The organism is Actinomadura sp. (genome assembly GCF_044508335.1).
Classification (GTDB): Bacteria; Actinomycetota; Actinomycetes; order Streptosporangiales; family Streptosporangiaceae; genus Spirillospora.
The window spans coordinates 1-51,842 of the sequence record NZ_JBIQHY010000041.1 but is presented as its reverse complement, the minus strand read 5'-3'; the positions used below and the strand labels follow the sequence as shown (position 1 = coordinate 51,842).

General features: G+C 73.0%; 51 protein-coding genes. 38 read left to right on the top strand and 13 right to left on the bottom strand.

The annotated features are described in order from the left end of the window. A partial coding sequence (locus ACIWVC_RS16695) for a penicillin acylase family protein (protein ID WP_396448499.1) occupies positions 1-465 on the top strand: 465 nt, incomplete at its 5' end. A gap of 58 nt (positions 466-523) precedes the next feature. Here the strand turns inward: ACIWVC_RS16695 and ACIWVC_RS16690 are convergent. Then, positions 524-1,357 (bottom strand): alpha/beta fold hydrolase, encoded by an 834-nt coding sequence (locus ACIWVC_RS16690; RefSeq protein ID WP_396448498.1) that lies wholly within the window; start codon positions 1,355-1,357, stop codon positions 524-526. 210 nt (positions 1,358-1,567) lie between these two features. Between ACIWVC_RS16690 and ACIWVC_RS16685 the strand changes: the two genes are divergently transcribed. From ACIWVC_RS16685 to ACIWVC_RS16645, 9 genes are all read left to right on the top strand, one after another. Continuing rightward, positions 1,568-2,434 (top strand): alpha/beta hydrolase, encoded by an 867-nt coding sequence (locus ACIWVC_RS16685; protein ID WP_396454287.1) that lies wholly within the window; start codon positions 1,568-1,570, stop codon positions 2,432-2,434. Positions 2,435-2,685: 251 nt separating this feature from the next. Next, entirely contained in the window at positions 2,686-4,122 is a 1,437-nt protein-coding gene (locus ACIWVC_RS16680; RefSeq protein ID WP_396448496.1) for a 2-hydroxymuconic semialdehyde dehydrogenase, read from the top strand. Between the two features lie 10 nt (positions 4,123-4,132). Next, positions 4,133-4,918, top strand: a complete 786-nt coding sequence (locus ACIWVC_RS16675) for a 2-keto-4-pentenoate hydratase (RefSeq protein ID WP_396454286.1) — start codon at positions 4,133-4,135, stop codon at positions 4,916-4,918. Further along, positions 4,918-5,661 carry a 2-keto-4-pentenoate hydratase gene (locus ACIWVC_RS16670; protein WP_396448494.1) on the top strand — a complete coding sequence of 248 codons (744 nt, stop codon included), beginning with the start codon at positions 4,918-4,920 and terminating at the stop codon, positions 5,659-5,661. Before ACIWVC_RS16675 ends, ACIWVC_RS16670 begins: the two co-directional genes overlap by 1 nt. After that, positions 5,661-6,095: a RidA family protein gene (locus ACIWVC_RS16665; RefSeq protein ID WP_396448493.1), complete on the top strand. Its 435-nt coding sequence runs from the start codon at positions 5,661-5,663 to the stop codon at positions 6,093-6,095. Before ACIWVC_RS16670 ends, ACIWVC_RS16665 begins: the two co-directional genes overlap by 1 nt. Beyond that, positions 6,092-6,664, top strand: coding sequence for a 3-hydroxyanthranilate 3,4-dioxygenase (locus ACIWVC_RS16660; protein ID WP_396448492.1), 573 nt, complete (start codon positions 6,092-6,094; stop codon positions 6,662-6,664). The genes ACIWVC_RS16665 and ACIWVC_RS16660 overlap by 4 nt, the downstream gene beginning before the upstream one ends. Position 6,665: 1 nt before the next feature. Continuing rightward, on the top strand, positions 6,666-7,721 hold the full coding sequence (locus tag ACIWVC_RS16655; protein WP_396448491.1) for an amidohydrolase family protein: 1,056 nt from the start codon (positions 6,666-6,668) through the stop codon (positions 7,719-7,721). Continuing rightward, complete coding sequence (gene kynU / locus ACIWVC_RS16650) at positions 7,718-8,983, top strand: kynureninase (protein ID WP_396448490.1); 1,266 nt, start codon at positions 7,718-7,720, stop codon at positions 8,981-8,983. The genes ACIWVC_RS16655 and kynU overlap by 4 nt, the downstream gene beginning before the upstream one ends. A gap of 187 nt (positions 8,984-9,170) precedes the next feature. Next, positions 9,171-9,374: a cold-shock protein gene (locus tag ACIWVC_RS16645; protein WP_067468803.1), complete on the top strand. Its 204-nt coding sequence runs from the start codon at positions 9,171-9,173 to the stop codon at positions 9,372-9,374. Positions 9,375-9,466: 92 nt separating this feature from the next. Here the strand turns inward: ACIWVC_RS16645 and ACIWVC_RS16640 are convergent, their stop codons facing one another. Next, positions 9,467-10,642, bottom strand: a complete 1,176-nt coding sequence (locus tag ACIWVC_RS16640; RefSeq protein ID WP_396454285.1) for an MFS transporter — start codon at positions 10,640-10,642, stop codon at positions 9,467-9,469. 73 nt (positions 10,643-10,715) lie between these two features. On the opposite strand from ACIWVC_RS16640, the gene ACIWVC_RS16635 reads away from it, so the two are divergent. Then, a complete protein-coding gene (locus ACIWVC_RS16635) occupies positions 10,716-11,753 on the top strand; it encodes an ROK family transcriptional regulator (RefSeq protein ID WP_396448487.1) in 1,038 nt (345 codons plus the stop codon). On the opposite strand, the gene ACIWVC_RS16630 is transcribed toward ACIWVC_RS16635, so the two are convergent. Beyond that, positions 11,750-12,412, bottom strand: a complete 663-nt coding sequence (locus tag ACIWVC_RS16630) for a TetR/AcrR family transcriptional regulator (RefSeq protein WP_396448486.1) — start codon at positions 12,410-12,412, stop codon at positions 11,750-11,752. The genes ACIWVC_RS16635 and ACIWVC_RS16630 overlap by 4 nt on opposite strands. Next, complete coding sequence (locus ACIWVC_RS16625) at positions 12,409-13,632, bottom strand: acyl-CoA dehydrogenase family protein (RefSeq protein WP_396454284.1); 1,224 nt, start codon at positions 13,630-13,632, stop codon at positions 12,409-12,411. Before ACIWVC_RS16625 ends, ACIWVC_RS16630 begins: the two co-directional genes overlap by 4 nt. A 47-nt stretch (positions 13,633-13,679) precedes the next feature. Between ACIWVC_RS16625 and ACIWVC_RS16620 the strand changes: the two genes are divergently transcribed. Next, positions 13,680-14,426: an SDR family oxidoreductase gene (locus tag ACIWVC_RS16620; RefSeq protein ID WP_396448484.1), complete on the top strand. Its 747-nt coding sequence runs from the start codon at positions 13,680-13,682 to the stop codon at positions 14,424-14,426. A 25-nt stretch (positions 14,427-14,451) separates the two neighbouring features. After that, entirely contained in the window at positions 14,452-15,408 is a 957-nt protein-coding gene (locus ACIWVC_RS16615) for a zinc-binding alcohol dehydrogenase family protein (protein WP_396448483.1), read from the top strand. A 26-nt stretch (positions 15,409-15,434) separates the two neighbouring features. Here ACIWVC_RS16615 and ACIWVC_RS16610 read toward each other — a convergent pair whose 3' ends face one another. Continuing rightward, entirely contained in the window at positions 15,435-16,109 is a 675-nt protein-coding gene (locus ACIWVC_RS16610; RefSeq protein ID WP_396448482.1) for a response regulator, read from the bottom strand. A gap of 24 nt (positions 16,110-16,133) precedes the next feature. Continuing rightward, positions 16,134-17,387 carry a sensor histidine kinase gene (locus ACIWVC_RS16605; RefSeq protein WP_396448481.1) on the bottom strand — a complete coding sequence of 418 codons (1,254 nt, stop codon included), beginning with the start codon at positions 17,385-17,387 and terminating at the stop codon, positions 16,134-16,136. Between the two features lie 142 nt (positions 17,388-17,529). Here ACIWVC_RS16605 and ACIWVC_RS16600 point away from each other — a divergent pair, with 142 nt between their 5' ends. The 4 genes from ACIWVC_RS16600 (at position 17,530) to ACIWVC_RS16585 (ending at position 22,693) form a co-directional block, all read left to right on the top strand. Continuing rightward, positions 17,530-18,162 carry a class I SAM-dependent methyltransferase gene (locus ACIWVC_RS16600; RefSeq protein WP_396448480.1) on the top strand — a complete coding sequence of 211 codons (633 nt, stop codon included), beginning with the start codon at positions 17,530-17,532 and terminating at the stop codon, positions 18,160-18,162. 51 nt (positions 18,163-18,213) lie between these two features. After that, complete coding sequence (locus ACIWVC_RS16595) at positions 18,214-19,677, top strand: sugar porter family MFS transporter (RefSeq protein ID WP_396454283.1); 1,464 nt, start codon at positions 18,214-18,216, stop codon at positions 19,675-19,677. 292 nt (positions 19,678-19,969) lie between these two features. Beyond that, the gene (gene thrS / locus ACIWVC_RS16590) at positions 19,970-21,955 is read left to right on the top strand and encodes a threonine--tRNA ligase (protein ID WP_396448478.1); all 1,986 of its coding nucleotides are present in this window, start codon (positions 19,970-19,972) and stop codon (positions 21,953-21,955) included. Between the two features lie 129 nt (positions 21,956-22,084). Further along, on the top strand, positions 22,085-22,693 hold the full coding sequence (locus tag ACIWVC_RS16585; protein WP_396448477.1) for a hypothetical protein: 609 nt from the start codon (positions 22,085-22,087) through the stop codon (positions 22,691-22,693). Here the strand turns inward: ACIWVC_RS16585 and ACIWVC_RS16580 are convergent. Then, positions 22,675-23,256 (bottom strand): Asp23/Gls24 family envelope stress response protein, encoded by a 582-nt coding sequence (locus tag ACIWVC_RS16580; RefSeq protein WP_396448476.1) that lies wholly within the window; start codon positions 23,254-23,256, stop codon positions 22,675-22,677. The two genes, ACIWVC_RS16585 and ACIWVC_RS16580, sit on opposite strands and share 19 nt — an antisense overlap. Positions 23,257-23,422: 166 nt before the next feature. Between ACIWVC_RS16580 and ACIWVC_RS16575 the strand changes: the two genes are divergently transcribed. Then, positions 23,423-24,049: an HIT family protein gene (locus tag ACIWVC_RS16575; protein WP_396448475.1), complete on the top strand. Its 627-nt coding sequence runs from the start codon at positions 23,423-23,425 to the stop codon at positions 24,047-24,049. After that, positions 24,046-24,447, top strand: coding sequence for a thiol-disulfide oxidoreductase DCC family protein (locus ACIWVC_RS16570; RefSeq protein ID WP_396448474.1), 402 nt, complete (start codon positions 24,046-24,048; stop codon positions 24,445-24,447). Before ACIWVC_RS16575 ends, ACIWVC_RS16570 begins: the two co-directional genes overlap by 4 nt. Positions 24,448-24,482: 35 nt before the next feature. On the opposite strand, the gene ACIWVC_RS16565 is transcribed toward ACIWVC_RS16570, so the two are convergent. The 3 genes from ACIWVC_RS16565 to ACIWVC_RS16555 form a co-directional block, all read right to left on the bottom strand. Continuing rightward, positions 24,483-25,409 carry a hypothetical protein gene (locus ACIWVC_RS16565; protein WP_396448473.1) on the bottom strand — a complete coding sequence of 309 codons (927 nt, stop codon included), beginning with the start codon at positions 25,407-25,409 and terminating at the stop codon, positions 24,483-24,485. Further along, positions 25,406-25,861, bottom strand: a complete 456-nt coding sequence (locus ACIWVC_RS16560) for a hypothetical protein (RefSeq protein WP_396448472.1) — start codon at positions 25,859-25,861, stop codon at positions 25,406-25,408. The genes ACIWVC_RS16565 and ACIWVC_RS16560 overlap by 4 nt, the downstream gene beginning before the upstream one ends. Before the next feature lie 116 nt (positions 25,862-25,977). Then, positions 25,978-28,146 carry an elongation factor G-like protein EF-G2 gene (locus tag ACIWVC_RS16555; RefSeq protein ID WP_396448471.1) on the bottom strand — a complete coding sequence of 723 codons (2,169 nt, stop codon included), beginning with the start codon at positions 28,144-28,146 and terminating at the stop codon, positions 25,978-25,980. 304 nt (positions 28,147-28,450) lie between these two features. Between ACIWVC_RS16555 and pgsA the strand changes: the two genes are divergently transcribed. The 17 genes from pgsA to ACIWVC_RS16470 all read left to right on the top strand — a co-directional run bounded on the left by pgsA (position 28,451) and on the right by ACIWVC_RS16470 (position 45,632). After that, entirely contained in the window at positions 28,451-29,143 is a 693-nt protein-coding gene (gene pgsA / locus ACIWVC_RS16550; protein WP_396454282.1) for a phosphatidylinositol phosphate synthase, read from the top strand. Next, positions 29,140-30,093 carry a phosphatidylinositol mannoside acyltransferase gene (locus tag ACIWVC_RS16545; RefSeq protein ID WP_396448468.1) on the top strand — a complete coding sequence of 318 codons (954 nt, stop codon included), beginning with the start codon at positions 29,140-29,142 and terminating at the stop codon, positions 30,091-30,093. The genes pgsA and ACIWVC_RS16545 overlap by 4 nt, the downstream gene beginning before the upstream one ends. A gap of 47 nt (positions 30,094-30,140) precedes the next feature. After that, positions 30,141-31,298: a glycosyltransferase family 4 protein gene (locus ACIWVC_RS16540; RefSeq protein ID WP_396448467.1), complete on the top strand. Its 1,158-nt coding sequence runs from the start codon at positions 30,141-30,143 to the stop codon at positions 31,296-31,298. Between the two features lie 11 nt (positions 31,299-31,309). Further along, a complete protein-coding gene (locus ACIWVC_RS16535) occupies positions 31,310-31,852 on the top strand; it encodes a hypothetical protein (RefSeq protein WP_396448466.1) in 543 nt (180 codons plus the stop codon). Between the two features lie 109 nt (positions 31,853-31,961). After that, a complete protein-coding gene (locus tag ACIWVC_RS16530; protein ID WP_396454281.1) occupies positions 31,962-32,996 on the top strand; it encodes a DUF3048 domain-containing protein in 1,035 nt (344 codons plus the stop codon). Between the two features lie 133 nt (positions 32,997-33,129). Beyond that, positions 33,130-34,053 (top strand): pyridoxal 5'-phosphate synthase lyase subunit PdxS, encoded by a 924-nt coding sequence (gene pdxS, locus ACIWVC_RS16525; RefSeq protein WP_396448463.1) that lies wholly within the window; start codon positions 33,130-33,132, stop codon positions 34,051-34,053. A gap of 82 nt (positions 34,054-34,135) precedes the next feature. Further along, positions 34,136-34,750, top strand: coding sequence for a DUF6928 family protein (locus tag ACIWVC_RS16520; RefSeq protein WP_396448462.1), 615 nt, complete (start codon positions 34,136-34,138; stop codon positions 34,748-34,750). Between the two features lie 86 nt (positions 34,751-34,836). Further along, positions 34,837-35,454, top strand: coding sequence for a pyridoxal 5'-phosphate synthase glutaminase subunit PdxT (gene pdxT / locus ACIWVC_RS16515; RefSeq protein ID WP_396448461.1), 618 nt, complete (start codon positions 34,837-34,839; stop codon positions 35,452-35,454). Between the two features lie 3 nt (positions 35,455-35,457). Then, complete coding sequence (locus ACIWVC_RS16510; protein ID WP_396448460.1) at positions 35,458-36,213, top strand: YebC/PmpR family DNA-binding transcriptional regulator; 756 nt, start codon at positions 35,458-35,460, stop codon at positions 36,211-36,213. A gap of 133 nt (positions 36,214-36,346) precedes the next feature. After that, positions 36,347-36,922, top strand: coding sequence for a crossover junction endodeoxyribonuclease RuvC (gene ruvC, locus ACIWVC_RS16505; protein WP_396448459.1), 576 nt, complete (start codon positions 36,347-36,349; stop codon positions 36,920-36,922). Then, complete coding sequence (ruvA, locus tag ACIWVC_RS16500) at positions 36,919-37,524, top strand: Holliday junction branch migration protein RuvA (protein WP_396448457.1); 606 nt, start codon at positions 36,919-36,921, stop codon at positions 37,522-37,524. The genes ruvC and ruvA overlap by 4 nt, the downstream gene beginning before the upstream one ends. Continuing rightward, positions 37,521-38,630 carry a Holliday junction branch migration DNA helicase RuvB gene (gene ruvB, locus ACIWVC_RS16495; RefSeq protein WP_396448456.1) on the top strand — a complete coding sequence of 370 codons (1,110 nt, stop codon included), beginning with the start codon at positions 37,521-37,523 and terminating at the stop codon, positions 38,628-38,630. Before ruvA ends, ruvB begins: the two co-directional genes overlap by 4 nt. A gap of 177 nt (positions 38,631-38,807) precedes the next feature. Next, positions 38,808-39,296 carry a preprotein translocase subunit YajC gene (gene yajC, locus ACIWVC_RS16490; RefSeq protein WP_396448455.1) on the top strand — a complete coding sequence of 163 codons (489 nt, stop codon included), beginning with the start codon at positions 38,808-38,810 and terminating at the stop codon, positions 39,294-39,296. Between the two features lie 42 nt (positions 39,297-39,338). Further along, a complete protein-coding gene (secD, locus tag ACIWVC_RS16485) occupies positions 39,339-41,153 on the top strand; it encodes a protein translocase subunit SecD (protein ID WP_396448454.1) in 1,815 nt (604 codons plus the stop codon). Positions 41,154-41,156: 3 nt separating this feature from the next. Continuing rightward, a complete protein-coding gene (gene secF / locus ACIWVC_RS16480) occupies positions 41,157-42,332 on the top strand; it encodes a protein translocase subunit SecF (RefSeq protein WP_396448453.1) in 1,176 nt (391 codons plus the stop codon). A gap of 20 nt (positions 42,333-42,352) precedes the next feature. Beyond that, positions 42,353-42,877 carry an adenine phosphoribosyltransferase gene (locus ACIWVC_RS16475; protein WP_396448452.1) on the top strand — a complete coding sequence of 175 codons (525 nt, stop codon included), beginning with the start codon at positions 42,353-42,355 and terminating at the stop codon, positions 42,875-42,877. A 583-nt stretch (positions 42,878-43,460) separates the two neighbouring features. Then, positions 43,461-45,632, top strand: a complete 2,172-nt coding sequence (locus ACIWVC_RS16470; protein ID WP_396448451.1) for a RelA/SpoT family protein — start codon at positions 43,461-43,463, stop codon at positions 45,630-45,632. 82 nt (positions 45,633-45,714) lie between these two features. On the opposite strand, the gene aspS is transcribed toward ACIWVC_RS16470, so the two are convergent. From aspS to ACIWVC_RS16455, 3 genes are read right to left on the bottom strand one after another with little or no spacing between them, the layout of a single operon-like run. After that, entirely contained in the window at positions 45,715-47,475 is a 1,761-nt protein-coding gene (gene aspS, locus ACIWVC_RS16465) for an aspartate--tRNA ligase (protein WP_396454280.1), read from the bottom strand. Then, positions 47,472-48,752 carry a histidine--tRNA ligase gene (hisS, locus tag ACIWVC_RS16460; protein WP_396453139.1) on the bottom strand — a complete coding sequence of 427 codons (1,281 nt, stop codon included), beginning with the start codon at positions 48,750-48,752 and terminating at the stop codon, positions 47,472-47,474. Before hisS ends, aspS begins: the two co-directional genes overlap by 4 nt. 12 nt (positions 48,753-48,764) lie before the next feature. Further along, complete coding sequence (locus ACIWVC_RS16455; protein WP_396453137.1) at positions 48,765-49,496, bottom strand: MBL fold metallo-hydrolase; 732 nt, start codon at positions 49,494-49,496, stop codon at positions 48,765-48,767. 220 nt (positions 49,497-49,716) lie between these two features. Here ACIWVC_RS16455 and ACIWVC_RS16450 point away from each other — a divergent pair, with 220 nt between their 5' ends. Together ACIWVC_RS16450 and ACIWVC_RS16445 are read left to right on the top strand one after the other, a co-directional pair. After that, entirely contained in the window at positions 49,717-50,463 is a 747-nt protein-coding gene (locus ACIWVC_RS16450) for a peptidylprolyl isomerase (protein ID WP_396453135.1), read from the top strand. A 72-nt stretch (positions 50,464-50,535) separates the two neighbouring features. Then, entirely contained in the window at positions 50,536-51,771 is a 1,236-nt protein-coding gene (locus ACIWVC_RS16445) for a DUF349 domain-containing protein (protein ID WP_396454279.1), read from the top strand. The last annotated feature ends 71 nt before the right edge of the window (positions 51,772-51,842 follow it).

The following is a 51,842-nucleotide window of genomic DNA, read 5'->3' as shown; positions in this document are numbered from 1 at the left end:
GCGTCCGACCCGGTCGACACGCCGCGCGACTTCAACACCGGCTCCTGGGCCGCCCGCAAGGCCCTGATCGACGCGGTCGACGAACTGCGGAAGTCGAACATCCCGCTCGACGCGCCTCTCGGCGACCACCAGTACGTCACGCGCAACGGCGAGAAGATCCCGCTCGGCGGAGGCACCGAGGACCTCGGCGTCCTCAACAAGATCGAGGCTCCCTGGACGCCCGGCAAGGGCTACACGGAGGTGACCACGGGGTCCAGCTACGTCCAGGTCGTCTCCTTCGACGGCGATGCCTGCCCCGACACCCGGACCCTCCTGACCTACTCCCAGTCGGCCGACCCGACGTCCCCGCACTACGCCGACCAGACCCGCCTCTTCTCTAAGAAGCAGTGGGTCACCGAACGCTTCTGCTCCAGCGAGATCGACAAGGCCCCGGGCCTGAAGGTGGTCACCCTCACGGGGAAGTGACCCGGCCGAGGAGCAGGATCGAGGCCCTGGACGCCGGCCGCGCGCGTCCAGTCCGGCCCTAGGCGCGGGCGGCGTCCGAGCGCAGGAAGTCCAGAATCAGGGCCACGACCTGGTCGGGGAACTGGTCGTGCGGGTAGTGCCCGGCCCCCTCGATCATCTCCAGGCGGCCGGACGGCAGGGCGTCGACGATCGCGGCGCCCTCGGCGCGCGGGTCGGCCCAGTCGGGGTCGAGCGAGCCCTCCACGACCAGGACCGGGCAGCGGACGTTGCCGAGCTGTTCGCCGGCGTCGGCCGGGGCGCTCTTGCCCATGCCCTGCATGGCCTTCATCCGGCCCGGCTCGCGCATCAGGGAGTCGATGCGGCCGATCCGCTCGTCCCAGTGAGCCGGCTTGGCGCCGGGGTAGGCGACGTCGAGGTAGGAGCGCCAGAGCCGCACGCTGCCGGACATCGCGGTGCCGAGCAGCCGCAGCATGCCGCGCCGGTAGCGCTGCACCTTCAGGAGGCCGCCGAGGCTGACCGACTGCTTGCGGGTGAACGGCGCCAGCTCGACCACGGCGCTGACCAGCGAGGGCTCCTTCGCCGCGGCGATGGTGGCGGCGCCGCCCGAGAACGAGTGGCCGACGAGCACGGCCGGGCCGCCCAGGTGGCGGATCAAGGCGAGCAGGTCGCCGGCGACGGCGGTGCGGCTCCACTCGGGCCAGTCGACGCTGGACTCGCCGCAGCCGCGCAGGTCGACGGCGGCGACCCGGTACCCCGCCTCCGCCAGTGCCGGGATCATGCCGCGGTACCCGTCACGGCTGTCGCCCATCCCGTGCGCCAGGACGATCAGCGGCCCGTCCCCCGCCACCTCATAGGCGAGAGTCCCGCCGTCGACGGTCAGAAACTCGGTCATGACGACCTCCAAGTAGCTAATTGAATTAGCTAAAAGCTAACCTGATTAGCCGACGCTGTCAACTCTCCTCCTCCGTGTCCGCTGCGGCGGAGCCCGTGCTCTCGGTTCCGGTGGTCGCGCGCCGGCGGTGCGAGCGGATAGCAGAGTGGTGATAGCCGCCGGGTGAATCGGTATTTGCCCGGTCGTGCGCGGCGGGAGGAGGGTGTGGGCGTGAGCGATCTGCATGACTGGCCGGGGAGCGGGCTCAGCGACGAGGAACTGGACGTCGCCTACAACGTGCGGCGGAAGGCGGGCCCGGAGCTGTTCGCGCGGCACATGGAGCGGTACCGGGAGATGTCGGAGCAGGCGGTGGACGGGCTGGCCGGCCATCCGGGGATCGTCTACGACGAGGCCGGCGGGGAGCGGCTCGATGTGTGGGGCACCGGCGGCGGGCTCCGGCCCGTGTTCGTCTTCCTGCACGGCGGCTACTGGATGGCGCTTTCGCGGGACGTTTCGTCCTTCATGGCGCGGGCCCTGGACGAGCAGGGCGTCGCGACCGTGGTGCCCGACTACACGCTGGCGCCGGAGGCGACGCTGGAGGAGATCGTCCGGCAGGTGCGGGCCGCTGTGGCGTGGGTGTACCGGCACGGACGTGATTTCGGCCTGGATCCCGAGCGGATCGTGGTGGGCGGCAGCTCGGCGGGCGGGCATCTGACCGGCATGACGATGGTCGGCGGCTGGCAGGACGGCCTGGGGCTTCCGCGGGACGTCGTCAAGGCCGCGATGCCGTTCAGCGGTTTGTTCGACATCCGGCCGATCACGCGAATCTATGTCAACGAGTACGTGAAGCTCGATCTGGAGCGGGCCGCGGCACTGAGCCCTGCTCTGCTGGACGCCGACTACCGGTGTCCCGCGGTGTTCGTGGCCGGAGAGCACGACGGGGACGGGTTCCTGGAGCAGTCGAAGTCGTTCCAGCCGCAGTGGGGCGCCGGGGAGCTGATGATCGTGCCGGACCGCGACCATTTCGATGTCGTGCTCGAACTCGCCGACCCGCGGTCGCCGGTGAGCGCCGAGTTGATGCGCCTGATCAGGCGGTGAGCGCGGCCGCCTCGCGTTCGAGGCGGTCGAGCATGAGGCGGGCGGACGGGACCGGGGAGCGGGCGGCGTCACGCCGACCCGGCGGCGGACCGCCTCCAGGTGCCGTTGCTTCAGCCGCCCGTTGAGGAGGCCGATCGCCCGCATGCCGCCTCACTATCACGGGTTCGTGATAGCTCACTGGTCAATTGGTATTTGTCAGGCATAGCTCGCGGGCGGAGGATCGGAGGTGTCGAGCTGAGCGGGAGGAACGGATGAAGGCTGAGCACTACGTCGGCGGCGTCTTCCGCTCGGACGGGCGGACGTTCCCGCTGATCGACCCCGTGAACGGCGCCGAGCTGGGGGCCGTCCCCGAGGCCACGCGGGGGGTCGTGGACGACGCCGTGTCGGCCGCGCGGGCCGCCCTCAAGGGCCCGTGGGGGACGGCGAGCGCCGAGGAGCGGGCGGCCGCGCTGCGGCGCGTCGCGGACGGCGTCCAGGCCAGGTTCGAGGAGTTCGTCGCGGCCGAGGTCGCCGACACCGGCAGGCCCAGGGCGTTCGCCGAGACCGTCGACGTCCCGCGTGCGGCCGGCAACTTCCGCGCCTACGCCGACCTGCTGTATGGACGTCCCGAACGCGCCTACACGACCCAGGTCCCGGGGTGGAGCACGGGCACCGGGCAGGCGCTCAACTACACGGTGCGGCGGCCGCTCGGCGTCGTGGCGGTCATCTCGCCGTGGAACCTGCCGCTGCTGCTGTCCACCTGGAAGATCGCCCCGGCGCTCGCGTGCGGGAACACCGTCGTCCTCAAGCCGTCGGAGGAGACGCCGTCCACCGCCACGCTCCTCGCCCGGGTCATCGACGAGGCCGGGCTGCCGGAGGGCGTGTTCAACCTGGTGCACGGGCACGGGGCCGGCGCGGCCGGCGAGTTCCTCACCGGGCACCCGGGCGTGGACGCGATCGCCTTCACCGGGGAGTCGGCCACCGGCGCGGCGATCATGCGGAACGCCGCCGAGCACGTGACGCCCGTGTCGTTCGAGCTGGGCGGCAAGAACCCCGCCCTCGTCTTCGCCGACGCCGACCTCGACGCGGCCGTGGACGGCACGGTGCGGTCTGCCTTCACCCATTCGGGGCAGATCTGCCTGTGCACCGAGCGCGTCTACGTCGAACGGCCGGTCTTCGACGAGTTCGTCGGGAAGCTGGCCGGACGGGTGAGGGAGCTCGAGGACTACGGGCCGATGATCTCCGCCGAGCACCGCGACAAGGTCCTGTCGTACTACCGGCTCGCCAGGGAGGAGGGCGCCACGGTCGTCACCGGCGGCGGCGCCCCGGCCTTCGGCGACGAACGGGACGGCGGCTTCTACGTCGAGCCCACCGTGCTCACCGGCCTCCCCGAGTCCGCCCGCACGGTGCGGGAGGAGATCTTCGGGCCGGTCTGCCACGTCGCCCCCTTCGACACCGAGGACGAGGCCCTGCGCCTCGCCAACGACAGCCCCTACGGCCTCGCCTCCACGATCTGGACGACGAGCCTGTCGCGCGCCCACCGGGTGGCGCCCCGCATCGAGACCGGCATCGTCTGGGTGAACTGCTGGAACCTGCGCGACCTGCGGACCCCGTTCGGCGGTGTCAAGGCGTCCGGGATCGGAAGGGAAGGGGGAGAGTACTCCTTGGACTTCTTCTCCGAACCCGTCAACGTCTGCATCCAGATCTGAGAGCGAGCCAGTGACGACGAACATCGACCGGGCCGCCGAGCGGCTCCTCGGCGCCTACGCGAGCGGCACGCCCTGCGCGCCCGTCCGCGACCTGATCACGACGGCGGACGACGCCTACGCCGTCCAGGACCGGCTCACCGAGCGGTGGCTCGGCGAGGGCCGCCGCCTCGCCGGACGCAAGATCGGCCTGACCTCGAAGGCCGTCCAGCGGCAGATCGGCGTGGACACCCCCGACTTCGGCATGCTGTTCGCCGACATGGCCGTCCCGGACGGCGAGGAGATCCCCGCCGGCGCGGTCCTGCAGCCGCGCGCCGAGGCCGAGGTCGCGCTCGTCCTCGACCGCGACCTGACCCACGAGCGGCACACCGCGGCCGACGTCATCCGCGCGACCGCGTTCGCGCTGCCAGCGATCGAGGTGGTCGGCAGCCGCGTCCGCGACTGGGACATCACGCTCGCCGACACCGTCGCCGACAACGCCTCCTCCGGCATGTACGCGCTCGGCAACCGCCCCGTCCTCCTCAAGGACGCCGACCTGCGCCTCTGCGGGATGGTCATGGAGCGGCGCGGCGAGCAGGTCTCCACCGGCAACGGCGCCGCCTGCCTCGGCCATCCGCTGAACGCCGCGCTGTGGCTCGCCGACACGCTGGTCCGCGTCGGCCGCCCGCTGCGCGCCGGGGACACCGTGCTGACCGGCGCGCTCGGCCCGGTCGTCCCGGCCGCGCCCGGCGACGTGTTCGAGGCCCGCATCGACGGGCTCGGCGACGTCCGCGTCGCCTTCGGCAAGGAGGAGGGCTGATGGTGGACGTGCACGCGCTCGCGGCGGAGCTGGACGAGGCCGCCCGGGACGTCCGCGCGATCCCGAAGCTGACGGACAAGACGCCGTTCGACGTGCCCGCCGCCTACGCGGTGCAGCGGGCGGGGATCGAGCGCCGGCGGCAGCGGGGCGAGCGCCTCGCCGGGGTGAAGATGGGGTTCACCAGCCGCGCCAAGATGGTGCAGATGGGCGTGGACGACGTCATCTGGGGCCTGCTCACCGACGGGATGCTCGCCGAGACGTCCGTCGACCTGTCGCGCCTCATCCACCCGCGCATCGAGCCGGAGATCGCCTACCTGATCGGACGCGAGGTCCGCTCGGCCGCCGAGGTGGAGTCGGCCGTGGCGGGCGTCGCGGTCGGGTTCGAGGTGCTCGACTCCCGCTACCGGGACTTCGAGTTCACCCTCCCCGACGTGATCGCCGACAACGCGTCCGCGGCGCGGTTCGGGTACGGGGCCTGGCACGCGCCGCGCGACCTGCCGAACGTCGGGCTGCTGCTGGAGATCGACGGGCGTCCGGTGCAGACGGGCTCGTCCGCCGCGATCCTCGGCGACCCGGCGCGGTCGCTGCGGGCGGCGGCGCGGCTCGCGCTCGGCGCCGGGATGACGCTGGAACCCGGCTGGATCGTCCTCGCCGGCGCGGCGACGGCCGCCGTCCCGCTGCCGAAGGACGCGCACGTCCGCGTCACCGGAGCGGGCCTCGGCGCCGTGGAGGTGACGACGTGATGGGCGACGCGTTCCTCGTGGACGGCAAGGCCAGGCCGCGGGGGCGGTTCCCGCACCTGAAGCGGGCCGGCGACTTCGTGTTCGTGTCCGGGACGAGCTCCCGCCGCCCGGACGGGACGTTCGTCGGGGCGAGCGCCGACCCCATGGGCGTCACCGACCTCGACATCCGCGCGCAGACCCGCGCCGTCATCGAGAACGTCCGCGACCTGCTCGGGGCCGCCGGCGGGGACCTGCGCGACATCGTGAACATCACCGCCTACCTGGTGAACATGAACGACTTCGGCGGCTACAACGAGGTCTACGGCGAGTACTTCGACGAGACCGGCCCCGCCCGCACGACCGTCGCCGTCCACCAGCTCCCGCACCCGCACCTGCTCATCGAGATCTCGTGCGTCGCCCACATTCCCCGCAACGGCAAGGAGGCCGGATCATGACCCTCCCGCAGCTGTCGTACGGACGGCCGTTCAACTTCGAGTCCTGGATCGACGAGCACCGCGACCTGCTCAAACCGCCGGTCGGCAACGTCCAGGTGTTCGACGACGCCGGGCTGATCATCATGGTGGTCGGCGGCCCCAACCAGCGCACCGACTTCCACGACGACCCCACCGAGGAGTTCTTCTACCAGCTCAAGGGCAACATGGTGCTGCGCGTCATGGAGGAGGAGGGCCGCCCGCCGACGGACCTGCAGATCAACGAGGGGGACGTCTTCCTGCTGCCGCCGCACGTCCGGCACTCGCCGCAGCGGCCCGAGGCCGGCTCGATCGGCCTCGTCGTGGAGATCCCGCGGCCGGAGGGGCTCAAGGAGGCGTTCGAGTGGTACTGCACCGAGTGCCACCACCTCGTCCACCGCGCCGAGCTCCAGGTCCGCTCGATCGTCGACGACCTGCCGCCCGCCTTCGAGGCCTTCTACGGCGGCGACCGCAAGTGCCCCAACTGCGGGGCCGTCCACCCCGGCAAGACGTGGCCGCAGACCATGACCCCGACCACGGCGCCCCGGGTCTGACATGGCGGTCATCGACGTCCACGCCCACGTCTTCCCGCGGATCAGCCGCGCCGAGGGCCGCGTCCTCGCCGACGAGGGGCAGCCCTGGCTCCGCGTCGACGGCGGCGGCAGCGGCATGATGATGTGCGGCGACGACGAGTACCGGCCGGTCGGCGAGGCGCTCTGGGACCCCGAGCGCCGCATCGCCGACATGGACGCGGCGGGCGTGGACGTCCAGGCCGTCTCGTCCACCCCGCTCATGTTCGGGTACGCGGCCGAGCCGTCCCGCGCCGCCGAGTGGTGCGAGCTGGTCAACGAGCGCATCCTCGCGTTCTGCGCGCACGCCCCCGGCCGGCTCCTGCCGCTCTGCCAGGTCCCCCTCCAGGACCCGGAGCTCGCCCGCGACATCGCGACGCGGGCGAAGGCGGCCGGGCACCGCGGCGTCCACATCGGCAACCACGTCGGCGACCGCGACCTCCACGACGACGGCATCACCGCGTTCCTCGCGCACTGCGCGACGCTCGGCCTGCCCGTGCTGGCGCACCCCTGGGACATGCTCGGCGCCGACCGGATGCGCGGGCACATGCTGCCCTGGCTGTCGGGGATGCCCGCCGAGACCCAGCTCAGCATCCTCGGGCTGATGCTGTCGGGTGCGTTCGAGCGCATCCCGGAGTCGCTGCGGCTGTGCTTCTGCCACGGCGGCGGCTCCTTCGCGTTCCTGCTCGGCCGCGCCGACAACGCCTGGCACCGCCGCGACATCGTCCGCGCCGACTCGCCGCGCCCGCCGTCGGAGTACACCGACCGGTTCCACGTCGACTCCGCCGTGTTCGACCCGCGCGCCCTCCGGCTGCTCGTGGACGTCATGGGCGCCGGGCGCGTCATGCTCGGCACCGACTACCCGTTCCCGCTCGGCGAGAAGGAGCCGGGCGCGGCGATCCGGGCGTGCCCCGGGCTGGACGACGCCGACCGCGCCCGGATGCTCGGCGGCAACGCGGAGGCGTTCTTCGCCCCCGCCGGCGACCCGGTGGCGGACGCGGCAGGCGAACGACTCGTGACCACGGAGGGAATGGCCCAGTGAGCTACGCGACCTCCGCGGAGGACGAGGCGCGGCGGCTCGACGAGACCGACCCGCTGCCCACGCTGCGCGGCGAGTTCCTCGTCCCGCCCGCGCCCGGCGGCGCGTACGAGGAGGCCGCGTACTTCGCCGGCAACTCCCTCGGCCTCCAGCCGCGCGGCGCCGCGGGACTGATCCGCGAGGAGCTGGACGACTGGGCGCGGCTCGCCGTCGAGGCGCACACGCGGGGCCGCCGCCCGTGGGTCGGCTACCACGAGCTGCTGCGCGAGCCCTTCGCCCGGCTCGTCGGGGCCCGGCCGCACGAGGTCGTCGCGATGAACTCGCTGACGGTCAACCTGCACCTGATGATGGCGAGCTTCTACCGGCCCGCCGGGACCCGCACCCGCATCGTGATCGAGGACTCGGCGTTCCCGTCCGACTCGTACGCGGTCGCCAGCCAGGCCGTCCACCACGGGCTGGACCCGGCCGAGACCGTCGTGCGGCTGAGGCCCCGCCGCGGCGAGGACAACCTGCGCACCGAGGACGTCCTCGGCTTCCTCGAACGCGAGGGCGACACGGTCGCGCTCGTCCTGCTCGGCGGCGTCAACTACCTGACCGGCCAGCTCATGGACATGCCCGCGATCACCAAGGCGGGCCGCGCCGCCGGCGCCGCCGTCGGCTGGGACCTCGCGCACGCCGCCGGGAACGTCCCGCTCCGCCTGCACGACTGGGACGTGGACTTCGCCGCCTGGTGCACCTACAAGTACCTGAACAGCGGCCCCGGCGCGGTCGCCGGCTGCTTCGTCCACGAGCGGCACGTGCGGGACGCGTCCGTGCCGAGGCTGTCCGGCTGGTGGGGGACCGAACCGTCGGTCCGCTTCCGGATGGACCCCGACATCGCGCCGCCCGCCTCCGCCGACGCCTGGCAGCTGTCCAACCCGCCCATCATGGCGCTCGCCCCCGTCCTCGCCTCCCTGGAGATCTTCGACCGGGTCGGGATGGAGGCGCTGCGCGCCAAGAGCCTGCGCCTCACCGGCTACCTGGCTTCCCGGCTCGCCCCGCTCGGCGGCCTGGAGATCATCACCCCGGCGGACCCCGCGGCGCGCGGCACCCAGCTGTCGCTGCGGGTCGCGGACGCGGGCGGGCTCGTCCGGCGGCTCGCCGAGGCGCACGGCGTGGTCGCCGACGCACGCGAGCCGGACGTCGTGCGGCTCGCGCCCGTCCCGCTGTACTGCACGTTCCACGACTGCCACCGCGCCGCCGAGGCACTGGCGGATCTTGTTTAGGTGTGTCAGTGCATAAGTCGGTCCGGCATCGGGTAGGTTCGGACGCGTTGCACGATGACCCGGCCAGGCCGGCGTCTAGCAGTCTCGAAGCGTTTTTCCGGGTGACCGGCGGACGTGGGATGAGTCCGCTTGCAGCCCGGCCCGCCGCCCGGCGGGCCGGTGAGGTCACACCAGAAGGAAAGACAGCATGGCCGAAGGCACCGTGAAGTGGTTCAACGCCGAGAAGGGCTTCGGGTTCATCGCGCCTGACGGCGGCGGCCCCGACGTGTTCGTCCACTACTCGGCGATCACCACCAGCGGGTACCGCAGCCTGGACGAGAACCAGCGCGTCGGGTTCGAGATCACGCAGGGCCAGAAGGGCCCGCAGGCCGAGGGCGTCTACCCGCTCTAAGGCACAGGTCCGCACCCGCGTCAGGCCGGGGACGCTCGCCGTCCCCGGCCTTTCGCCTCTCCGCCGGCCGCGCTCGCCCGGCTCGCGGGCCGCTAGCGCAGCGCCTTCGCGGACGTCCCGGGCGCGGGCGCGCCCCGGCCGGCGCCGCGCGGCCGCAGCGCGCCGGCCGCCAGCGTCATCACCGCGACCACGCAGGTGATCATCGCGAACGCGGCGGGGTAGGACAGCGCGCCCGCCGTCCAGCCGGTGACGGCCGGGGCGGTCAGCCCGGACAGGTAGGTGATCGTCGCGACGCCCGCCACGCCCTCGCCGGGCGTCGCGCCGGTGCCGGCCGCCGCCGCGAACACCAGCGGGACGACCGTGGCGATCCCGACGCCGATGAGCGCGAAGCCGGCGATGGCGAGCCAGGGCGTGCGGGCGGCGACCACCAGGACCCCGCCGAGCACCGCGACCGAGCCGCCGGAGCGGACGACCGCCGGCGGGCCGAACCGGTGCACGACCCGGTCGCCCGCCAGCCGGGCCCCCGCCATGCTGGACATGAAGATCGTGTACGCGGCGGCGGCGAGGCCGGGCCCCGAGTCGGCGACCTCGGTGAGGTAGACGGCGGACCAGTCGGCGCTCGCGCCCTCGGCGAACGTCCCGCAGAACCCGACCACGCCGATCGCGAGGACGGCCCGGGTCGGCAGCGCGAAGCGGCGCGGCGCCGGGACGCCGCCGGCCGGGCGGTCCGCGAGCAGCCGCCGCCCGGCGAGGCCGCCCGCCGCCAGCAGCGCCAGCGCGGCCAGGCCGAGGTGGAGCCGGGCGTCGACCCGGGCGTGCGCGGCGGCGATCCCGGCGCCGCCGGCGGCGAGGCTGCCGACGCACCACAGCCCGTGCAGCCCCGACATGATCGGGCGGCGCATGCTCCGCTCCACCGCGACGGCGTGCGCGTTCATCACGACGTCCGACATGCCGGCGGTCGCCCCGAACAGCAGCATCGCCGGGAACAGCCAGCCGGGCGCGGGCGCGAGGGCGGGCAGGGCGAGCGCCGCGCACCACGCCGCGATCAGCAGCCGGACGGTGCGGCGCTCGCCCATCCGGTGCGCGAGCCGGCTCGCGGTCGGCATGGCGGCGAACGCGCCGACGGACGGGCACAGCAGGGCGAGCCCGAGGACGCCGGGGGAGAGGCCGAGACGGTCCTGGATCCAGGGGAGGCGGGTGGCGATGGTGCCCGCCACGGCGCCGTGCACGGCGAAGGTCACGCCGATGGCGCGGTGGTGAGGGTTCATGGGCGTAGAAACTAACAGGCAGGCTTCCTGATGAAAAGTGAATAAGGCAGGCTCCCTGACTAATATGTGGGCCGTGAAGACCGCCGACCCGACGATGGCCCGCGCGATCAACGACCGGCTCGCGCTCGACCTGCTGCTCGAACGCGGCCCGCTGACCGCGCCGCAGCTGCGCGCGCTGACCGGGCTGTCCCGGCCGACGGTGTCCGACCTGCTCGAGCGGCTGCGCGCGGGCGGGCTGATCGAGATCGTGGGGGAGACCGGCAGCGACCGGCGGGGCCCGAACGCCCGGCTCTACGGCCTGGTCTCCGGGCGCGCCCACGTCGCCGGCGTCGACCTGCGCCGCGACGCCGTCCACGTCGCCGTCGCCGACCTCGCCGGCGGCGAGACCGGGAGCGCGTCGCGCCCGCTGCCGCCGGACCCTGACCTGGCCGCGCTCGTCGCCGGGGCGGTCGGCGAGGCCGCCGGCGGCCGCGCCCTGCACACCGTCGTGCTCGGCACCCCCGGGCTCGTCGACCCGCGCACCGGAGCGGTGACCGGCAGCGGCGTCCCCGGCGGGCGGCCCGACCTCGGCGCGGCGCTCCGGGACGCGCTCGGCACGCGGGTGCGGCTGGAGAACGAGGTCAACCTCGGCGCCATCGCCGAGCACCGGGAGGGCGCCGCGGCGGGCAGCGACGACTTCGCGCTGCTGTGGCTGGACGACGGCGTCGGCGGCGCGCTCGTCCTGGACGGGCGGCTGCGGCGCGGCGCGTCCGGCGGCGCCGGCGAGGTGGGGCTGCTGAAGTTCGGCGGCGCCGACTTCTGCCGGTTGCTGGACGCGGCCGCCGTGGCCGGCCTCGGCAGTGAGACGGTCGCCGCGCGGATCGCCGAGGCGGTGTTCGTGCTCGTCGCCGTGCTCGACCCCGGGCTCGTCGTGCTCGGCGGCGCGCTCGGCCGCGCGGGCGGCGACCGGCTCGCCGGGCTGGTCGCGGACCGGCTCGGCCCGCTCAGCCCGGCCGCGGCCGAGGTGCGGGCGAGCCGCGTCGAGGGCGACGCGGTGCTGCGCGGCGCCGTGCTGACCGCCCTCGACCTCGTCCGCGACGACGTGTTCGGCTACGAGTCCTTCTCCGGCTAGGAGTCCTTGGGCAGGCGCTCGCCCGTGCGGAGGCGGTCGAGGCCGAGCCAGATGAACTCCACCGCCATCTGCTCGGCGCGCTCGCGCGGGGTGTCGGGGTGCTCCAGCCACCACGACACCATCGACAGCATCGACCCGTACATCAGCGGGACGAGCAGCCGGGCGCGCCGCTCGTTGACCTCCAGCGCGGCCGGGGACAGCGCCGGGTCGGCGCGGCGGCGGCGCAGCAGCAGGTCGGCGAACGCGGTGCCGAGCCGGTCGCGCAGCTCCCGCAGCTCCAGGCCCACCTCCGGCTTGTCCAGGTGCCGGACGACCACCGCCCACGCGTCCGGCTCCGCGGTGGCGTAGTCGAACAGCACCCGGATCATCGCCCGGATGCCGTCCGCCGAGCCGTGCGCGGCGAGCACCGCCTCGTTCAGCCGTGCGGTGAGCTCGGCGACGATCGCCTCGGTGACCTCGGCGAACAGCTCCTCCTTGGACGCGAAGTGCTGGTAGAGCAGCGCCTTGGACACCCGCGCCGCCGCGGCCACGTGCTCCATCTGCGTCAGGTGGTAGCCGCGGCGGCCGAACTCCTCCAGCGCGACCTGCAGCAGCTGCTCGCGCCGCCGGGCGTACGGCATCCGCCGCCGCACGCCCGCCTCCCCCGTGTCACTCGTCATGTGCCGAGGTACTTGCCCAGCTCGGCGCGGGCCACCGAGCGCACGTGCACCTCGTCCGGCCCGTCGGCGAGGCGCAGCGTGCGCAGGCCCGCCCACATCGCGGCGAGCGGGGTGTCGGCGCTGACCCCGGCGCCGCCGTGCACCTGGATCGCCCGGTCGACGACCTCCAGCGCGACGCGCGGCGCGACCACCTTGATCGCCGCGACCTCGGACCGGGCCGCCTGCACGCCGTGCTGGTCGATCATCCAGGCGGCCTTCAGGGTGAGCAGCCGGGCCTGCTCGATCGCCATCCGCGACTCGGCGATCTGCTGGCGGACGACGCCCTGCTTGGCCAGCGGGCCGCCGAACGCCACGCGCGACACCGCGCGCTCGCACATCAGCTCCAGCGCCCGCTCGGCCATCCCGATCGCGCGCATGCAGTGGTGGATGCGGCCGGGGCCGAGCCGCGCCTGCGCGATCGCGAAGCCGCCGCCCTCCTCGCCGACGAGGTTCTCCACCGGGACGCGGACGTCGGTGAAGGTGATCTCGCAGTGGCCGTGCTGGTCCTGGTAGCCGAAGACGGGCAGCGACCGGACGACCTCCACGCCGGGCGCGTCCAGCGGCACCAGGACCATCGACTGCTGCCGGTAGGGGTGCCCGTCCGGGTCGGTCTTGCCCATCACGATCATGATCTTGCAGCGCGGGTCGGCGGAGCCGCTGGTCCACCACTTGCGGCCGTTGATCACGTAGTGGTCGCCGTCCCGCTCGATCTGGGTGGAGATGTTGGTGGCGTCGGAGCTGGCGACGTCCGGCTCCGTCATCGCGAAGGCGCTGCGGATCTCGCCGTTCAGCAGCGGGCGCAGCCACTTCTCCTTCTGCTCGGGCGTGCCGAACAGGTGCAGGACCTCCATGTTCCCGGTGTCGGGCGCCGCGCAGTTGGTCGCCTCCGGCGCGAGGCTCGGGGAGCGTCCCGTCAGCTCGGCGAGGGGGGCGTAGTCGGTGACCGACAGGCCGTGCGCCGGATCGTCGCTGTCGGGGAGGAACAGGTTCCACAGGCCGCGCTTGCGGGCCTCGACCTTGAGCTCCTCGACGACCTGCGGGACGTGGTGCTCGCGGCCGGCCGCGCGCAGCTCCGCCCGCTGGGCCGCGTAGACCGGCTCGGCCGGGTAGACGTGGGAGTCCATGAATTCCTGGAGCCGCCCGAGGTACTCCCGGGCCCGCTCGCTCAAACCGAAGTCCATTCCGCTAGAGTAACTGACGAGTCAGTTACTTCGGGAGGGAGTCCCCCATGGCAGCCTTCGACGGCACCGGAAAGGTCGCGCTGATCACGGGCGGATCCAACGGGATCGGGGCCGCGGTGGCGCGCCGGCTCGCCCGCGAGGGCGCCCGGGTCGTCCTCGCCGACGTCGACGCCGAGGCCGGGGACGCGCTCGCGAAGGAGCTGGACGGCGCGTTCGTCCGCTGCGACGTGCGCGAGCCCGCCGACAGCGAGGCCGCCGTCGCGACCGCCGTCGAGCGCTTCGGCGGCCTGGACGTCGCGTTCCTCAACGCCGGCGTCGCCGGCGGCGGGGGAGTGGGCGACGACTTCGACCTCGCGGCCTACCGCCGGGCCATGGGCGTCAACTTCGACGGCGTCGTGTTCGGCGCGCACGCCGCGCTGCCCGCGCTGCGCGCCCGCGGGGGCGGCGACATCATCGCCACCGCCAGCATGGCGGCGCTCACCGCGACGCCGTTCGACCCCGTGTACGGCGCGAACAAGGCGGCCGTCGTCGGTCTCGTCCGCGCCCTCGGGCCGACGTACGCCGACGAGGGCATCCGGGTGAACGCCCTGTGCCCCTCGTTCGCCGACACCGACATCCTCGCCCCGCTCAAGGGGCATCTGCAGGAGACCGGCTTCCCGATCCTGGACGTCGGCGACGTCGTCGAGGCGTTCATGCGGATCCTGGAGGCCGGCGGCGCGGGCGAGGCCTGGTACGTGGTGCCCGGCCGCCCGTCCGAGCCGTTCAAGTTCCGCGGCGTCCCGGGCCCCCGCTGAGCCGCCGAGACCCGGAGGAGGGACATTGCGCGCGATCCAGATCACCGAGTTCGGCGGGCCCGAGGTCCTCAACGTCGCCGAGCTGCCCGACCCGTCCGCCGGGCCCGGTCAGCTCCTCATCGACGTGTCGCGGGCCGGCGTCAACTACGCCGACACCCACCAGGCCGAGAACAGCTACCTGTCGGCGTCCACGCTGCCGATGGTGCCGGGCGGCGAGGTCGTCGGCACCACCGCGGACGGCCGCCGCGTCGTCGCGCTCGTCGGCACCGGCGGCTACGCCGAGAAGGCCGTGGCCCCCGAGGCGCTGGCCTGGGACGTCCCCGCCGCCGTCGACGACGTCACCGCGCTCGGCATGATCGTGCAGGGCGCGTCCGCGTGGGTGCTGCTGCGCCGGAACGCGCACCTGGCGCCGGGCGAATCGGTCGTCGTGCACGCCGCCGCCGGCGGGGTCGGGACGCTGGCCGTCCAGCTCGCCAAGACCTGGGGCGCCGGGCGGGTCATCGCCACCGCCTCGTCCGAGGAGAAGCGCGACCTCGCCCTCGACCTCGGCGCCGACGCCGCGGTCGACGCGAACGAGCCCGACCTCCAGGCCGCGCTGATCGACGCGAACGGCGGCAGGCGGGTCGACATCGTCCTGGAGATGACGGGCGGCGCCGTCACCGACCAGAGCCTGCGCGCCCTCGCGCCGTTCGGCCGGCTCGCGTTCTACGGGATGGCGTCCAGGCGGGAGCCGTCGCCCGTCCGGCCGGCCGCGCTGATGGCGCACTCCACCACGATCTCCGGCATGTGGCTGCCGCACGTCTTCCGGCTCCCCGGCGACGTGATGCGCACCGCGCTGGACGAGCTGTTCGGCCTGGCCGCCGCCGGCCGGCTCCGGGTGATCGGCGGCGGCGAGTACGGGCTCACCGAGGCCGGGCGCGCGCACGAGGACCTGCGGGCGCGCCGCACCACCGGCAAGCTCGTCCTCGACCCGTCCCGCTAGCCGGCGCGGCGGCCGGCCCCGTCCGGCTAGCCGACCAGGCCGTTCTCGTAGGCGTACACGACGGCCTGGGTGCGGTCGCGCAGCCCGAGCTTGGTCAGCACGTGCCCCACGTGCGTCTTGATCGTCTGCTCGGCCAGCACCAGCTCGGCGGCGATCTCGGCGTTGGACAGGCCGCGCGCCATGAGCCGCAGCACGTCCAGCTCGCGCGGCGTCAGCCCGGCGGTCGCCTGCGGGCTCGGCCGCTGGTGCCGGCGGCGGCGCGCGAAGTCGCCGATCAGCCGCCGGGTGATGGACGGGGCGAGCAGCGCGTCGCCCGCCGCCACGACCCGCACCCCGTTCACCAGGTCGGCCGCCGAGGCGTCCTTCAGCAGGAACCCGCTGGCGCCCGCGCCGAGCGCCTCGTAGACGTACTCGTCCAGGTCGAACGTGGTGAGGACGAGCACCTTCGGCCGCGCCCCGGCCGGGTCGGCGTCCGGGTCGGGGGCGCCGGCCAGCTCGGCGGTGGCGGCGAGGCCGTCCATCTCCGGCATCCGGATGTCCATCACGATCACGTCCGGGTCGAGCCGGCGGCTCATCTCCACGGCCTCGCGGCCGTTGCCCGCCTGCCCGACGACCTCGATCTCCGGGTCGGAGGACAGCAGCGCCGCGAGCCCGTCGCGGATCATCACCTGGTCGTCGGCGATCAGCACCCGAATCGTCACGACGCCACCCTACGGCGGCGAAGATCAGTCCGCGTCCCCGTAGGGCAACTCCGCCGCCACCGACCAGCCGGCGGCGCCGTGCGGGCCGGCGTCCAGGCGGCCGCCGAGCATCGTGACGCGCTCGCGCATCCCGACCAGGCCGTGCCCGCCGCCCTGCGACTCCTCGGGCGTGCTGCGGGCGCCGTCGTCGGTGACCGACACCGCCAGCGCATCCGGCCCGTACCTCACCTCGACGTGGACGCGGGAGCCCGGCGCGTACCGGGACGCGTTGCTCAGCGACTCCTGCACGATCCGGTACGCCGACAGGTCCACCCCGGCGTTCAGCGGGCGCGGCACGCCGACCACGGCGGTGGCGACCGAGAGCCCGGAGCGGCGCGCGGCGGCGACCAGGTCGTCCAGCCGGTCCAGGCCCGGCTGCGGGGCCCGCTCGGCGCCCTCGCCGTCGGCGCGCAGCAGCCCCACCACGCGGCGCGTCTCGGTGAGCGCCTCGCGTGCCGCGTCCCGCACCACCCCGAACGTCTGCCGGGCCGCCTCCGGCAGGTCGGGGATCTTGTAGGGGGCCGCCTCCGCCTGCATCGCGATCACCGACATGTGGTGCGCGACCACGTCGTGCAGCTCGCGGGCGATGCGGGCGCGCTCCTCCAGCACCGCCTGCCGGGCCAGGTCCTGCCGGTGCTGCTCCTCGCGGCGGCGCAGCTCCTCCACCGCGGAGTGCCGCCCGCCGACCGCGTCGCCGAACGTCAGCGCGACCGCCGCGATCCCCGTGAGGATCATGGCGAACCAGCCGGGCATGCCGAACAGCACGGCGGGCAGGAACACGCCGACGACGGTGACCGCGCCGACCCCGACGGTCGTCTGCCGGTCCGCGCCGACGCCGGTGAAGAACAGGATGACGACCAGCGCCAGGATCGCGGTGACCGGCCACGGCATGAAGCCCTCGCCGTGCCGGGCGAACACCGTGAGCAGCAGCCCGGCCGCCGCGACCCGCCAGGCGGCGAGCGGCCAGCGGGCCGCGAAGATCAGCGGGGTCGCCTGCAGCACGCCGAGCGGCCACGCCAGCCCGGACGCCACGTGGTACTGCTCGATCGGGATGGCGATGGACCCCGCGGTGAAGCCGATCGTCAACCCGGCCAGCAGCACCAGGATCGGCACGCGCAGCAGCAGGCGCCCGGGCAGCAGGGTGACCGGCGGGCCGTCCCCGCCGGGCAGCAGGGCGGAGCGCACGCCGGCGAGCAGCCGGGTGCGGCGGACCGCCGCGGAGCGTTCGGGATCGTTCATTTGACTCGGAGCCTAGAACCCCGGGGCGCCGTCCGCCTGACCCGGAGGAGGGAGATCCGACCCGGTCCTCGGGTATCACCCCTGGGCAGCGCGATCGCGCGGCGATCTTGCGGTGGCCCGGGCGGCGGCGGAGACTGCGGGGATGACCGACCTGAGCCATCCGATCTTCGCCCGGCTCTATCCGCGGCTGGACGCCGGCTGCGCGAGGGCGGGCGGGGACGCGCACCGCGCCGAGCTGCTCGCCGGGGCGTCCGGCCGCGCGCTGGAGGTGGGCGCCGGGCACGGGGCCAACTTCGCGCACTACCCGCCGGAGGTCACCGAGGTCGTCGCCGTCGAACCCGAGCCGCGGCTGCGCGCCAAGGCCGACCACGCCGCCCGCCGCGCGCCCGTGAGCGTCACGGTGCGCCCCGGCGTCGCCGAGGACCTCGACCTGGACGACGCCTCGTTCGACGTCGCGGTGGCGTCGCTCGTGCTGTGCTCGGTGCGCGATCCCGTCCGCGCCCTGTCCGAGCTGAGGCGCGTCCTCAAACCGGGCGGCGAACTGCGCTACTACGAGCACGTGCGGGGGACGACGCCGGGGAAGGTGCGGTTCCAGCGGTTCGCCGACGTGCTGTGGCCGTTCTTCGCCGCCGGCTGCCACGTGTCCCGCCCGACGGGCGAATGGATCGCCGGCGCGGGCTTCACCGTGCGGACCGAGCGGCGCTTCGACTTCCCCGTCCCCGGGCGGGGCAACCCGGCCTCGCCGCACGTCCTGGGCGTCGCCGTCCGCGACTGAGGCCGCCCGGCATCCCGCATAAGGTCCTCCTGCCGGGGAAGATCAGGGCCCATGACGACCTCGGGCAGCCGGCCTCGGCCATCGGACGACCCGGAGCGGGACCGCCCCTCGCACGCCACCGCCACCGCGGTGCTGCTCGCCGCCGCGGCGGCCCTCGGCGGCTTCCTGTTCGGCTACGACTCCTCGGTGATCAACGGGGCCGTCGACGCGATCAAGGGGCGGTTCGACCTGAGCGGCTTCGTCGTCGGCCTCGTGGTGTCGTCCGCGCTGCTCGGCTGCGCCGCCGGCGCCTGGTTCGCCGGGCCGATCGGCGACCGGATCGGCCGTGTCCGGGTGATGCTCATCGCCGGGGTGCTCTTCGTGGTCAGCTCGATGGGCTCGGCGCTGGCCTTCAGCGCCGCCGACCTGACCGCCTGGCGGCTGGTCGGCGGCCTCGCCATCGGCGCCGCGTCGGTGATCGCGCCCGCCTACATCGCCGAGATCGCGCCCGCCGCCGTGCGCGGCCGGCTCGGCTCGCTGCAGCAGATGGCGATCGTCCTCGGCATCTTCGCGGCCCTCGTCGTCGACTACGTCATCGCCCGGGTATCCGACGGCGGCGCCTCCGGGACGTTCCCGTGGGGCGGGGACGCGTGGCGCTGGATGTTCGCCAGCGCCGCCGTGCCCGCCGTCCTGTACGGGGCCGTCGCGCTGACCATCCCCGAGTCGCCGCGCTACCTGGTCAAGCGGCGCCGGACGGCCGAAGCCCGCCGGGTGCTGCGGCGGGTCATGGGCCGCGGCGACGTGGACGCCAAGATCAAGGAGATCGTCCGGTCGATCGCCGAGGACCGGCCCGTCCGGCTGGGGGACCTGCGCGGGAACCGGTTCGGCCTGCTGCCCATCGTCTGGGTCGGCATCCTGCTGTCGGTCTTCCAGCAGTTCGTCGGCATCAACGTGATCTTCTACTACTCGTCCTCGCTGTGGCAGGCGGTCGGGTTCTCCGAGAGCGACGCGATGTTCACCTCGGTGATCAACTCGCTGGTGAACGTGGCGTTCACGCTGGTCGCGATCGCGCTGGTGGACCGGATCGGGCGGCGCCCGCTGCTGCTCGCCGGCGCCGCCGGCATGGCGGTCTCCCTCGGCACCCTCGCGGCCTGCTTCGGCACCGCGCCCGTGGTGGACGGGGAGCCGGACCTCGGCGACGTCGCCGGGCCCGTCGCGCTCGTCGCGGCCAACGTGTTCGTCGCCTCGTTCGCGGCGACCTGGGGGCCGGTCGTCTGGGTGATGCTGGGCGAGATGTTCAACAACTTCATCCGCGCCTCCGCGCTCGCCGTCGCGGCCGCCGCGCAGTGGGTGGCGAACTGGGTGATCACCACCACCTTCCCCGGCATCTCGGGGTTCTCCCTCCTCCTCGCCTACGGCCTCTACACGGCGTTCTCCGTCCTCGCGTTCCTGTTCGTGCTGCGCGCCGTCCCCGAGACGAAGGGCCGCGAGCTGGAGGACATGGACCGGCTCGCCGCCCCGCGGGCGCGCGCGTGACGGCGCGTAACCGGGTGCGGGGGCGTGCCCCGCTCGGTTACAGTGGTGGCATGCCGCACGCGTCCGTCCAGACGACCACGCCGGGTCACTCCCGGCGCGACGGCGGCATGTCCTGACATTGCACGCGGAAGGGCCCCGGGAGCGATCCCCGGGGCCCTTCCGCTTTCCGGAGATCGCCGCGGGTCCTCCCCGACGAGAGGAGCACCCGATGGAGCCGGATGCGTCCGGGGCCGGCCCCGAGTCGATAGCATCGGAACCCGCTGATCCCAGACCACCATCGCGAGGAGTACCCGTGTCCACCGTGCCCGAACTGCGCATCAGACTCGACGGCGGCGAGCGGGCGGTACCGGCGGGCACCACCGCGGGCGAGGCCCTGGACGCCGACGGCCGCACCGTGATCGCCGCGCGGGTCAACGGGGAGCTGTGCGACCTCGCCCGCGAGCTGCGCGACGGCGACGCAGTCGAGCCGGTCGAGATCGGCTCCGACGACGGCCGGGCGATCATGCGGCACTCGGCCGCGCACGTGATGGCGCAGGCCGTGCAGGAGCTGTTCCCCGAGGCCAAGCTCGGCATCGGCCCGCCGGTGGAGAACGGGTTCTACTACGACTTCGACGTCGCCGAGCCGTTCACCCCCGACGACCTCAAGCGCATCGAGAAGCGGATGCGCGAGATCGTCAAGCAGGGCCAGCGGTTCTCCCGGCGCCCCGTCTCCGACGACGACGCGCGCGCCGAGCTGGCCGACGAGCCCTACAAGCTGGAGCTGATCGGGCTGAAGGGCTCCGGTCCGGTCGAGGACGCCGCGGACGGCGCGAACGTCGAGGTGGGCGCCGGGGAGCTGACCATCTACGACAACCTCGACGCCAAGTCCGGCGAGCTGCGCTGGAAGGACCTGTGCCGCGGCCCGCACCTGCCGTCCACCCGCGTCATCCCGGCGTTCAAGCTGATGCGCTCGGGCGGCGCGTACTGGCGCGGCAGCGAGAAGAACCCGCAGCTGCAGCGGATCTACGGCACCGCGTGGGAGTCCCGCGAGAAGCAGGACGAGTACCTGAAGTTCCTGGAGGAGGCCGAGAAGCGCGACCACCGCCGGCTCGGCGCCGAGCTCGACCTGTTCTCCTTCCCGCCGGAGCTGGGCAGCGGCCTGCCGGTCTTCCATCCCAAGGGCGGCATCATCCGCAAGGAGATGGAGGACTACATGCGCCGCCGGCAGCAGGAGGCCGGCTACGAGTTCGTCAACACCCCGCACATCACCAAGTCGTCGCTGTTCGAGATCTCCGGCCACCTGCCGTACTACGGCGAGGACATGTTCCCGCCCTTCGAGGTCGACGAGGTCGAGTACCGCGTCAAGCCGATGAACTGCCCGATGCACAACCTGATCTTCCGGGCGCGCGGGCGGTCCTACCGGGAGCTGCCGCTGCGGCTCTGCGAGTTCGGCTCGGTGTACCGGTACGAGAAGTCGGGCGTGGTGCACGGGCTCACCCGCGTGCGCGGCATGACCCAGGACGACGCGCACATCTACACCACCAAGGAGCAGATGGGCGAGGAGATCAAGTCGCTGCTGAGCTTCGTGCTCAGCGTCCTGCGCGACTTCGGCCTCTCCGAGTTCTACCTGGAGCTGTCCACCCGCGACGACTCCGACAAGTTCATCGGCGACGCGGCCGACTGGGCGGAGGCCACCGAGGCGCTGCGCCAGGCGGCCGAGGAGTCCGGCCTCGACCTCGTGGACGACCCGGGCGGCGCGGCGTTCTACGGGCCGAAGATCTCCGTCCAGGCCAAGGACGCGATCGGCCGCACCTGGCAGCTGTCCACCATCCAGCTCGACTTCAACCAGCCCAAGCGGTTCGGCCTGGAGTACCAGGCCGCCGACGGCACCCGGCAGACCCCCGCGATGATCCACCGCGCGCTGTTCGGGTCGGTCGAGCGCTTCCTCGGCGTGCTGGTCGAGCACTACGCGGGCGCGATGCCGCCGTGGCTGTCGCCGGTGCAGGCGGTCGGCATCCCGATCGGCGACGCGCACGTCCCGCACCTGGAGAAGGTCGCGGCGAGGCTGCGCGAGCGGGGGATCCGCGCCGAGGTCGACGCCTCCGCCGACCGGATGCAGAAGAAGATCCGCAACGCGCAGAAGCAGAAGATCCCGTACATGCTGCTGGCGGGCGACGACGACGTGGCCAAGGACGCCGTGTCGTTCCGGTACCGCACCGGCGAGCAGAAGAACGGCGTCCCGATCGACGACGCGGTCGACGAGATCGTCAAGGCCGTCGAGGCGCGCGTGCAGATCTGACGCCCCCGCGATCCCGGCGCCCCAGGCCCGGCCGCCCGCCCGCCTGCCCGGCGCGGCGGACGGCGGGGTGGGCGCCGCCCGGAGTTGGTAGCCTCATCGATCACGTGCCACGACGGGGAGTCAGCGGAGATGAAGACCAGGAGGCCCGCGCGGCGTGGCCGGAGGGCCCGGCTCTGGGGCCGGATCGCCGGCTACGGCGGCACCCTGCTGCTCGTCGCCGCCGCCGTGATCGTGCTGCTCATGCCGCTGATGGACGACGGGAAGAAGGGCACGGCGGGCGCCCAGGGGCCGGCGGGCCCGGCCGCCTCCGCGCCGCCCGGGGCGCCCGGCGGCGCGGTGCTCCCGGCGACGCCGACCAACCCGGTGCCGCAGCAGAACGGCGGCGGCAGCCCGTACCCGGGCGGCGCGACCGGCGGGTCCGGCGGGCAGGGCGGCGGCCCGCAGATCCCGCAGCCGGGCGGCGGCGGGTCCCTCGACTGGTGCCCGAACGGCACGGCGTTCTACCGCGCCACGGCGACCGGCGTGGACGTCCTCGTCACCGTCTCCGCGAGCGGCCTGATCCGGGCCGAACTCGTCCTGCAGGGGGCGTCGCCCAAGTCGCAGCAGGCGAGCGCCAAGGGCGGCAGGCCGCACACCTTCCACTTCACCGGCGTCCCGCCGCGCCAGGTCGAGCGCGTCAAGGTCACCACCGTGTCGGTCGGCGGCGGCATGCAGAGCTGCTACGCGCGCGCCGTCTGACCCGGGGCCTCCCGCGGCCGGGGCGCGGCGGGCATGAGGACGTCCTGGACGGACACGTTGACCGCGGCGACCCGCATCCCGAGCATCAGCCCCGCCACCCGCGCCACGTTCTGCTGCACGGCCTGCGCCACGTCCTTGACCACGCTGCCGTAGGCGACCGCGATGGACAGGTCGACCGTGACCTCGCCGCCTTCCTCGTCCACCGCGACGCGGGTACCGGCCGGTGCGGGGCCCGCGACCCCGCCCACCTCCGCCGCGGCCAGCGAGGCGATCTTCTCCAGCACCGCGTCCTCGATGACGATGCGGCCCTCCACCGCCACGGTGACGTCGCCGGGGGCGCCCTGCAGCGTCATCGGCACCGCGCCGGACTTGCCCGCGGCGGGCCCGCCGCGGGCCTCGGACGCCGCCGGCGCGGGCGGGGCCGGCGCGGGCGGGGCCGGGAGGGGCGCCTCCTTCGGCGGGTTCGCTCCGTGCCGCCCCGGCATCCCCGGGAAATAGGGCATGGATCCCGGGTCCGTCCTCGGCCCGCCGTCCTCGGTCTGCCGCCTGTCGGGCCCGGTCATGATCGCTCCCCATGGTTCGGTTGGTGACCATGGTGTCGGAGTCGGCCCCGGAACGCCATGCGGGGGCGGGCCTCTGGAGCGTCCGGCGAGTGGGATCCCGGCTACAGCCCGGGCCGCTTCCCTCTCTATGCTGCTGGTCAGGTCGTGAACAAAGGAGACCACCGCCTTGACCGCAGAGCCGGAGGAGTCCGTGGTGCAGCAGGAGCGCGACGACGCGCCCCGGGGCGGCACCGGGAACGCGCACACGCCCCGCTTCGAGGAGGAGAGAGGCGGCGCGGGCACGCCAGACAATTTCCAGCGGCTCTGGACACCGCACCGGATGGCCTACATCAAGGGGGAGGGCAAGCCGACGGGCGCGGGCTCCGGCGACGGCTGCCCGTTCTGCGAGATCCCGAAGATGACCGACGAGGAGGGCCTCGTCGTGGCCCGGGGCGAGTCGGTGTACGCGGTGCTGAACCTCTACCCGTACAACTCCGGGCACCTGATGGTCGTCCCGTACCGGCACGTCGCCGACTACACCGAGCTCGACGAGCCGGAGTACGTGGAACTGGCCGTGTTCACCCGGCGCTCGCTCACCGCGCTCCGCAAGGCCACCGGGGCGCAGGGGTTCAACGTCGGCATGAACCTCGGCCTCGTCGCCGGCGCCGGCATCGCGGCGCACCTGCACCAGCACGTCGTCCCGCGCTGGGGCGGCGACACCAACTTCATGCCGGTCGTCGGGCACACCCGGGTGCTGCCGCAGCTGCTGCGCGACACCCGCCAGATGCTCGCCGAGGCGTGGCCGGTCTCATGAGCGGCCCCGCCAGGCCGGTGCTGGTCTACGACGGCGACTGCGGGTTCTGCACGTCCTCGGTGCGGTTCCTGGAACGGCACGTGCCCGTCCGGGCCGCGGTCGTCGCGTTCCAGTTCGCCGACCTCGACGCGCTCGGCACCACCGCGGAGCGCGCCCAGTACGAGGTGCTGTGGATCGACCGGGCGGGGCGGGTCAGCGGCGGCGCGGAGGCCATCGGGCGGATGCTGACGGCCGCCGGCGGCCTGTGGCGGGTGCCCGGAACCGTCATGCGGATCCCGCCGGTGAGCTGGCTCGCGCACGGCGTGTACCGGCTGGTGGCCGCCAACCGGCACCGGATGCCGGGCGGGACGGCGGCGTGCATGCTGCCCGCCGACCGGCGGCCCGGCGCCGGCGGCTGACCGGGGCGGGCCGGCCGCGCCGGGGCCGGCCCGGTTCAGGCCGCGGCCTCCCGCGCCGTCCCGCCGCGCAGGCGCGCGGGCAGGAACCGGGTCAGCCGCTCCAGCGGCAGGAACGCCGCGAGCCAGATCGCGTGCGGCAGGAAGTGGATCGTCATCAGCGCGTAGGTGACGGCGTGGAAGCCGGCGAAGAACAGCACCGCCGCGTACAGCGGCCGGCCGCGCAGGAACAGCAGCGCCGGGGACGCCGCCTCCGCGGCGAACATGATCCACTGGCTGGCCTTCAGCGCCGCCGGGTAGTCGATGAGGGCGCGCCCGAGCGGCGTCCCGCGGCGGCTCAGCGCCCACTGGACGGTCGAGCCGTTCGGCCACGCCGGGAACCCGCCGATGCGCACCTTCGCCCACGCGGACAGGAAGTAGGCCGCGACCACCCCGAGCTGGACGCAGCGCACCGACCACGCCGACGCCTCGCAGCGCCGCGTGTCGCCGAGGCCGGCGCGCCCGGCGCTCGGCAGCACGAACAGCGCCACGACGAGGGCGAGGTGGTCGTGGTCGACCTTGCCGTACGACATGCTGATCGTGACCCACCACAGGTACCCGCAGGCGGCGAGGTAGCCGCTCGCGCGGGGCAGCACCCGGCCGGTCATGGCGACGAGCCCGGCGGCGATCGTCACCACGAGCAGCGTGTACATGGACCACGGAGTGGGGGCGGGCAGGTGCAGCAGCCGGCCGAGCAGCACCGGCCGGTACAGGTCGGCGGGCAGCCGCGCGTGCGCCAGCGAGCTGCTGGTGAGCAGCAGCATGTCGAACGGCAGGAACACGTACCCGATGACGCGCAGCCAGGCGATCCGGGCGAGCGGGACGGGCCCGAACCACCAGCGGTCCCACGCCGTGCGGGCCGGTCCGGGCGCGTCCCCGGCCGGCCGGACGGGGCGGGGCGCCTCCGGCGTCGCGGCGGCCGTCACCGCACGTCCCAGACGACGCGGTTCTGCCGCGAGGTCGACACGACCTTGCCGTGCTCCAGCTTCCTGATCTCCCGCACGACGTAGATCCGGGTGAACCGGGGCTGCCCGGGGTGGAGCCTGCGCTGCGCGTCGGCGATGCCCTGCAGCAGCGAGGGGTCGCGGACGATGCGCGGCATCTGCCCCTCGATCTCGGCGCGCTTCATGCCCGTCCCGACCGCGTCGAAGGACAGCTTCACGTGCGTGCCCGCCGCGGTGTCGGCCTCCAGCCAGTAGGAGCCGATCACCCCGCCGTCGTTCTTCACCGAGAACGCGAACTGCGTCATCGGCCCGAGCGGGAAGTCGTCGTTGCTCCCGTACGCGCTCGTGTAGAACAGGGCGCCGACGACCGCGGTGCCCGCGAGTGACCGCCAGAGCCGCGCGCGCGGCCCGAGGCGGAGGGCAGGAAGATCCACGCGGCAAGCCTAGAGCCCCGCCCGGCGGGAGCGGGCGGGGCCCGGGGCGCGCGGCGGCGGCCGCTGCCGGCCGTCTCTCAGCGGCCTCTCTCAGCGGCCTCTGTCAGCGGCCTCTGTCAGCCGTCGTCCCGCGACTCGGCGGCGACCTTGTCGGCCAGGTGCGTCGGGAGCGGCTCGTAGCGCAGGAACGTGCGGCTGAACGTGCCGGTGCCCTGCGACATCGACCGCAGGTCGATCGCGTAGCGGACGATCTCCAGCTGCGGCACCTCCGCCTTGATCATCGTGCGGCCGCCCGGCACCGCCTGGGAGCCGAGCACCCGGCCGCGCCGCGAGGTGAGGTCGGACATGATCGGCCCCACGTACTCGTCGGCGATGAGCACCTCCACCACGTCGACGGGCTCCAGCAGCAGGATCGGCACCTTGGCCGCCGCGTCCTTCAGGGCGAGCGCCCCGGCCGCCTGGAACGCCATGTCGGACGAGTCGACCGAGTGCGCCTTGCCGTCGTACAGCGTCACCCTGATGTCGACCAGCGGGTACCCGGCGGACACGCCGCGCGCCATCTGCTGCCGGACGCCCTTCTCCACCGACGGGATGAACTGCCGCGGCACCACCCCTCCGACGATCTTGTCGACGAACTCGAAGCCCTCGCCGGACGGCAGCGGCTCGACCTCGATGTGGCAGATGCCGTACTGGCCGTGCCCGCCGCTCTGCTTGACGTGCCGGCCGAGGCCCTTGGCCGCCGCGCCGAACGTCTCGCGCAGCGGGACGCGCAGGTCGACCCGGTCGACCTCGACGCCGTACCGGCTCTTGAGCCGGTCGATCAGCACGTCGGCGTGGGCCTCGCCCATGCACCACAGCACCAGTTGCCGCGTCTCGGCGTTGTTCTCCAGCCGCAGGGTCGGGTCCTCGGCGACGAGCCGGCCGAGCGCCTGGCTGAGCTTGTCGTCGTCGGCCTTCGACCGCGCCCGGATCGCCACCGGCAGCAGCGGGTCGGGCATCGACCACGGCGCCATCACCATCGGCGAGCCGGGGTCGGACAGGGTGTCGCCCGTTTCGGCGCGGCTCAGCTTCGCCACCGCGCAGATGTCGCCCGCGGGGCAGGACGACATCGTCCGCTGGGTCTTGCCCAGCGGGGAGGTCAGCGCGCCGACCCGCTCGTCGACGTCGTGGTCCTCGTGCCCGCGGTCGGCCATGCCGTGCCCGGACACGTGCACCGTGGTGTCGGGACGCAGCGTCCCGGAGAACACCCGCACCAGCGAGATCCGCCCGACGTACGGGTCGGACGTGGTCTTGACGACCTCGGCGACCAGCGGGCCGTCCGGGTCGCAGGTGATCTCCTTCGGCGGCCCGCCGGTCACCGCCGTCACCGGGGGGATGCCGTGTTCGAGGGGCGAGGGGAACGCCTGGGTGATGACCTCCAGCAGCTCCAGCATTCCGATGACCGGGCCGGGGTGGTCGCCGTGCGGCACCGAGGTCGCGAGCACGGGGTAGAAGCTGCCGCGCGCCACCGCGGTCTCCAGGTCCTCGATGAGGGCCTTGACGTCGATGTCCTCACCGGACAGGTACCTGTCCATGAGGGTCTCGTCCTCGCTCTCCTGGATGATGCCCTCGATCAGCGACGCGCGCTGCTCGGCGATCTGCTCCAGGTACTCCGGGTCGGGCTGGCACTCCACGCGCTCGCCGCTGGAGTAGTCGAGGCAGCGCTGCGACAGCAGCCCGATCAGGCCCTTGAGCCCGTCCTCCCCGGCCGCCGGGAAGTACAGCGGGGCGACGCCCTCGCCGAACACGTCCTGGCAGGTCATGACGACGTCGTCGAAGTCGCCGCGCTGCTGGTCGATCTTGGTGATGACGACCGCGCGGGGCATCCGCACCGCCGCGCACTCCTCCCACAGCATGCGGGTGAGGCCGTCGATGCCGTCCACCGCGGAGATCACGAACAGCGCCGCGTCGGCGGCGCGGAGCCCGGCCCGCAGGTCGCCGACGAAGTCGGCGTAGCCGGGCGTGTCGATGAGATTGACCTTGACGTCGCCGTGCGTCAGCGGCGCGAGCGAGAGGTTCACCGAGCGCTGCTGGCGCACCTCGACCTCGTCGAAGTCGCTGACCGTGGTGCCGTCCTCGACCTTGCCCGCCCGCTGCACGGTGCCCGTCGCGGCGAGCAGCGCCTCGACGAGCGTGGTCTTGCCGGCCCCAGAATGGCCGACCAGCGCGACGTTGCGCACCTTGTCGCACCCGCCGGCCTCCGGTGCCCTGCCGGGGGCTCCCGGGTGGCCTCCCTTGTCCGCCATGACTTACCTCCTCGGACGGGTCTCCGCGCGGAGGCCCGCGTGCGGCTTGGGCCCGGCCCGTGCGGGCCCGGCCCCGACGTCCGAGTGCGGCGTCCGACCTCGTCCAATCGCGCGTGACCGACGTCACACCCGTACCACCACCCTTGCCCGGTACGGCCGGGACCACAAGGGGGGAACGGCATTCAACCGTGATCTGTCCGGGCGGCCGCCGTCCCAAACCCGCCGCGGCCGCGTGCGCGCCCCGGCCGCACTACGATGGGCGCGCCCGGTCACGGGGCGGCGGAGCGACAGAGAACGGACGGCGATGCTCAACAAGATCAGGCCCGCGCTGGGGCGCGTCCTCACCCCCGTCGGACAGGCGGTCGCGCGGACCGGGGTCTCGCCCAACGCGATCACCGTCATCGGCACGGTCGGCGTCGCCGCCGGCGCGCTCGTCCTGTTCACCCGCGGCGAGTTCTTCTGGGGCACGATGGTCATCACCGCGTTCGTGCTGTTCGACATGCTGGACGGCGCGGTCGCCCGGGTCACCGGCAAGATCTCCAAGTTCGGCGCCTTCCTGGACTCCACCATGGACCGGGTCGCCGACGCCGCGATCTTCGCCGGGCTGATGATCGGGCTGTACCGGGACGGCCAGGAGCCCCTCGCCGGGGTCGCGCTGTACTGCCTGGTCTCCGGCGTCGTGGTGTCGTACGCCAAGGCCCGCGCCGAAGGGCTCGGGTACACCTGCAACGTGGGCATCGCCGAGCGCGCGGAGCGCCTCATCGTCGCGCTGGTCGCCGCCGGGTTCGACGGCCTCGGCGTCCCCTACATCCTCGCGGTGGCGCTGTGGGCGCTCGCCGCGCTCAGCACCGTCACGGTCGGGCAGCGGTTCGCCGCGGTGTACGCCCAGGCGAGCGCCGCCGACCGGGCCGGGAAGCAGGACGGGACCGGTGAGGAGAACGGGGAGGAGAACGGGGCGGAGAACGGGGCGGAGAGGACGCCGGAGCCGCGGCCATGACCACGCCCCGCCGCGGAGGCGACCCGCCGTCGCTCCGCGATGAGGTGACCGACGCCGTCTACGCCCTCGGCTGGACGGTCGTCCGCAAGATGCCCGAGAGCGTCGCGCGGCTGGTCTTCACCGCCCTCGCCGACCGCACCTGGCACCGCTACGGCTCCGGGGTGCGGCAGCTGGAGAAGAACCTGTGCCGCGTCCTCGGCAAGGACGAGGTCGACGACGAGGTCCGCATCCTCAGCAAGAAGGTGCTGCGCTCCTACCTGCGCTACTGGCTGGAGGTGTTCCGGCTCCCCGAGTACGACCGGGCGCGGATCCTCGGCCGGATGCGCGTGACCGGCGAGAAGAAGATCTTCACCAACCTCGAAGCCGGGCGCGGCGTGATCCTGGCGCTGCCCCACATGGGCAACTACGAGCACGCGGGCGCGTGGCTGGTGCACTGCGGGTACCCGTTCACCACCGTCGCCGAGCGGCTGGAGCCGGCGTCGCTGTTCGACCGGTTCGTGGAGTTCCGCGAGAGCCTCGGCATGGAGGTCCTGCCCCACCGGGGCGCCTCGGCGTTCGGGCGGATGGCGCAGCGGCTCCGCGCCGGGCGGCCGGTGTGCCTCGTCGTCGACCGCGACCTGACCGAGAGCGGGATCGACGTCGAGTTCTTCGGCGCCACCGCCCGGATGCCCGCCGTCTCCGCCGCGCTCGCGATCCAGACCGGCGCCGCCCTCATTCCCGTGACACTCTGGTATGAGGGGGAGTACTGGGCGGCGCGCGTCCACGAGGAGATACCGGTACCGGACGAGGGCGGCAGACAGGAGAAGATCCAGGCCATGACCCAGGAGCTCGCGCGCGCGTTCGAGGAGGGCATCGCCGCGCACCCCGAGGACTGGCACATGCTGCAGAAGGTCTGGGTGGACGACCTGGACGGCGACGGGGCGGACGACCGGGCGGGCGGCCGGGGATGAGCGCCGCGCGATGAGGGCGATGAGGACCGGGCGATGAGGACCCCGCGATGAGGATCGGAATCGTCTGCCCGTACACGTGGGACGTCCCGGGCGGCGTGCAGCGGCACATCGGCGACCTCGCCGAGGCGCTGATCGGGTTCGGCCACGACGTGTCGGTGATCACCCCGGCCGACGACGACGCCGAGCTGCCGCCCTACGTCGTGTCGGCCGGGCGCGCCGTCCCCGTGCCCTACAACGGGTCGGTGGCGCGGCTGGCGTTCGGGTTCCTGTCGGCCGGGCGGGTCCGGCGGTGGATCCGCGAGGGCGGCTTCGACGTCCTGCACGTCCACGAGCCCGCCGCGCCCTCCCTCGGGCTGCTGGCCTGCTGGGCGGCGGACGGGCCGATCGTGGGCACCTTCCACGCGTCCTACGAGAAGTCGCGGGCGCTGTCGGTCACCGCGCCGATCCTGCAGAGCGCCCTGGAGAAGATCACCGGCCGGATCGCGGTGTCGGAGGCGGCCCGCACCACGCTCGTCGAGCACCTCGGCGGCGACGCCGTGCTGATCCCGAACGGCGTCGCGACCGAGCGCTACGCGATGGCCGAGCCGCTGCCCGGCTGGCGCGGCCGCGCCGAGGCGCCGCGCGGCGACGGCGGGGCGCTCGGGTTCCTCGGCCGGATGGACGAGCCGCGCAAGGGCCTGCCGGTGCTGCTGCGCGCCTTCGAGATCCTCGGCCGCCGCCGCCCCGGGCTGCGGCTGCTGCTCGCCGGGCCGGGCGACGCCGACGACGTGATCGGCCGGGTCTCGCCCGAGCTGCGCGACCGCGTCGTCGTCCTCGGCATGGTCAGCGAGGAGGACAAGGTCCGCGCCTACCACTCGGTGGACGTCTTCGTCGCGCCGAACCTCGGCGGCGAGAGCTTCGGCATCGTGCTCGCCGAGGCGATGTCGGCGGGCGCGCCGATCCTCGCCAGCGACATCGAGGCGTTCGACCGGGTGCTGCTCGGCGGGCGCGCCGGGGCGCTGTTCCCGGTCGGCGACCACGAGGCGCTCGCCGCGGCCGCCGGAGAGCTGCTGGACGACCCGCCGCGGCGCAAGCAGCTGTCCGCGGAGGCCCGCGCCGCCGTCCGCGCCTACGACTGGTCGGCCGTCGCGCGCGAGGTGCTGAGGGTGTACGAGACGGTCACGGACGGCGGCGCCGGCGTCGTCGAGTCCGGCCTCGGGCTGTAGGAGCGCGCCGGATGTCCTACGACTGGATCATCGACGTCCTGTTCTGGATCGCCGTCGTCTTCCTGATCGGCGTGTACGTGTCGTGGCGCGCGACCCGGCTCGACCGGCTGCACGTCCGCGTCGAGACCGCCCGCGCCGCGCTGGACGCCGCGCTCGTCCGGCGGGCCGCCGCCGCGCTGGAGCTGGCCGCCTCCCGGCTGCTGGACCCGGCCACCAGCCTGGTGCTGGCGACCGCCGCGCACGAGGCGCGCACCGCCGACGCCGAGCGCCGCGAGTTCGCCGAGAGCGACCTGTCCCGGGCGCTGCGCGCGGTCGTCGACCAGCCCGAGTTCGCCGCCACCATCACCGCCCGCGGCGCGGGCGACGGCGCCGAGGTACTGGACGAGCTGTCGTCGGCCGCCGCGAAGGTCGCCTATGCCCGCCGCTTCTACAACGACGCCGTCTCCCAGGCGCGGATCGCGCGCCGCAAGCCGCTGATCCGGATCCTGCCGCTCGCCGGGCGCGCCCCGCTGCCGGACTTCTTCGAGATCGACGACGACCCGCCGGCCATCTGATCCGCCGATATCGATCACAGCCGGGGCCGGATCCGTATCCCCGGACGGGGCGGGCGCATCCGATCACGTTCGCTACTCTCTGGCAGACCGTCCATGGGAGGGGTACATCGTGCGATCCGCAAGGGGCACCGCCGTCCGGCGCCGCGCGGCAGCCGGGCTCGTCGTCGTACTCGGCGCCGCAGCCCTGCCGGCCTGCTCGGACTCGGGCGGCCCGAAGAGCGCGCCGCCGCCGCGCAGCACGCCGGCGCCGTCGCCGAGCGAGACGCCCGAGCCCGCCGTGCACCCGTTCAACGGCGGCACGAAGGGGCTGGACAACCCCGTCCTCGCCGTCAAGATCGAGAACACCCGGCCGGCGCTGCCGCAGAGCGGCGTGAAGGCCGCCGACATCGTCTACGTCGAGCAGGTCGAGGGCGGCGAGACCCGGCTCATGGCGGTGTACTCGTCCAAGCTGCCGAAGCGGGTCGGGCCGGTCCGCAGCGCCCGCATCTCGGACCTGCACATCCTGCCGCAGTTCGGGCGGCCCGCCTTCGCGTTCTCCGGCGTGCAGAGCAAGATGAAGAAGTACATCCGCAGGGCGCCGGTGTACGACATCTCACAGGAGAACGGGGGCGGCGCGTACTTCAGGTCCAGCACCAGGCGCATCCCCTACAACCTGTACGCGAACCCGAAGAACCTGCTCAAACGGGCGCCGAAGGCGGCGAAGCCGCGCGACATCGGGTTCCGGTTCGGGGACGCCCCCGAAGGCGGCAAGCCGACCAGGTCGTTCACCGCCCGGTGGCCGTCGGCGACCATGGGCTTCACCTGGTCGGCCAAGGAGAAGCGGTGGCTCGCCAGCTGGGGCGGCCGCCCCGACCGCGCCGCCGAGGGCGGGCGGCTGGGCGGCAAGACCATCGTCATCCAGTACGCCAAGACGACCCGGTCGAAGTTCCACGACTTCCTCGGCAGCTACACGCCGCTGATCCACACCACCGGCACCGGCCGGGCCGTCGTCCTGCGGGACGGCAAGTCCTACAAGGCCAAGTGGTCGCGGCCCTCCGAGAAGAAGGGGACGACCTTCACCACCGCCGACGGCGAGCCGATGACGTTCGCGCCGGGCCAGGTGTGGGTGCTGCTCGTCAACGACGGCAAGCCCTACACGCCCTGACCCGCGTTCCGGACGGCCCGGCGGCGGTCACTCTGTAAGCGCCGGGCCGTGCGCGTTGACGGTCTGCCGGGTCGAACAGTCGCACGAGCAGGCAATATCATGGAAAGTGATTTGTCGTCCGTCCACGTGAGGAATGCCCGTGTCCACTTCCACTCCCGCCACTGACAACGCAGCGCCCGAGACCGGGACCGCCCGCGTCAAGCGCGGCATGGCGGAGATGCTCAAGGGCGGCGTGATCATGGACGTCGTCACGCCCGAGCAGGCGAAGATCGCCGAAGACGCGGGCGCCGTCGCCGTCATGGCCCTGGAGCGGGTGCCCGCCGACATCCGCGCCCAGGGCGGCATCTCCCGGATGAGCGACCCCGACATGATCGACGGGATCATCAACGCGGTCTCCATCCCGGTCATGGCCAAGGCCCGCATCGGCCACTTCGTCGAGGCCCAGGTGCTGCAGGCCCTCGGCGTCGACTACATCGACGAGTCCGAGGTGCTCACCCCGGCCGACTACGACAACCACATCGACAAGTGGGCGTTCACCGTCCCGTTCGTGTGCGGCGCGACCAGCCTCGGCGAGGCGCTGCGCCGGATCACCGAGGGCGCGGCGATGATCCGCTCCAAGGGCGAGGCCGGCACCGGCGACGTCTCGAACGCGACCACGCACATGCGGAAGATCCGGCAGGAGATCCGCCGGCTGCAGAACCTGCCCGAGGACGAGCTGTACGTCGCCGCGAAGGAGCTCCAGGCCCCCTACGAGCTGGTCAAGGAGGTCGCGCAGGCCGGCAAGCTGCCCGTCGTGCTGTTCACCGCCGGCGGCATCGCCACGCCCGCCGACGCGGCGATGATGATGCAGCTCGGCGCCGAGGGCGTCTTCGTCGGCTCCGGGATCTTCAAGTCCGGCAACCCGGCCCAGCGCGCCGAGGCCATCGTGAAGGCCACCACCTTCCACGACGACCCCGACGTGATCGCCAAGGTGTCCCGCGGGCTCGGCGAGGCCATGGTCGGCATCAACGCCGCCTCCCTCGGCGAGGACCAGAAGTTCGCGGGCCGCGGCTGGTAGCCCGGGGGTCCACAGCTCGGGCGGACGGGGTTAACCTGGCGGCGTGGCCGGAGGGCGGTGTCCGGCCGCGGGAGGGGAGAGCATGGCTTGGTCGGTCGCGCTGGCGTGCGCGAGCGCGGGTGAACCCACCGAGGTGTTCCGGCCGGGCCTCGTGCCCGACCCGGACGCGGCCGCGGCGATCGCGCGCGGCCTCTACCCCGCGGACACCCTGACCGAGACCGGTGACACGGTCCTGGACTTCGCGCTCTGGCCGTACGAGGACGAGCTGTTCGTCGGGGCGTTCGAGCGGGCGCTGCTGCTCTGCGACCGGCGGCTGTTCTGCCTCGACGACGACGCCCGCCGGATCGCCGACACCGCCGCGGCGGCGCTGCCCGGCTCGCACTGCGGCGTCCTCGTCCTGCACAACGTGATCCGCGGCTGCTGGTTCCGCTGGTACGACTCCGGCGAGCTGCGCCGCGACGTGTTCGTCACCGCCGAGGACGGCGTCGTCGTCGACCAGGGCGACCGGCTGGCCGCCGAGCGGCCGTTCTGGCGCGCCATCGACGCGGGCGCGCCGGACGTCCCCCTGCCGTTCGACCCCGAGGAGTTCGGCCTCGCGCTCGCCGAGGCGCACATGTTCGGCCGCGGCATCGCCGACCGCGGCAAGGACGGCTTCCTGCCCCTGGAGCTCCCGCTGCGCCGCTTCAAGCACGCCTGACCGCGGGAAGACCGGCCAGGTCGCGGCGCGTTGTAAGGAATGTCTAGGGTTGACACGACCCCGCCGCATCCCCGGAAGGTTCCCACGTGACGACTGTGCCGACGATCGGTGTCCTCGCCCTGCAGGGCGACGTGCGCGAGCACGCCCGCGCGCTGGAGGCCGCGGGGGCGCGCACGGTGGGCGTGCGCCGCCCCGAGGAGCTGGAGCGCGTCGACGGGCTCGTCCTGCCCGGCGGCGAGTCCACCACGATGTGGCGGCTGGCGCGCGCGTTCGACCTGCTCGACCCGCTGCGCAAGCGGATCGAGGCGGGCATGCCCGCGTACGGCTCCTGCGCCGGCATGATCATGCTCGCGGACCGCATCCGGGACGGCGTCGCGGGCCAGGAGACCGTCGGCGGGATCGACATGACCGTGCGGCGCAACGCGTTCGGCCGCCAGGTCGACTCCTTCGAGGCCGCGGTGCCGCTGACCGGTATGGGGGACACGCCGTACCACGCCGTTTTCATCCGCGCGCCCTGGGTCGAGTCCGTGGGCGACGCCGTCGAGGTCCTCGGACGCGCCGAGAGCGGCCCGAACGCCGGTAGGATCGTCGCCGTTCGTCAGGGACGTCTCATGGCGACCTCGTTCCATCCGGAGTTGACAGGCGATTTCCGCGTGCACCACTACTTCGCCGATCTGGTGCGCCGGACCACAGAGGAGGAGTGACAGATGTCCGGCCATTCCAAGTGGGCGACGACCAAGCACAAGAAGGCGGCCCTCGACGCCAAGCGGGGCAAGCTCTTCGCGAAGCTGATCAAGAACATCGAGGTGGCGGCGCGCACCGGCGGCGGCGACCCCGATGCCAACCCCACCCTCTACGACGCCATCTACAAGGCGAAGAAGAACTCCGTGCCCAACGACAACATCGAGCGCGCGCGCAAGCGCGGCGCCGGTGAGGAGGCCGGGGGCGCCGACTGGCAGACCATCACCTACGAGGGCTACGCGCCCGGCGGCGTCGCGGTGCTCATCGAGTGCCTGACCGACAACCGCAACCGCGCCGCCTCCGAGGTGCGCGTCGCGCTCACCCGCAACGGCGGCTCGCTCGCCGACCCCGGCTCGGTGTCGTACATGTTCAACCGCAAGGGCGTCGTGATCGTCCCCAAGGCGAACACCAGCGAGGACGACGTCATGATGGCCGTCCTCGACGCGGGCGCCGAGGAGGTCAACGACCTCGACGACGACAACTTCGAGGTCGTCAGCGAGGCCGCCGACCTGGTCGCCGTCCGCACCGCCCTGGTCGACGCGGGCATCGACTACGAGTCGGCGGAGAGCAAGTTCCTGCCGAGCGTCACCGTCCCCCTCGACGAGGAGAACGCCAAGAAGGTCTTCCGCCTCCTCGACGCCCTGGAGGACTCCGACGACGTCCAGGACGTCTACGCCAACTTCGACGTCTCCGACGAGGTCATGGCCTCCCTCGACGCCTGAGCCCGCTCCTCCGCCGCCGCTCCCCGCCGGGACGCGGCGGCGCCGCGCGTCGCGCCGCTCCCGCCGGGGTGCTTCTGGCCGGGGCCGCGGGTTGGTAGCGTTGGCGGCCGAACAGATGATCGAAGGAGCGGCCGTGCGGGTGATGGGGGTGGACCCCGGGCTCACCCGGTGCGGGGTGGGGGTCGTCGAGGGCGCCCCGGGCAAGCGGCTCCACCTGGTGCACGTGTCCGTCGTGCGGACCGGCGCGGACGAGGAGCACGCCCTGCGCCTGGTGGGCATCGAGGCGGGCATCGAGGCGCTGATGGAGGAGTTCCGGCCGGACGCCGTCGCCGTCGAGCGGGTGTTCTCCCAGCACAACGTCCGGACGGTGATGGGGACCGCGCAGGCCGCCGGCATCGCGATGCTGGCGGCGGCCCGGCGCGGGCTGCCCGTCGCCCTGCACACCCCCAGCGAGGCCAAGGCCGCCGTCACCGGGAACGGGCGGGCCGACAAGGCGCAGGTGACCCGGATGGTGACCCGGCTGCTGTCCCTGGAGACGGCCCCCAGCCCGGCGGACGCGGCGGACGCGCTCGCGCTGGCCATCTGCCACGTCTGGCGCGGGGGAGCGCAGCAGCGGCTCGCACACGCGCGGCGGTCGCGCATCGAGGAGGCGGCCCGGGCCGAGCGCGCCCGGCTCGCCGCCCGCGGCAGAGGAGGAGAAGTCCAGTGATCGCCTTCGTCAGCGGCCGGGTGGCCGCCGCGGGCCCCGACGGGGCGGTGATCGACGTGCACGGCGTCGGGCTCTCGGTGCAGTGCACGCCCGCGACCCTCGCCGGGCTGCGGGTCGGCGACGAGGCGCACGTGCCGACGTCCCTCGTCGTCCGGGAGGACTCCCTCACCCTGTTCGGGTTCGCCGACGACGACGAGCGGACGGTGTTCGAGCTGCTGCAGACCGCCAGCGGCATCGGGCCCCGGCTCGCGCTCGCGATGCTCGCCGTCCACACGCCCGACGCGCTGCGCCGCGCCGTGGCCGCCGAGGACGTCGCCGCCCTCACCAAGGTGCCCGGCATCGGCAAGAAGGGCGCCCAGCGGATCGTCCTGGAGCTCCGCGACCGGCTCGGCGGCCCGGCCGGCGACGGCGCCGGCGAGGTCCGCGCGACCGCCCGCGCGGAGGCCTGGCGCGAGCAGGTGCAGATGGGGCTGATCAACCTCGGCTGGTCCGCGAAGGACGCCGGCGCCGCCGTGGACGCCGTCGCCGCCGACCTCGACGGCGGCGAGGCGCCGCCCGTGGCCGTCCTGCTGAAGTCGGCGCTGAAGAAGCTGAGCAGATGACGGGCGGCGGACCGGGGCTCCCCCCGCGGGGAGCGGGGCGCGAGGAGCCCGAGCGGCTCGTGTCGGCGGCCGCCGACGGCGCCGAGGAGCAGCGGATCGAGGCCGCGCTGCGGCCGAAGAAGCTCGCCGACTTCGTCGGGCAGGAACGGGTCCGCGAGCAGCTGTCGCTGGTGCTGCACAGCGCGCTGCGGCGCGGCCGGACGCCCGACCACGTGCTGCTGTCGGGCGGCCCCGGCCTCGGCAAGACCACCCTCGCCATGATCATCGCGGCGGAGCTGGGGCAGCCGCTGCGGATCTCCTCCGGGCCCGCGATCGAGCGGGCCGGCGACCTCGCGGCCGTGCTGTCGACCCTCGCCGAGGGCGAGGTCCTCTTCCTGGACGAGATCCACCGGCTGGCGCGTCCCGCCGAGGAGATGCTCTACATGGCGATGGAGGACTTCCGGGTCGACGTCGTCGTCGGCAAGGGACCGGGCGCGACCGCCATCCCCCTCGACATCGCGCCGTTCACGCTGGTCGGGGCCACCACGCGGGCGGGCATGCTGCCCGGGCCGCTGCGCGACCGGTTCGGCTTCGTGGCGCACATGGACTTCTACGAGCCCGCCGAGCTGGAGGTCATCGTCCGGCGGTCGGCGGCGCTGCTGGACGTCGAGATCACCGACGACGCCGCCGCCGAGGTCGCCGGGCGGTCCCGCGGCACGCCCCGCATCGCCAACCGGCTGCTGCGCCGCGTCCGCGACTACGCCGAGGTCCGGGCCGACGGGGTCATCACCAGGGAATCCGCTCGGGCCGCCCTCGCGTTGTACGAGGTGGACGAACGGGGGCTGGACCGGCTCGACCGGTCCGTCCTGGAGTCGCTGATGCGCAAGTTCGGCGGCGGCCCCGTGGGTCTCTCCACCCTCGCCGTGTCGGTGGGGGAGGAACCCGAGACCGTGGAGGTCGTCGCCGAGCCGTTCCTCGTCCGGCAGGGCCTGCTGGCGAGGACGCCCCGCGGGCGCGTCGCCACCGCGGCCGCGTGGGCCCACATGGGCCTCGCCCCGCCGCCGCCGGCGGCGCCTCCGGCGGGGACCCTGTTCGACGTGGACGAGGGCGCCGACCCGGCGCAATAGTGATCATCCGGTAACGGGTTGGGAACTTCCGGGCGTCGCCGATCGTCGCGTCGTTGCCGGGGTCTCGCGTACTCTCTAAACTCCGGGACTTGGTTCACCGTCTCCAGCCGGCGGTCCCGTGCGCGTGGCCGTTCCGGTCACAGGCTGGGCAATCGACATCGGAAGGATGCCCCTGCAATGGGCAGCGACATGATTCTCGCCGCGGACTCGGGCGGCAGCGGGGCCTTCAACCTGCTCCTGCTCCTCGCGATCCCCGTGGTCTTCTACCTTCTGCTCATCCGGCCGCAGAGCAAGCGGCGCAAGGAGCAGATGCAGATGCAGAGCGACCTGCGGCCCGGCGCCCGCGTGCTGACGACGAGCGGCATGCGCGCCGTCGTCGTGGAGGTCGACGACGACGGTGTCGTGCTGGAGATCGCCGACGGTGTCGAGGTGAGGTTCCTCAAGCAGGCCGTCATGCAGGTCCTCAAGGACTCCGACTCCGAGGACCTCGACGACGAGCTCGACGAGGACGCCGACGAGCAGGAAGAGGACGAGGACGACGCCGTCGACCTCTCCAAGGACGGCGGTGCGGACGCCGACGACTCCGCGGCGGACGAGGACGGCGAGCCCGAGTCCGAGCCGAAAGGGAAGACGAAGGTGAAGACGGCCGACAAGCCGTCCGCCTAGCCCCTCCCTCGGCGACGACAAAGACGGGAAGTACGACGACAAGTGGCATCGCCCAGAAACGCTCCCAAGCCCGGGCGCACCCTCCTCGCGCTGTTCGCGGTCCTGGTCGTCCTCGCCGGTCTGGCGGTCTGGCAGGGGCGCACGACGCCCAAGCTCGGCCTCGACCTCGCCGGCGGGACGACCGTGACCCTCACCGCCAAGACCCCCGGCGGGGGCGATCCCCCCGCCGAGCAGATGAACCAGGCCGTCAAGATCATGACGCAGCGCGTCAACGGCCTGGGGGTCTCGGACGCCGAGGTCGCGAAGCAGGGCAGCAACAACATCGTGGTGAACGTCCCCGGCGAAGGGCAGAGCCGCGTCGTCAGCCTGATCGGCACCACGGCGAAGCTGCAGTTCCGCCAGGTCTTCGCGACGGCGGACGGCCACCCGTCGGGCGGTGCCTCGCCGAGCCCGTCGCCGAGCCACTCGGCCAAGGACAAGGGCGACAAGAACGACAAGGGCGCCAAGGACGGCGGTAAGAGCGCCTCACCGTCCGCGTCGCCCACGGCGAGCGCGTCGCCCTCGTCGTCGTCCACCCCGCGCGGCAAAGCGCTGTCGCAGGCGCTGACCGCCCCGACGCCGAAGCCGTCCGGCGGGGCGACCCCGTCCCCGTCGTCGCCGCTGGTCCAGCCGTCCGGGCAGCCCTCCGCCCCGGCGCAGGACTACCCCGGCGTGACCGACAAGGCCGTGATCAAGCAGTTCGAGGCGCTCGACTGCTACAGCGGCGACCGGCACGCCCCCGGCGCGAACGACCCCTCCCGCAAGTTCGTCGCCGCCTGTGACCAGGACGAGGAGAACGGCCAGGTCACCAAGTACATCCTCGGGCCCGTCCGGGTGCTCGGCGAGAACGTCGACAAGGCCAACGCGATGCCGCCGAACGCCCAGCAGGGCCAGGCGAGCTGGTCGGTCTCGCTGAAGTTCGACGGCAAGGGCGCCCGCCAGTTCGGCGAGGTCACCACCGACGCCTCCCGCGCCTACCAGCAGAACCCGTCCTCGCCGCAGGCGCAGGTCGCGATCGTGCTGGACGGCCAGGTCGTCTCGGCGCCCGCCATCCGGGAGGGCCCGATCACCGGCGGCACGGCCAGCATCGACGGGCCGCCGGAGAGCTTCGACCAGCAGTACGCCACCGACCTCGCCAACGTGCTCAAGTACGGGGCGCTGCCGCTGGAGTTCACGCAGAGCTCCATCGACGAGGTGTCGTCCACGCTGGGCTCCGACCAGCTGACCGGCGGCCTCATCGCCGGCGCGATCGGCCTCGGCCTGGTCGTCCTGTACTGCCTGTTCTACTACCGCGGCCTCGGCCTGGTGGCGGTGTCCAGCCTGGTCGTGGCGTCGATCACCACCTACGAGTCGGTGGTGATCCTCGGTGAGGGGATGGGCTTCCGGCTCTCCCTGCCGCACATCATCGGGCTGATCGTCTCGATCGGCATCACCGCCGACTCGTTCATCGTCTACTTCGAGCGGCTGCGCGACGAGCTGAGGGCCGGCCGCAAGCTGCGCTCCTCCGTGGAGAACGCCTGGAAGCGGGCGCGGCGCACGATCCTCGTCGCCGACGCCGTCACGTTCCTCGCCGCGCTGGTGCTGTACTTCCTCGCGGTCGGCGGCGTCGCCGGGTTCGCGTTCGCGATGGGCCTCACGACGCTCATCGACATCGTCGTGGTGTTCTTCTTCACCAAGCCGATGGTCGCGCTGCTGTCGCGCACCAAGTTCTTCGGCCGGGGGCATCCGATGTCGGGGCTCGACCCGAGGCGGCTGCACAAGGCCGCCCAGGACAAGGCCGCGGCGGCCACCGCCCGCACGACGAGCCAGGAGGCCTGACCCATGGGACTGCGAACGGCCACCTCGCGGATCTACCGGGGCGAGATCAGCGCCGACATCGTCGGCCGCCCGAAGATCTGGTACACCATCTCCGGGCTGCTGCTGGCGCTGTCGATCGCCGGCCTGATCGTCCAGGGCCTGAACTTCGGCGTCGAGTTCAAGGGCGGCTCCGTCTTCACCTTCCAGGCGAAGAGCTCCTCGATCGAGCAGGTGCGCACCGCCGTCACCGACGGCGGCGCCCACCAGGCGATCGTGCAGAAGGCCGGTGACGACTGGCGGGTCACGACCGAGAGCATGGACTCCGCGCACGTCACCCAGGTCAAGTCCAAGATCACGCAGGAGCTGAGCGTTCCCGCGAACGAGGTCAGCACCCAGGTCGTCGGCGCCTCGTGGGGCGGCGAGATCCAGAAGAAGGCCTGGCAGGCGCTGATCGTCTTCATGATCTTGATCATCGGCTACCTGTCGGTCGCGTTCGAGTGGCGGATGGCCGTGGCCGCGGTCGTCGCGCTGATCCACGACCTCGTCATCACGGCCGGCGTCTACGCCTGGTCCGGGTTCGAGGTCACCCCGGCGACGCTGCTCGGCTTCCTGACGATCCTCGGCTACTCGCTGTACGACGCGGTCGTCGTGTTCGACATGATCAAGGAGGTCACGAGACCGCTCGGCCCGACGTCCAAGACCACCTACAGCGAGGCCGCGAACCAGGCGCTCAGCAGCACGCTGGTGCGCTCGCTGAACACCTCCCTGGTGGCGATCCTGCCGGTCGGCGCGATCCTGTTCATCGGCACCACCCTGTTCGGCGCCGGGACGCTGAAGGACCTGTCGCTCGCCCTGTTCGTCGGCATGATCGTCGGGACGTACTCCTCGATCTGCGTGGCGACGCCGCTGCTCGTCCAGTTCAAGGAGCGCGAGCCGAAGTACCGGCAGATCCGGGAGAACATCGCCCGCCGGGAGCGCAACGCGACCAAGCAGGTCAAGACCGCCAAGGTCACGGCCGGTGCGGGCGCGTCCGGGGAGCCGCCCGCCGGCGCGGCGCCCGGCGGCGCGGCGTCCGGCGGCGGGTCCGACGACCGGCCCGCGGACGTGCGGAGCACCGTCACCGTGCGGAAGGTCGTGCAGACGGGGCCGCGGCAGCAGCCGAAGCGCGGGACGCGGCAGCAGCGCCGCGGCGGCAAGTAGCACAAGGGGACTCTTCGACCGTGGACCTCGGAAAGCTGATCCAGGAGCGGATCCGCGACATCCCCGACTACCCGAAGCCCGGGGTGGTGTTCAAGGACATCACCCCGCTGCTGGCCGACCACGTCGCGTTCGCCGGTGTCGTCGACTCGATCGTCAACCACCGCGGCCGCGGCACCATCGACAAGATCGTCGGCATCGAGGCCCGCGGGTTCATCCTCGCCGCGCCCGTCGCCTACCACTTCGGCGCCGGGTTCGTCCCGGTGCGCAAGAAGGGCAAGCTGCCCGCGGAGACGCGCGCGGAGACCTACGACCTGGAGTACGGGAACGAGACGATCGAGATCCACTCCGACGCGCTCGAACCGGGCGACCGGGTGCTGGTCGTCGACGACGTCCTCGCCACCGGCGGGACGGCCCGGGCCGCCGCGGACCTCGTCCGGCGGGTCGGCGGCGACGTCGTCGGGCTGTCGGTCCTCCTGGAGCTCTCCTTCCTGCACGGACGCGACAAACTGGGGAATCTGGACGTCCATTCCCTGGTTACGGTCTAGTGCGAAATGCCCGCCGGATACACTGGCGCCAACAGGGTCCGGCGGGGACGGGCGCGACCCGCGGGACCTGCGCTACAGCGCCCGGATGGACGAAGGAGGCTGGGTGCCCGGTGAGGTGGTATCGACCGGCGCGGTGAGCGACGCCGCCGCGGCGACCCGGGCCGGAGACCGTCCGGTGCGGGAGACCGCGGGGGAGCGGGCCGTGAAGACGGCCGGGGCGTCCGGCGCGCCGCCGAGGCGCGGGGACCGCCGTGCGCCGCCGACCGGACCTCCCGCCGAGGGCCCGCAGGCTCCCGAGGGCTCCGAGCTCCCGGCACCCGAAAGCCCGGCTCCCGAGTTTCCGGCTCCCGAAGGTCCGGTCGCGGAGACCGCTCCGGCCACCGAGGCGCCGCCGGCGGAGAAGCCCGCCGCGCCGCCCTCCCGCCCACAGACTCCCCCCGCCGAGAGCACCGCCTCCAGGGAGGACGCCGATGACGCGTCCGAGCCCGACGTCCCGTCCAAACCGACGCCGGCCACGATTCCACCGTCTGCCGCCCGGGTGCGCCGCAGGCTCGCCAGGCTGGGCGCCCAGCGCGGCCCAACTATGAACCCGGTACTGGAACCACTGATCAAGACGGTCCGCAACACCCACCCCAAGGCGGACCTGCGGCTCATCGAGCGCGCGTACGACGTCGCGGCGCACTACCACCGCAACCAGAAGCGCAAGAGCGGCGACCCGTACATCACGCACCCCCTCGCGGTCGCGACGATCCTCGCCGAGCTCGGCATGAACACCGAGACGCTCTGCGCGGCGCTGCTGCACGACACCGTCGAGGACACCCCGTACACCCTCGACCAGCTCAGCGCCGAGTTCGGCGACGAGATCGCCGCGCTCGTCGACGGCGTCACCAAGCTCGACAAGGTCAAGTACGGCGAGGCGGCCGAGGCCGAGACCGTCCGCAAGATGGTCGTGGCCATGTCCCGCGACATCCGCGTCCTGGTGATCAAGCTCGGCGACCGGCTGCACAACATGCGGACGCTGCGCTACATGCCGCGGCACAAGCAGGAGAAGAAGGCCCGCGAGACCCTGGAGGTGTTCGCGCCGCTCGCGCACCGCCTCGGGATGAACACGCTGAAGTGGGAGCTGGAGGACCTCGCGTTCGCCACGATGTACCCCAAGCGGTTCGACGAGATCGCCCGGCTGGTGTCCGAGCGCGCCCCGCGCCGCGACGTCTACCTGCAGGAAGTGATCGAGAACGTCTCCACCGACCTGCGCGAGGCCCGGATCAAGGCCACCGTCACCGGCCGGCCGAAGCACTACTACTCGATCTACCAGAAGATGATCGCGCGGGACGTCAGCTTCGACGACATCTACGACCTGGTCGGCATCCGGGTCCTCGTCGACAGCGTCCGCGACTGCTACGCCGCGCTCGGCTCGATCCACGCGCGATGGAACCCGGTCCCCGGCCGGTTCAAGGACTACATCGCGATGCCGAAGTTCAACATGTACCAGTCGCTGCACACGACGGTGATCGGCCCGGAGGGCAAGCCCGTCGAGCTGCAGATCCGCACCTGGGGCATGCACCGCCGCGCCGAGTACGGCGTCGCCGCGCACTGGAAGTACAAGGAGGAGACGGTCGGCGGCCGCAAGGCCGGCGACATGCAGTGGCTCCGCCAGCTCCTCGACTGGCAGAAGGAGACCGCCGACCCGGCCGAGTTCCTGGAGTCGCTGCGCTTCGACCTGTCGGTCTCCGAGGTGTTCGTGTTCACCCCGAAGGGCGACGTGATCGCGCTGCCGCAGGGCGCGACGCCCGTCGACTTCGCGTACGCGATCCACACCGAGGTCGGGCACCGATGTATCGGCGCCCGCGTCAACGGCCGCCTCGTCCCGCTCGAATCGACCCTCGACAACGGCGACACCGTGGAGGTCTTCACCTCCAAGTCGCCGGACGCGGGGCCCTCGCGCGACTGGCTCGGCTTCGTCAAGAGCGCCCGCGCCCGCAACAAGATCAAGCACTGGTTCTCCAAGGAGCGCCGCGACACCGCGATCGAGTCCGGCAAGGACGCCATCGCCCGCGCGATGCGCAAGCAGAACATGCCGCTGCAGCGGATGATGTCCGGTGAGGCCCTCCTCGCCCTCGCCCGCGACATGCGCTACCCGGACGTCTCCTCCCTCTACGCCGCCGTCGGCGAGAGCCAGGTCTCCGCGCAGCACGTCGTCCAGCGCCTCGTGGACGCCCTCGGCGGCGTGGAGAGCGCCGAGGAGGACCTCGCCGAGATCGCGCTGCCGACCCGCCGCAAGCAGCGCCGCGCGGGCGACCCCGGCGTCGTCGTCGCCGACGACCCGGACGTGTGGGTCCGGCTGTCCCGCTGCTGCACCCCGGTCCCGGGCGACGACATCGTCGGCTTCATCACCCGCGGCCACGGCGTGTCCGTGCACCGCTCGGACTGCGCCAACGTCGCCAGCCTGAAGTCGCAGCCCGACCGCCTGATCGACGTCAAATGGTCCCCCGGCGAGGACTCGGTCTTCCTCGTGGCCATCCAGGTCGAGGCCCTCGACCGGCCCCGCCTGCTGTCGGACGTGACCCGCGTCCTCTCGGACCAGCACGTCAACATCCTGTCGGCCTCGGTCACCACGTCCCGCGACCGCGTCGCGGTCAGCCGCTTCACCTTCGAGATGGGCGACCCGAAGCACCTCGGCCACGTTCTGAAGGCGGTCCGCTCCATCGACGGCGTCTATGACGTCTACCGCGTGACCAGCGGCGCCACCCGCTAGGGCGGCACCCGCTGGGCGGCACCCGCCAGGCGGCACCTGCCAGGCCCCGCCCCCGCCGCGAGCGGCGGGGGCGGGGCTCAGGTCACTCTTCGGGCCGGTCGTCCTCGGGGATCACGTCGACGCCGGCCTCGGCGCGCTGCTGGGCGGTGATCGGGGTCGGGGCCGCGGTCAGCGGGTCGTAGCCGGACGCGGCCTTCGGGAAGGCGATCACGTCGCGGATGGAGTCCTGCCCGGCGAGGAGCATGACGGTGCGGTCCCAGCCGAAGGCGATGCCGCCGTGCGGGGGCGGGCCGAACTTGAACGCCTCCAGCAGGAAGCCGAACTTGGACTCCGCCTCCTCCTTGGACAGGCCGAGGACGTCGAAGACCCGCTGCTGCATCTCGGCGCGGTGGATGCGGATGGAGCCGCCGCCGATCTCGTTGCCGTTCAGGACGAGGTCGTAGGCGTCGGCGAGGGCGGCGCCCGGGTCCTCGTGGAAGGTGTCGGCGTACTCCGGCTTCGGCGCGGTGAACGGGTGGTGCACGGACGTCCAGCCGATCTGCTCGCCCTTGTCGTCCTCGACGGGCTCGAAGATCGGGGCGTCGACGACCCAGACGAACTCCCACGCGGACTCGTCGATCAGGCCGCGGCGGCGGCCGATCTCCAGGCGGGCCGCGCCGAGCAGCTCCTGCGTGGCGTGCCGCTTGCCGGCGCCGAAGAAGATCGCGTCGCCGGGCGCGGCGCCCGTCTTGGCGGCAAGGCCCTCCTTCTCGGCGTCGGAGAGGTTCTTGGCGACCGGGCCGCCGAGGGCGCCGTCCTCCTGGACGAGGACGTAGGCGAGGCCGCGGGCGCCGCGGGCCTTCGCCCAGTCCTGCCAGCCGTCCAGCTCCTTGCGGGTCTGCGACGCGCCGCCCGGCATGACGACCGCGCCGACGTACGGGGCCTGGAACACGCGGAACGACGTGCCGGCGAAGTACTCGGTCATGTCGGTCAGTTCGAGGCCGAAGCGCAGGTCGGGCTTGTCGGAGCCGTACCGGGCCATCGCGTCGGCGTAGGTGATGTGGGGGATCGGCCGGGGGATCTCGTAGCCGGCGATGTCCTTCCAGAGGCGCGCCACGAGGTCCTCGCCGACCTTCAGGACGTCGCCCTGGTCGGCGAACGACATCTCGATGTCGATCTGGGTGAACTCGGGCTGCCGGTCGGCGCGGAAGTCCTCGTCGCGGTAGCAGCGGGCGATCTGGTAGTAGCGCTCCATGCCGCCGACCATCAGCAGCTGCTTGAACAGCTGCGGCGACTGCGGCAGCGCGTACCAGTGGCCCGGCTTGAGCCGGACGGGGACGAGGAAGTCGCGGGCGCCCTCGGGCGTCGACCGGGTGAGCGTGGGCGTCTCGACGTTGACGAAGCCGTGCTCGCGCATCACCTCGTGCGTCAGGAACGACGCCTCCGAGCGGATCTTCATCGCGCGGGCGACGGACTCGCGGCGCAGGTCGAGGTACCGGTACTTGAGCCGGATCTCCTCGTTGACGTTGACGTCGCCCTCGATGGGGAAGGGGAGCGGCGCGGCGTCCGACAGCACCTCGATGTCGGTGGCGGCGACCTCGATGTCGCCGGTCGGCAGCTCGGGGTTCTCGTTGCCGGCGGGGCGGACGCGGACCTCTCCGACGACCTTGACGCAGAACTCCGAGCGCAGGTCGTGCGCGGTGTCCTCCTCGCGGAAGACGACCTGCGCGGTGCCGGACGCGTCGCGCAGGTCGATGAACGTGACGCCGCCGTGGTCGCGGCGGCGGCCGACCCAGCCGGCCAGGGTCACCTGCTGACCGGCGTGCTCCTTGCGGAGGGTGCCCGCCTCGTGGGTGCGGATCATTTGGAGAGCCTTTCCTTCAACGTCGTGACGAGGTCGGTGAGCGGGACGGCGGTCTGGTCGCCCCCGGCCAGGTCCTTGACCTGGGCGACGCCGTCCGCGATATCTCGCTCCCCGAGGATCACGGCGTAGCGGGCGCCGGAGCGGTCCGCGTCCTTCATGGCGCCCTTCAGCTTCTTGCCGCCGAACGCCATGTCGGCGGCGATCCCGGCGCGGCGCAGGTCGGCGACGAGCGTGAACACGCGGCGCTCGGCGGTGTCGCCGAGCGGGACGCCGAACGCCTCGCAGCGCGGCTTGGCGGCGAACGCCGCGCCCCGCCCCTCCCGCGACTCGGCTTCGAGGGCCAGGATGGTGCGGTCGAGGCCGAGGCCGAACCCGATGCCGGGGAGGGGCGGGCCGCCGATGTCCTCGGAGAGGCCGTCGTAGCGGCCGCCGCCGCCGATCCCGGACTGGGCGCCGAGCAGCGGGTGGTCGAACTCGTAGGTGGTGCGGGTGTAGTAGTCCAGGCCGCGGACGAGGGTGGGCGTGTCCTCCCACGCGATGCCGAGGTCGGCGAGCAGTTCGCGGACCCGGTCGTGGTGCGCCTTGCACGCCGGGCACAGGTGGTCGGCCATCAGCGGGGCGCCGGCGAGCTGCTCGCGGACCTTGGGGCGCTTGTCGTCCAGGACGCGGAGCGGGTTGATCTCGACGCGGGCGCGGGTGTCCTCGTCGAGGTCGAGGCCGCGCAGGAACTCCTGCAGCAGGGCACGGTACGCGGGGCGGCACTCCTTGCAGCCGAGCGAGTTCAGCAGCAGCCGCACCCGGGTGATGCCGAGCGAGCGGTACCAGTCCGACGCGATCGCGATGGTCTCGGCGTCGACCTGCGGGTCCTCGCTGCCGATCGCCTCCAGGTCGAGCTGGTAGAACTGCCGGTAGCGGCCCTGCTGCGGGCGCTCGGCGCGGAACGCGGGGCCCGTCGTCCACACCTTCACCGGCAGCGGGCCCTTGTGCAGGTTGTTCTCCAGGACGGACCGCAGCACCGACGCGGTGAACTCGGGGCGCAGCGTCAGCGACCGGCCGCCCCGGTCCTCGAAGGTGTACATCTCCTTGGACACCACGTCGGTGGACTCGCCGACGCCGCGCCGGAACAGGTTGGTGTCCTCGAAGACGGCCAGCTCCAGGTAGCCGTAGCCGGCGAGCCGCGCCTGCTCGGCGAACGCCTCGCGGATGGCGTAGAAGAGGTCCGCGCGCGGCGGGACGTATTCACTGACCCCCTTGGGGGCCCGGAAGCTCGAACTCATGGTCTCTTAGGCTCAGAATCCCTTGTTGGGCCCGTCCGCGGGCGCGCTCGTCCCCTTCAGGGAGGGCGACTCCCCTGGCCGAAGCCCGGTGAGGAACGGGTTGGTGGCGCGTTCCCGGCCGATTGTGGTCTGCTCGCCGTGGCCGGGCAGGACGGCGGTGTCGTCGGGCAGGGTCAGGCACACCCGGGACAGGCTGGCGAGGATCTCCTCGTACGATCCGCCCGGCAGGTCGGTGCGCCCGATCGACCCCGCGAACAGCAGGTCGCCGCTGAACATCACGTCCGGGAGCCGCTCGGTCCGCGGGGTGCGGAACGTCACCGACCCGGGCGTATGGCCCGGCGCGTGGTCGACGGTGAAGCTCAGCCCGGCCAGTTCCAGCGCCGCGCCGTCGGCGAGCTCCCGCACGTCGTCCGGCTCCGACAGCCGCAGTCCGCCGAACAGCTGCTGCCCGGCGCTCAGCGACAGCCCCTTCGCGGGGTCGGTGAGCAGCTCGCGGTCGCCCGGATGGATGTAGGCGGGGACGTCCTTGGCGCCGCACACCGGGGCCACCGACCAGACGTGGTCGAGGTGGCCGTGCGTCAGCAGCACCGCGACCGGCTTCAGCCGGTGCTCGCGCAGGATCTCCTCGATCCCGTCCTCGGCGTCCTGCCCGGGGTCGATGATCACGCACTCCTCACCCGCGGCGGGCGCCACGATGTAGCAGTTCGCGGCGAACGATCCAGCGGGGAACCCGGCGACGAGCACGGTCGTCCTTCCTTAGAACCATCTCGGGTGGGCGTGTCCGAGCGTACCGGCGGGGCCGCGGCCACCGCGAACGAGATCGGGCGCCGCCGTGTCGCGCGGGGCCCGCAGGGCGCGCGGAAAGCGCTCCCTGAGCGCTCCCTGAACGCGGAGGCGCTTTTACTCGCAGGTACCGCTACTATGCGCTGCACGTTCACCTGATCACACCGGAGAGGCGAGGCACGTGGCGGGGAAGGACCGCAAGAAGCAGCTCGCGCGGCAACGGTACGAGCGCCAGCAGCAGCGCCGGGCACAGGAGGCGGCGAGGGCGCGCCGCCTCAAGATCATCGGTTCGGTCGCCGCGGTGGCGGTCGTCGTGGCCGGCGCCGCGGCGTTCATGGTGTTCAAGGAGGACGAGTCCACGGCCGCCGGGCCGCAGTGCGTCTACAAGGGCGACACGCAGGGCCGGGTGCCGAAGGACGTCGGCCGGCCGCCGGGCAAGCCCGCCTACCCGGGCATCGTCCAGGCCACGTTGAAGACGAACCGGGGCGACGTGGAGATGCAGCTGTACGGCGACAAGGCGCCCTGCACGGTGAACTCCTTCGCGTTCCTGGCGCAGAAGAACTACTACGACAAGACCGAGTGCCACCGGCTCACCAGCGGCGGCCTCAACGTCCTGCAGTGCGGCGACCCGACGGCGTCCGGCGAGGGCGGGCCCGGCTACCGGTTCGCCAACGAGAACACCGACGGCGCCACCTATACGGAGGGCACGCTGGCGATGGCGCACAGCAGTGCGCCCGACTCCAACGGCAGCCAGTTCTTCATGGTCTACAAGGACTCGCAGCTCCCGCCGGAGTACACCGTGTTCGGCAAGATCACCAAGGGGCTGGACGTGCTCCAGAAGATCGCCAAGGGGGGTTCGGACCCCAAGGGCGACGGCAAGCCCAAGAAGAAGGTCGAAATCCAGGACGTCACGATCGCCGGGAAATAGGCGAACGGGATACTAAGGTGTGGAGGGTCCGGAGGGCGTAAGTCGTCCGGACCCGCGATTCAGGAGGCAAGGGTGTCCAGCGCGACCGATCCCTGGGGCCGGGTGGACGAGGACGGCACCGTCTATGTCAGGACGGCCGACGGCGAGCGGGTCGTCGGATCCTGGCAGGCCGGTGCGCCCGAAGAGGCCCTGGCCTACTTCAAGCGCAAGTACGACGCGCTCGTCACCGAGATCGGCCTGCTCGAGCAGCGGGTCCGCACCACCGACCTGCAGCCCGCGCAGGCGCAGCAGAGCATCGACCGGCTCCGCGAGGCCGTCGCCGACGCGCACGCCGTCGGCGACCTCGACGCGCTCACCCGGCGGCTGGACGCCCTGACCGAGCAGGTCGGGCGGCGCCGCGAGGAGGTCAAGGCCCAGCGCGAGCAGCACCGCCACGAGGCCCGCGAGGTCAAGGAGCGCATCGTCGCCGAGGCCGAGCGCATCGCCGCCGAGGAGACCCACTGGAAGAACGGCGGCGAGCGGCTCCGCCAGCTCGTCGAGGAATGGAAGGCCGCCGACCGCATCGACCGGCCCACCGAGACCGCGCTGTGGAAGCGGCTGTCCGCCGCCCGCAACGCGTTCACCAAGCGCCGCAAGGCCTACTTCGCCACCCTCGACGACCAGCGCGAGGAGTCCCGCCGGGAGAAGGAGCGCCTCGTCGCCGAGGCCGAGGCGATGTCCGGCTCCACCGACTGGGGCGAGACCGCCGCCGCCTACCGCGACCTGATGCGCCGCTGGAAGATGGCCGGACGCGCCTCCAGGGACGCCGAAGAGGAGCTGTGGGCCCGCTTCAAAGGCGCCCAGGACACCTTCTTCCAGGCCCGCAGCGCCGCGTTCGCCGAACGCGACGCCGAATTCCGCGGCAACGCCCAGGAGAAGGAGAAGATCCTCGCCGAGGCCGAGCGGCTGCTGCCCGTCAAGGACGTCCGGCAGGCCCGGCAGGCGCTGCGCGTGATCCAGGAGCGCTGGGAGGCCGCCGGCATGGTCCCCCGCGACCAGCGCGACCGCCTCGAAGGCCGCCTCCGCAAGATCGAGGAGGCCGTCCGCGCCGCCGAGGAGAACGAGTGGCGCCGCACCAACCCCGAGGCCCGCGCCCGCGCCGAAGCCACCGTCGGGCAGCTGCGCAACTCCATCGAGCAGCTGGAGAAGCGCCTCGGCAAGGCCCGCGACGCCGGCCGCGACAAGGACGTCAAAGAGGCCGAAGAGGCCCTCAACGCCCGCCGCGCCTGGCTGGAAGAGGCAGAGCGGACACTCGCGGAATTCTCGTGAACTGTGTTTGCCCAGGGGGGCGACCCCCTGGAACCCCCGTTGGCGACGCAGGCGATCCTCGCTCCTTTGTT

Bases quoted from the DNA above. Each gene is read 5' to 3' on its own strand.
- ACIWVC_RS16690 (WP_396448498.1), bottom strand. From the start codon at position 1,357: ATGACCGAGTTTCTGACCGTCGACGGCGGGACTCTCGCCTATGAGGTG.
- ACIWVC_RS16680 (WP_396448496.1), top strand. From the start codon at position 2,686: ATGAAGGCTGAGCACTACGTCGGCGGCGTCTTCCGCTCGGACGGGCGG.
- ACIWVC_RS16670 (WP_396448494.1), top strand. From the start codon at position 4,918: ATGGTGGACGTGCACGCGCTCGCGGCGGAGCTGGACGAGGCCGCCCGG.
- ACIWVC_RS16665 (WP_396448493.1), top strand. From the start codon at position 5,661: ATGGGCGACGCGTTCCTCGTGGACGGCAAGGCCAGGCCGCGGGGGCGG.
- ACIWVC_RS16660 (WP_396448492.1), top strand. From the start codon at position 6,092: ATGACCCTCCCGCAGCTGTCGTACGGACGGCCGTTCAACTTCGAGTCC.
- ACIWVC_RS16655 (WP_396448491.1), top strand. From the start codon at position 6,666: ATGGCGGTCATCGACGTCCACGCCCACGTCTTCCCGCGGATCAGCCGC.
- ACIWVC_RS16645 (WP_067468803.1), top strand. From the start codon at position 9,171: ATGGCCGAAGGCACCGTGAAGTGGTTCAACGCCGAGAAGGGCTTCGGG.
- ACIWVC_RS16640 (WP_396454285.1), bottom strand. From the start codon at position 10,642: ATGAACCCTCACCACCGCGCCATCGGCGTGACCTTCGCCGTGCACGGC.
- ACIWVC_RS16630 (WP_396448486.1), bottom strand. From the start codon at position 12,412: ATGACGAGTGACACGGGGGAGGCGGGCGTGCGGCGGCGGATGCCGTAC.
- ACIWVC_RS16625 (WP_396454284.1), bottom strand. From the start codon at position 13,632: ATGGACTTCGGTTTGAGCGAGCGGGCCCGGGAGTACCTCGGGCGGCTC.
- ACIWVC_RS16620 (WP_396448484.1), top strand. From the start codon at position 13,680: ATGGCAGCCTTCGACGGCACCGGAAAGGTCGCGCTGATCACGGGCGGA.
- ACIWVC_RS16605 (WP_396448481.1), bottom strand. From the start codon at position 17,387: ATGAACGATCCCGAACGCTCCGCGGCGGTCCGCCGCACCCGGCTGCTC.
- ACIWVC_RS16600 (WP_396448480.1), top strand. From the start codon at position 17,530: ATGACCGACCTGAGCCATCCGATCTTCGCCCGGCTCTATCCGCGGCTG.
- ACIWVC_RS16595 (WP_396454283.1), top strand. From the start codon at position 18,214: ATGACGACCTCGGGCAGCCGGCCTCGGCCATCGGACGACCCGGAGCGG.
- ACIWVC_RS16585 (WP_396448477.1), top strand. From the start codon at position 22,085: ATGAAGACCAGGAGGCCCGCGCGGCGTGGCCGGAGGGCCCGGCTCTGG.
- ACIWVC_RS16580 (WP_396448476.1), bottom strand. From the start codon at position 23,256: ATGACCGGGCCCGACAGGCGGCAGACCGAGGACGGCGGGCCGAGGACG.
- ACIWVC_RS16570 (WP_396448474.1), top strand. From the start codon at position 24,046: ATGAGCGGCCCCGCCAGGCCGGTGCTGGTCTACGACGGCGACTGCGGG.
- ACIWVC_RS16555 (WP_396448471.1), bottom strand. From the start codon at position 28,146: ATGGCGGACAAGGGAGGCCACCCGGGAGCCCCCGGCAGGGCACCGGAG.
- pgsA (WP_396454282.1), top strand. From the start codon at position 28,451: ATGCTCAACAAGATCAGGCCCGCGCTGGGGCGCGTCCTCACCCCCGTC.
- ACIWVC_RS16545 (WP_396448468.1), top strand. From the start codon at position 29,140: ATGACCACGCCCCGCCGCGGAGGCGACCCGCCGTCGCTCCGCGATGAG.
- ACIWVC_RS16540 (WP_396448467.1), top strand. From the start codon at position 30,141: ATGAGGATCGGAATCGTCTGCCCGTACACGTGGGACGTCCCGGGCGGC.
- ACIWVC_RS16535 (WP_396448466.1), top strand. From the start codon at position 31,310: ATGTCCTACGACTGGATCATCGACGTCCTGTTCTGGATCGCCGTCGTC.
- pdxS (WP_396448463.1), top strand. From the start codon at position 33,130: ATGCCCGTGTCCACTTCCACTCCCGCCACTGACAACGCAGCGCCCGAG.
- ACIWVC_RS16520 (WP_396448462.1), top strand. From the start codon at position 34,136: ATGGCTTGGTCGGTCGCGCTGGCGTGCGCGAGCGCGGGTGAACCCACC.
- ACIWVC_RS16510 (WP_396448460.1), top strand. From the start codon at position 35,458: ATGTCCGGCCATTCCAAGTGGGCGACGACCAAGCACAAGAAGGCGGCC.
- ruvB (WP_396448456.1), top strand. From the start codon at position 37,521: ATGACGGGCGGCGGACCGGGGCTCCCCCCGCGGGGAGCGGGGCGCGAG.
- yajC (WP_396448455.1), top strand. From the start codon at position 38,808: ATGGGCAGCGACATGATTCTCGCCGCGGACTCGGGCGGCAGCGGGGCC.
- secF (WP_396448453.1), top strand. From the start codon at position 41,157: ATGGGACTGCGAACGGCCACCTCGCGGATCTACCGGGGCGAGATCAGC.
- ACIWVC_RS16470 (WP_396448451.1), top strand. From the start codon at position 43,461: ATGAACCCGGTACTGGAACCACTGATCAAGACGGTCCGCAACACCCAC.
- aspS (WP_396454280.1), bottom strand. From the start codon at position 47,475: ATGATCCGCACCCACGAGGCGGGCACCCTCCGCAAGGAGCACGCCGGT.
- hisS (WP_396453139.1), bottom strand. From the start codon at position 48,752: ATGAGTTCGAGCTTCCGGGCCCCCAAGGGGGTCAGTGAATACGTCCCG.